We start from the raw sequence: 57470 nt of genomic DNA on the forward strand, positions 1-57470 counted from the left end.
TAGCGATGCGGGGCCAGAGTCTCGGAGAAAGTCGCCAGGGACCGCAGGCTCAAGGCTTGGGTTAAATGGCCGCTGACCAACGTCACCAACAATTGCCAGGAAGTGCAGCGTTTGACGTAGCGATCAGCTTGATGTGCTTCGACGGATCGCTCGAATGAAGAGCGTGGGATGGCACTGAGCAACTGAGTTAAAAAAGTGCTGGAAAACATGAGTCAAAATCGAGTCTGAAAAATCCGATTATGACTGAAGGCGGCCAACAGCAAGGGGGAGCAAGCTCCCCCTTCGGTTTTTACCGGACACTAGTGACGCGGAGCGTGGGAACGATCAAATAACTTGCCCATAAAAAATCCCGATCTCAATAGACCGGGATTCTTCGAAAAAACGCTAGCAAAAAACCGCCACCCGTTACCTGCTGGCAATCAACCGATCCACCGACAGCCGCCCGGCGCCCTCGATCAACACGGCAACTGCAGCACCCAGCAAAGCCAGACCGAACTCATAACCGTTATTGGCCATGAACAAACCGTTGTGAATGTGCACCGAAAGAATCGCCACCACCAGCATCACCATCAACACCGCCGCGGCAGGGCGTACGAGCAGACCGAGGAACAGCGCCAGACCGCCAAAAAACTCCGCGCTGCCCGACAACAGCGCCATCAGGTAACCCGGATTCAGCCCCAGACTGGCCATGTACTGACCGGTTCCCTCAAGACCATAGCCACCGAACAGGCCGAACAGTTTCTGGCTGCCGTGAGCCATGAAAATGAGGCCGACGATCATGCGCAGGACAGTGATGCCGTAACCGGCGCGAGTGGAGAACAGCGATTTCAGGGAAGCGTTCATGGCCTTTAATTCCATTGGGTAAGAAGGATTGGCGCCATGATAATCGGATTAATAAATATGAAAATCGCAAATATCGCATTGCTAACATCAACTTATTCGATCATTCCCTGATTGCGACCTTCCGCGAGGAGGGGCTTTCCAGTGAACTGCGCTCCTTGTCATAGGCCAGATAGTATTTGTTCACGCTGTTCACGTAGCTCACAACGCTCATTCCCACTTGGTCCATTGCCACGCGCTCGACCTGAAAGAACCACTGGTTGGGGTTCAAGCCCTGACGCTTTGCCTCGGTGCGCATCGCCTGAACCCGCTCGGGCCCCAGGTTGTAGGCGGCCAGCGTGAACGCCATGCGCTCGCGCTCGTTGATTTTGGGACTGGAGAAAAACTTGCGGCGGATCATCGCCAGGTATTTGCTCGCAGCCTGCACGTTGCCATCGACATCATGGATGTTGTCGACACCCACCCGCTGCGCCGCTGACGGGGTGATCTGCAACAACCCCGTGGCGCCGCTGCCGCCCTTCGCCACCGGATTGAGCGCTGACTCCTTGAAGGCCAGTGCGGCAAGGTCGAGCCAGTCCATCTTTTGTGCATCGGCGTGACGCTGCAGGGTTGGACGCAGTTTCTCCAGACGCTGGCGGTCTTCGCGGGCCAGCGGGTAATGGACGCGATAAAGGTCTTTATAGGCTTTCTGGAACGCGACGTCCTGATTCGCCGGGGGCTCGTAGGTCTCCAGGAACCGGTCGACCGTGGCATGCAGCATCACGGCGTCCTTGCGCACATACCAGTTCATGTCACCTGGGTCGCTCAAGGCCGCCGAACGGTCGACCCGCAACTTGGGCATGACGCGCGCCCATCGTACTGCGATCGGCTGCTCGACCACGGTCAGATGGTAGATCCCTGCCTGAACCATCTCCAGCACGTCTTCCACTGCGAGGCTGGGGTCCACCCATTCGATTTTCACCGGCGGCAACTTGCGCAGGGCCAGTTTCTGATTGAGTTGCACGATGGCTTCGTCCGCCGCGCTGCCGTTGGCGAGCATCACGGTCCGGCCCGAGAGTTGCTCCGGGTGCCTGAAACTGCGTTCGCCGCGCACGCCGACCACCACCAGCGGCACATGGCTGACCACCGGCTCCGTGGCATCTACATAGTGCGCGGCGCTGGCATCGAGCAGTTCGCCGGGCGCGACCAGATCGCCTTCCCCGCGCTGCAGCGCGGCAAGCAGTTGATCCTTGGCTTTGGGAATCAGTTTGATCGAGACTTTCTGGCCGTCTCTGGCGTGGCCGTTGAGGTATTTTTCGAAGGCTTGCAGACGGCGATACTCAACCCCGATGGGTTCACCCTGCACTTCGCCGGAACTGTTGCGGCTCTGGTTGACCAACACGCGAAGCACTTTGCTGCTGCGAATCGCAGCAAGGTCACGGACCTGGGTTTTCTTGACCACCACGGGTGGTCCGGCAGGACGTGCACTCGCATGGGTGGGAACCAGCAACAGGCACAACAACGAGAACAGCGAGGCTCGGATCATTGACGCTCCGGGAAAATGCCGAAAAAAACGGGCTTGAAGTCTGTGTCGGGCAGTCGCGGCACCGCAGACAGGTTCTGCAGCCCACACCCTCACAGGGATCTAATAATTCTAAGCAGCTGAGACTGCTTGTTTTTTTATCGCTTCAATCGCTCTGGTATTCTTCTCGGCCTCCGGCCTGAGGTGAACCATGCAACTAATCGACATCGGCGTCAACCTGACCAACCCAAGCTTCGCCGCGAAAGAGCGGGAGGTGCTCGAACGCGCCTACACCGCTGGCGTGGCTCAATTGATCCTCACCGGTACCGGCGTCGAAAGCAGCGAACAGGCGTTACAGATGTGCCGCCAACTGGACGAAAGCGGCCAGCGCCTGTTCAGTACCGCAGGGGTACACCCCCATTCGGCGAGCGATTGGACCGTCGACACCGAGAAACAGTTGCGAGCCCTGTTAACAGAAAATCCGGTACGTGCCGTCGGCGAATGCGGGCTGGATTTCAACCGCGATTTCTCGCCGCGCCCACAACAGGAAAAGGTCCTCGAAGCGCACCTGGCCCTTGCGGTCGCCTTGCAGTTGCCTGTGTTCCTGCACGAGCGCGACGCCGATGAACGGCTGCTGGCCATCTTGCGGGACTATCGGGATCATTTGCCGGCTGCCGTGGTGCATTGCTTCACCGGGGAAAAGCGCGCGCTGTTCAGTTATCTGGACATGGACCTGCACATCGGTATCACGGGCTGGATCTGCGACGAGCGACGAGGCACTCACCTGCACCCGCTGGTCCGCGAAATCCCGCGTGGCCGCTTGATGCTGGAAAGCGATGCGCCCTATCTGCTGCCTCGCAGCCTGCGACCGAAACCGAAAAACGGCCGCAATGAGCCTGCGTACCTCCCCGAAGTACTGCGCGAAGTCGCGTTGCACCGCGGGGAAAGCGAAGCCGACGTGGCCGCTCATACCACGGCATGCGCGCGCGCGTTCTTTTCGCTGCCTGTGGTCGAGCGACTGGCGACCGAGCGGGATTCGGACATTGACCCAGATCAACGCGGCTGACCGGTTGACCTGAAACAATACTGGCACCTTGCCTTGCCACGTGTCATCACCGACACGTACCACTCACAGAAGAGCTTTCTCATGGGCCGCTGGTTGAGCAACATCTCGCTGAAATACAAGTTCTGGGCGGTCAACGCCGTTGCGTTCTTCACCACCCTGCTGCTGGTGCTTTACGCCCTACAGATCGAACAACACGCCCGCGCCGACGACGCCCAGGTGTTCCAACAGGCTCAGCACCGACTGCTGGCGGCCTGGCCAGCCGGGCAACCGGTTCCGAGCCTCCCGCCCCTCGCCGCGCCACCCTCCTTCGAGCAGGTACTGACCGAGCATGTCGGCCATTACGCCATCGCCGTGTTCGTGTTGATGCTCATCATGCTCGGCGCCTCACAATTGTTGATCCGGTTCTTGCTGAGCCACCTCAACACCCTCAAGGACGTGATGCTGCACGTCGAGCAAAGCGGCGACCTGTCCGCCCGGGTGCCGCTGGCCGGCGAAGACGAGGTCGGGCAGATGGCCAAGGCCTTCAACGCCATGCAGGCGGGTTATCAACGCATTGTCGGCACCGTGGCTCAGTCGGCGGCGCGGCTGGATCAAGGCGCGGTGCATCTGGCCTCCGGCATGAACGATGTACGCCAGGGAATGTTGGGTCAGCAGAGCGAAACCGATCAGGTCGCCACGGCCATCAACGAGATGACCGCCACGGTCCATCACATTGCCCAGCACGCCAGCGCTACCCGAGACCAGTCGCAAAACGCCGATACGCTCGCGGGCAGCGGAAAAGAGGTGGTGGACCGAGTACAGGCGTCGATCTCCGGGCTGTCCAATGGCGTACAGCAAACCGCCGGCATGATCCAGCGGCTTGCCCAGGACAGTCAGAAGATCAACAGCGTGGTCAGCGTGATTCACAGCATCGCCGAACAAACCAACCTGCTGGCGCTCAACGCCGCCATCGAAGCGGCGCGGGCCGGCGATATGGGCCGTGGATTCGCGGTGGTCGCCGATGAGGTGCGCAACCTGGCCAGACGCGTGCAAACCTCGACCGACGAAATCACGACCATGATTTCGGACCTGCAGGCCGGCACACGTGATGCCGTGGATTTCATGCAGGAGAGCTCGTTCAAGGCCGACGACTGTGTGCTGCAGGCGCGGGAAGCCGGAGAAGCGCTGTCGGCGATTACCGAAGCCGTCGCACAAATGCGGGAGAGCAACACCCAGATTGCCGTGGCCGCGCAGCAGCAAAGTCAGGTGGCGGAGGAAATGAATCGCGCGGTCGTCAGCATCCGTGACGTCACGGAGCGCACGGTGCGCCAGACCGTCGATTCGGCGAGCACCAGCGATGAACTGGCGACGCTGGCAGGCGAATTGAATACGGCGATCCGGCAGCTAAAGGTCACGGGGTAAGGCCTATTACCTTTCCCCATGCTGCCTATCACACCGATAGCAAACCTCGATTCGCCGTCCGACGGCAGCGGGCCTATTCTGAACCCATCGAAAACGGTTCTTATTCAGGCTTTGCGAGGTCACCATCATGCCCAAGTTCATTACCAACCTGCACCTTGACCACGTCTTCACGGCCGCCAACACCTCCGGCATGCCGTCCAGTCTGGTGCTGTCGTCTCTGGCGTTCCCGCTGTCGATCGTCTCAGGGCTGCTCCTGCTCGATGGCGCCCTGAGTGCCAGCGTGACCTCCGCCGCCATTGGCGTCCTGGGTCTGGTCGCGGCACAGGCCATCAAAAGCCGAGGCCAGTAAGGCCTTGGCGGCTGAGTACCTTAGTCCAGGGTCCAGGCGCTGCCGGTACACCCTCGCTGCGTTTATCCAAACACCGTCACGGTCTGACGGCTGATTGCAATCAGTTCCCCTTTCGGGGTCCACACGCCCGCTGCCGCGTGGCCATAACCATCTCGCGCGTGCTCGATCACCGCCTTGTACTGGGTCCAGTCGTGAGTGGTGAGCTGAGGCAAGGGCTGCACGAATTCGATGGTCCACGTCAGCGAACTGCCCGGTGCCGGTTTATTCAAGTGCGGTAATACGGCAGGCGGCCAACTGTCGACGAGCGCGAGCAGATGCGCCTCGGTCAGCTTCTCCTCTTCCACGTCCTTCAAGCGCACATAGCCACCGATGGCTCGCGACTGCGTGTGGGTGAACGGCAGCCCGCCCAGCGCCCAGCGCATGTCGATGAAACGCAGGTACTCAGGCATCGCCCCGGAAACGAACGGCAATGCCGGTGTATCATTCACGGGCTTGAGCGCAGGCGCAGGCTCGGCTTCAACGACAATCATAGATTCGCGAGGTGCGCCGAAACTGCCCTGAACCAATGTGACGGTTTCGCCGTTCTGCACGGCGCGTCCCAGCACCTGACTGACCGCCTTGCCCTCGCGCAGGATTTCCACCTCAAATGAAATCGGCGTGTCGACCGCCGGCGGACCGACGAAACAGATCGCCAGCGAACGAACCGGCCGATCGACCTTCGCGCGCATGGCCTCGAACTGCAGCGCCGCGATCAAGCCACCGAAACACGAGCGGCCCTGAGACCACGATGCAGGAATGGTCACCGACTGCGGGTTATCGCGAACGGCTTCTAGTAATTGGGAGAATGTCATGCGCACTCCATGTGGCAACCAGTGAAACGGTGGGTAACGTGCAGAATCTTATCGAGGGCAATGGCCACAGGACAGCGCTCATATGCGCCAATCCTGCGGCCTGATCGGGATCAGTGCGTGGGTGCGTCACCGAAGCAGGCGTGAAACAGCCGCTCCAGCGCTTTGTCGGACTTCGCTTCGGCGCGCAGAATTCCCAGCTCCCAACCGGCGATGCAGGGCGTAAGGTCGGCATGCTGTTCGGCCTGCGCCAGCCATTGCAGATGGTCGTGCCAGTCACCCAGCGCGCCTTGCGCCGACTTGAGCCGTTTCTGCAGGCCTTGCGGCTGATGGCTCAGCTCGGGATACGCTTCTGCCGCATACCGGACGCGCTTGATCAACAACCGCAGGCGGTGCCGATCATGGGCCGGATCAGCCATGGCTTCGCGCAGGGTCTTCCACTGTTTGTCCATGCGTTTTTCGATGCGTTGGCGCAGCTTCTTCAGCAGGCCATGGCGTTGTTGCGCACGCAGAAACGACGGAAGCTGGTCCAGCACCCCGAACAAGCGATTGAGCTCAGCCGAGCTGGCGACCCGTGGGCAAGCGGACGCAAGGTGCTTCTCCCGTTTGACGGCCGGCTGATCCATCCCCTGCATGCGCAGGTACGCAGCCAGCACTTGCATGTCACGCAGGGGCGTCGTCAGGTCGCCCACCCCTTTGGCGGCTTCCTCGACCTGATCCATGCCTGGCAACCCGCGCAAAGGCCGAAGCACGCTGCGCAGACGCCGGACTGTGGTGCGCAGGTCGTGCAGCGCCTCGCTGTCCGTGGAGGCCACCAGGCGTGCGTGACAAGCCAGCAACTTGACGTTGAAGCTGAGAATCTCGGCGATCAAATGATCGACCATAGTGGACATGAAGTACTCCTAGGATGTCTGTTAGGGCTGCCTGTCCTTCACTGCCGACAGGCGCCAGGGCAAGCGACGACGCAGGTATTTCAACCGTCGCCGCAATGGAGCGACCGAACCGGAAACGCCGGCATAACGTTGCGCTTCAAATTCACGGGCAAAACCTTCGATGGCGTCCGCGTGTGCCGGAAAGCGCTGGGCCGCGCGCGCGGCGAACGCTTGCGCGCCCTCACCTGGTTGACGTCTGAGACCGTGGCGCGCAAGCAGTCGTTCGAAGGCGTTGAACAACCGAAGCTGCGAATCGGTTTCCCGTCGCCACGGTTTGAACAGCCACAGCGCGATCAGCCCGAGGATAACCACGGCGCCACCGGCGAAGACCGGCGCCTGGAAGCCGGAGAACCAGCGCCCCAGCACCTGCAATTGCTGCTGTCCCTGATAACCGAGGACCCAACGCTGCCAGCCGTAATTGAGGTTATCCCAACTCAGACGAATCGAATTGAACCACGCCAGATGCCGATAACGCAGCGCCGACATCGGCGAGTCCGACAGAAAGTCTTCATCGGCCGCCAGCGCCTGCTCAAGCCCCTGCTCGATCCGCGCAGGCGCCACGGCGGCCGTCGGATCGACACTGCGCCAGCCGATGCCCGGCTGCCAGTATTCCACCCAGGCGTGAGCGTCAAACTGGCGCACGCTGATGTAGTTGCCGTCCGGGTTCAACTCGCCGCCCTGATAGCCGGCCACCACGCGTGCGGGAATGCCTGCGGCCCGCAGTACGTAGGTCATCGCCCCGGCGTAATGGGCGCAGAAGCCGGCGCGACTGCCGAACAGAAACTCATCGATGCTGTTGGGACCCAGCGCGGGCGGTTTGAGGGTGTAATGGAACGGCTGCTCGGTAAAGTACGACAACAACGCGTCGACCAGCGCGTCGGGTTTGCCGTAGCGTCGGTGCAGATCGGCGGCGAACTCGCGTGCTTCGGGGTTGCCCTTGGCCGGCAGTTGTAGATTCTGCATCCGCCCGCCTTCGCTGAGCACGGTTTCACGCACGGCATCCGGCCAGGCATTGACGCTGTAGAGCATCGACTGCTCGATGGGGCGTCGGCGCTGCCAGCGAAAGTCACTCATCTGGCGAACGCCGGCCAGTTCGACTTCACCGACATCCAGGGTCATCAGCCACGGCTTTCCGGTCGGCTCCATAACCACGCTGTAGCTGAGTTGTTCACCTTGCCTGTGCCAGTCAGGTGCATCCGGCACTTGCGCACGGGAGGATTGCGACCAGCGTCGCCCGTCGAACTGCTCCAGCGTCAGGCCACGCCAGTACTGCAGATTGCGCGGCGGCGTGGGCCCCTCGAAACTGGCCCTGAACACAAGCGCCGCGGACTTGCTCAGTTCTGCGATGTCACCCGGCGCCATGCTGTCGGACAGCCCCGTCAGCGCCTTGTTGCCGGGTTGTGGCAGCGACCACAACGGATCCAGGCGCGGAAAGAACAGAAACAACAACAGCATCAGCGGCACCGCCTGCAACAGCAGCTTGACCGACAGCATCAAGGTGCTCGCGGGTTTGCTGGACACCGTCGATTGCTGCAGGCCAATCAATGCGGCCAGCAGGGTCGCAATCGGCAGCAGCGTGAACAGCCCCCAGAGCATCGCGTCTTCGAACAGATAGCCCACGGCAACGCAAAAGAACCCCAGGAAAATCAGCACCAGCGCGTCACGCCGGGTCTGCATCTCCAGCATCTTCAGGATGAATGCGGCGATCAGCAACGCGGCTCCAGCGTCCAGCCCGACCAGACTGCCGCGCGCAAGAAAGATGCCGCCCGCCGTCCCCACCAGCAACCCCGCTTTGATCCAGGTGCCGGGCATACGCACCCGCATCTGGAAAATCTGGATGCGCCAGAACGTGCAAGCCAACCACAAGACGATCAGGGAAACGGGAATGTGCAGCGCGAACGGTACGATGACCAAGGCCTGGGCGATCAACAGCCAGTTGAGGCTGACACGCGGAATCGGTTGGGCAAGATGGGCCGAGGTCATGACCGCACCGTCCTCATGCCCGTACGCCGTACAGCGCCAGTTGCCGCAAACAGGCTTCCCGGTGCGCGTCACCGCTGTCCACCGCGGACAGAAAACCCGGCAGGCGCAAGGCAAACGGCTGCTGACGTTGAGACAACTCCAGCACCCAGTAGCACAGCCGCGACAGACGCTCTTCGATATCGCCCCCCAACGCCATGAAATCCAGACACAAGTCATTGCCACTGAGGTCGGTGAACACCTTGACCATCAACCCTTGCCCGCGCGACCAGGCTTTCCAGTGCATGCGGCGCATCGAATCGCCGGGTTGCCACAGGCGCAGCCCCTGATAATCATCGACACCCTGCCCCCGCGTGGCCTGGCCGTCATCTTCGGCATGAGGCTGCACGCCTTGCAGCAACGGCATGCTGCCAGGCACCGGGCGCGGATAGATCAACACCGTCTGCTCCAGGTCCAGCCAGCTCCAGGCGCGGAATATGCCCAAGGGAAACACGCTTTCAACCCGCAGGCGCGGCGCCCGCAACCAACCCCGACTCACGGCGGGCAACGTCAGCGCGATATCGACCTGACGCTCTGGATCGACGTCGGTCTGTTCCAGTTGCTCGCGGTCCCAACCTAATGCGATGGCCTGATGACCGTTCGAGCGGCTTTCCAGGCGCAGGCGCAACTGCACCGGCTCACCGACAAACACTGAACGGGCATTGCCGGCGCTGAGGATCAAGCCACTGAAATTACGATACGTGTGCAGAATCGCGAGGATTCCCACCGACACCATGAGAAAGGTCAGGCCATAGGCCAGGCTGTTCTGGTAATTGATCGCCACCAGTAACAGCAAAAACAGCACCAACGCGTACGTACCGCCGACCCGGGTCGGCAGTATGAAGATTCGACGGTGATCCAGCTCGATCCGCGACGCCGGCGGAATACGACGTCCCACCCAGCGCTGCCAGACCGGTTTGAACTGTGAAATCAAAGCACCGGCACCTCACGCAGCAGCCATTGGACCAATGCCCCGCCGCCGTGCCCGGTCGGATCGGAACGCTCGCGCAGGCGATGACCGATCACGGCCGGCAAAATCGCCTGAACGTCTTCAGGTATCACGTAATCACGCCCGATCAATAGCGCCCAGGCCCGCGCCGCCGACAAAATCGCCAGACTCGCCCTGGGCGACAACCCATACGCGAATTGCGGCTGGCTGCGGGTGGCATCCACCAAGCGCAGCACATAATCCACCAGCGCATCGCTCGCCCGGATCCGACGCACGTCTTCCTGCAGGGCCGCGAGTTCAGTGTGGTCGAGAATCGGCTCGATGCGCGGTAACAAATCGCGGCGCGATTCGCCCAACAGCAAGGCCTTTTCCGCCGAGCGTGCCGGGTAGCCCAGCGATAACCGCATCAGGAACCGGTCCAGCTGGGATTCGGGCAAGGCAAAGGTGCCGCCCTGGCTGAACGGGTTTTGCGTGGCGATGACGAAAAAAGGATCCGGCAACAGACGGGTTGCACCTTCAATCGTCACCTGGCCTTCTTCCATCGCTTCGAGCAGCGCGCTCTGGCTTTTCGGTGTCGCCCGGTTGATCTCATCGGCCAGCACGAGCTCGGCGAAGATCGGTCCGGGATGAAAGGTGAACTGTCCGGTTTCCCGGTCGAAAATCGAGGTGCCGAGAATGTCGCCCGGCAGCAGGTCAGAGGTGAACTGTATGCGCTGGAAACTCAAGCCCAACACCCGCGCCAGCGTGTGACTGAGCGTGGTTTTGCCCATGCCGGGCAGATCTTCTATCAACAGATGGCCACCACCCAACAGGCACGTCATGGCCAGACGAACCTGGGGTTCCTTGCCCAGTACCACCTCGTTGATCGCGTTTAGACAAGCATCCAGTTTTCTGCCCAATTGGAAAGCCTCCCCAGGCGACTGCTCATGGCTAGTAGGACTGCAGAAGATGCCAGACGTGCAGCCACTTTAAAGTCAGCGTAGGCCTTTTCGCCAGAGCGGATGGAGCGATTGGGGAGTATTTGTTACGGGACGTGAAGGCTTGCGGTGAGAACGAAGGTTTCTGTTGCGTCGAGACAACTGTGGGAGTGAGCTTGCTCGCGAAGAGGCTGGTACACCCGCTGCATCTCGAGCGGCCAGTATTCAGCATTCGCGAGCGTTCTCACCCCCACAGGGGAGAACCCCGGACTACCGACCGATCAACGACCGGCGCGGGACTCACGAATATAGAATCGGGCTTTTTCGGCTTTCTCGGAACAGCCCTCGAACGCCTCGAACTGCTGTTGGGTCTTGGCGCCTGTCAGCAACGACAGGGCTTTGGAGTAGCTGACTGTCCCGGCAAAACCTTCCGCCTTGGCCAGGTCCAGCTCATGCCAGGCGGCATCCAGATTCGTGGCACAGCTGTCGCGGTACGCGGTTTTACCGGCACAGCCTGTAAGAACGAGGGCAAGCAAAGGCAGGCAGATCCAGGCTTTCATGCGGTGTTACCTCAACAATGGAAATCGATGGTGCGGCTTTGACGGTGCGGCGATGCAAAAGTGCCACAGTCGGCCGTCCGAGCCTATCGATTTCGATTGTCGAGGTTGATCCTGGTCGCTTGTCAGCAGCCATCAGCGTTTTCGGCTGTGCCCGGCTGTCCCTTCATTGCGATGACCGTTGCCCTTCTGCAGCCGGGGCAACTTTGAAGGCAACGCCGACCTTCGCGCGCTCGTGCGCGACGGCTCGGGCAATTCTTGATAAAGACCAGATGAATCACGGCTGCCTTGGGCGTAGGGTAGAACCCTTGCAACGGGGAGCCTGCACATGAAAAAAAGAATTGCGCTGGTCTTGGGTTCCGGCGGTGCCCGGGGGTATGCGCACATTGGGGTGATCGAGGAGCTGGAGCACCGGGGTTATGACATTGCCTGCATCGCCGGGTGTTCGATGGGCGCGGTGGTGGGCGGGATCTACGCCGCAGGGAAATTGCCCGAATACAAAGCCTGGATCGAGAGTCTGGATTATCTGGATGTCTTGCGCCTGGTGGATGTCAGCTTCCGGCTCGGGGCGATTCGGGGTGAGAAGGTCTTTGGGCAGATTCGCGAGATCGTCGGTGAGATCAATATCGAAGACCTGCGCATCCCCTACACCGCCGTGGCCACCGACCTGACCAATCAGCAGGAAATCTGGTTCCAGGAAGGCAACCTGCACTCGGCCATGCGCGCTTCGGCGGCCATCCCCAGCCTGTTTACGCCGGTGGTTCAGGGCAACCGGACCCTGGTGGACGGTGGTCTGCTCAACCCGTTACCCATCGTGCCGGTGGTGTCCAGCCACTGCGATCTGATCGTCGCGGTCAACCTCAACTCGACCAACCACAAGCATTATCAGTTGCCCGTGATCGAGCGCCCACCCGCCGTAAAAAAGCGCTTCGACAGCCTGATCAGTTCCATCGGTTCGCACTTGCCGTTTCGTCGCAAAATGGACGTCGCGGGGGATGACGTCTTGCGGCTCGAACAGGACAGCCTCAAGGCGACTGCCGCCACCTTGCCGACCAATCCCTGGCTGAGCGGCAACGACAGCGAATCCGCCGACCCGCAAGGCCAGCAACCCGCCGCAGCCCCTCAGGAAGCTGGCGCGCCGAAGTCCGCCAGTGGATCGATCATTGTCGACAACGTGGGGCCGGCGTCTTTGCTGGACCTGATCAACCAGAGTTTCGAGGTGATGCAGACGTCATTGGCGCAGTACAAGATCGCCGGTTACCCGCCGGACATCCTGATCAACGTCCCCAAGCGCGTATGCCGGTTCTTCGAATTCTACAAAGCCCCGGAGCTCATCGCCCTGGGCCGCGAGATCGCCCGAGACACGCTGGACCGCTATGAACGGGAGCACTGAAAGACCGCATTCGCGGCCCTCGTAACCTCGGACTGCTCCTACAGGGTTCGGGTTGAGGCACAAGCCTGTGTTCCAGACCTAGGAACTGTGGGAGCCGGCTTGCTGGCGAATGCGGTGGGTCAGCACCATCAAAAGTAACTGACACACCCCATTCGCGGCCCACGTAACCTCGGACTGCTCCTACAGGGTTCGGGTTGAGGCACAAGCCTGTGTTCCAGACCTGGGAACTGTGCCGGCTTGCTGGCGAATGCGGTGGGTCAGCACCATCAAAAGTAACTGACACACCCCATTCGCGGCCCTCGTAACCTCGGACTGCTCCTACAGGGTTCGGGTTGAGGCACGAGCCTGCCTCAGCTCTCCACCAGCCGATACCCCACCCCCGCCTCGGTCACGATAAATCGGGGGGCGGCGGGGTCATCCGCGAGTTTCTGACGCAGGTGGCCGACCACGATGCGCAAGTAGTGGGTGTCGTCGACATGGGTCGGCCCCCAGATGTCCTTGAGCAATTGCTGCTGGGTGATGACACGCCCCGGATGCCGCGCCAGTTGCGCCAGCACCGCGTATTCCTTGCGTGTCAGGCCGATCTCGACGCCATCGAGCAGTACGCGTCGGTAGGCCAGGTCGATCGTTAGCGGGCCAATCACCAACGCCGAATCGACCTGCCCCGTTTCCGGTGCCTGACGCAGCAAGGCCCGAATCCGCGCGAGAAACTCCTGAATACCGAACGGTTTGGTCACGTAGTCGTTCGCGCCAGAGTCCAGTGCACGCACCTTCTCCCCTTCGCTGGCACGGACCGACAGCACCAGCACGGGAACCGCCGACCACTCGCGAAACTGCGCGAGGACGTCCTGACCGTCCATGTCGGGCAAGCCCAGATCGAGGACCAGCAAATCGGGCTTATTCAGCGCCGCCTGGCTCAGCCCTTCGGTCCCGGTGCCGGCCTCCAGCACCTTGTAGCCCTGTGACGACAGGCTGATGCGCAGAAACTTGCGAATCTGCGGCTCGTCGTCGATCACCAGAATGGTTGCCGCCTGGTTCATGCTTTTCCCGCCACCCATGATTTTCCATTGCCGGACACCCGCATAACCCGGTGCGCGTTCAAATCGCCTGCTCCATTTCAGCCTCGGGCTGTGCCTGCAACGGCAGATGCAGACTGATGCACGTACCCTTTCCGTCGATGCCGTCGCCCACGCTGATCCGGCCGCCGTGCGCCCCGACCATCCCCTGACAGATCGCCAGCCCGAGCCCGGTGCCCTGTCCTCCCCGGTCGCCTCGTGCAGCGGTGTAAAACATGTCGAAGATCTTCGCTCGCTCGGCCTCCGGAATGCCCGGGCCTTCGTCGCTGACCGCAAAGACCAGCTCATCGTTCGTCGCGCTCACCTGCATCTGCAAACGACCGTGAGCCGGTGAAAAGCGCGCGGCGTTTTCCACCACGTTGATCAATGCCTGCTCGATCAGCGCGGCATGAACATACAGCAACGGCAGGTCCGCCGGCAGATCGGTGCTGACCTGCAGCGGCGCCAGCACCGCGCGCAGCCGGTTCAAGGTGCTGCCGACGATGTCGCCCGGCGACACCCAGTCGCGCGCCAGCTTCAGCGCGCCGTGGCCCAGCCGGGTCATGTCCAGCAGATTCTGGATGTACCGGTCCAGGCGCTCGGCCTCGTCGCGCGTACCTTCCAGCAGTTCCCGCCGATCGTCCAGCGGGATGGCCTCGCCCAAGGCCAACAGACTGTCGATGCTGCCGCGCATGGCCGTCAGCGGTGTACGCAGGTCGTGAGACACCGAGGCCAATAATGCACTGCGCAGTTGCTCGGTTTCCCCATGCAGGCGCGCCGCTTCGAGGTCCTCGGCGAGTCGCGCGCGGGCCAGCGCCTGTCCCAACGGTTGACTCAAAGCGGTCAACAACCGCCGACGCTGGGGACTGAACGCCTCGCCCTCTTTCGGTTTGACGCCCAACAGCGCCAGCGGCGCGTCGTCGACCCACAGCGGCAGCCACCACCAATCGCCCGACGGCAATGTCCCGGTGCCCTTCCCCGCCGGTTGCCCATGCTGCCAGGCCCAGTCGGCCGCCGCGCGCTCAGACTCGGAGAACTCGAGCGAGCCGCCCGCTTCAAGCTTCCAGCCGTGCTGACCGTCGTTGTCCAGAACGCACACTTGAAGTTCTCGCCAGCCCGCCAGATGCTGTTCGGCGGCACTGAGCACCGCCTGACGATCCGTCGCGGCCGTCAGACGCCGGGAGAGGTCGAGCAGTTCGCTGGTTTCTTGCTGAGTATCGCGCAACGCCTGCAATTGCCGACGCTGGCGCGCCGCGAGATTACCCGTCAGCGCGGCCATCAGCAGGAAAAACAGCAAGGTCAGCACGTCTTCCTCGCGCTGGATGGTCAGGGAAAAATTCGGCGGAATGAACAGAAAGTCGTACGCCAGGAACGACAGCACCGAACAGACCATCGCCGGCCCGACGCTGCTGCGCACGGCCACCAGCAGGACGGCAGCCAGAAACACCAGCGAGATGTTGGGCAATTCCAGCACGCTGGAAACCGCCCAGGCCAGCGCACTGGCACACACTGTCGCCACCACCGCCAGCCCGTAATCGAACCAGCGCAGCGTGCGGGGCGTGGACGAACGTGGCTGATCGGCACGTGCCTCACTGTCCAGTACGTTGATCTCCAGCCCCTGCGCGTTTCGCAGTAAACGTGCCGCCAGCCCGCCACCGAACAGCCGGCGACGCAGCAGCGGCCGTGACTGGCCGACCAATACCAGGCTGGCGCGACGTTCGGCGGCGTGCTGAATCAGGGTTTTCGCGACCTCCGGGGCGCGCAGCACCACCACTTCCCCGCCCAGCCGTTCCGCCAATTGCTGCGCGTTCTGCAAACGCGTGCGCGCCAGCTCATCGAAAAACCGGCCATTGTCGACGTGCACCAGGCTCCACGGCAGGTGCCTGCGCTGTGCCACGCGACTGGCATGGCGCACCAGCCGTTCAGCCTGCGCGTCGCCGTCCACGCCCACCAGCAGCCGACCGCGTACGGCAGGCGCGGCCTGACCCAATTGCCGGTACCCCAATGCCAGATCGTTATCCACCTGCGCGGCGGCCGTCTGCATGGCCAGTTCACGCAGCGCCGTCAGATTGGTCTGGGTAAAAAACGCATCGATGGCCGCCCTCGCCTGCTCCGGGACGTACACCTTGCCGTCACGCAGCCGCTCCAGCAGCTCGCGGGGCGGCAGGTCGATCAGCACCAGCTCGTAGGCTTCCTGCAACACCCAATCCGGCAAGGTTTCGCGCACCTGCACACCGGTGATGCCGCGCACCTGATCGTTAAGACTCTCCAGGTGCTGAACATTGACCGTGGTGTAAACGTCGATACCCGCCGACAGCAATTCCTGAATGTCCTGCCAGCGCTTGGCGTGACGGCTGCCCGGTGCGTTGCTGTGGGCGAGTTCGTCGACCAATACCAGCTTCGGTTTGGCGCGCAGCAAACCGTCGAGGTCCATTTCTTCGAGCATCACGCCCCGGTACTCGGAACGCAGCATCGGCAATTGCGGCAGTCCACCGAGCAAGGCTTCGGTTTCGGCACGTCCGTGGGTTTCGACCACCCCGACCAGCAACGAAATGCCCTGACGCATTTGCGTATGCGCCGCCTGAAGCATGGCGAAGGTCTTGCCCACGCCGGGCGCGGCACCGAGAAACACCTTCAGCCGCCCGCGGTCATCCCTGGGCAGATTGGCCAGCAAGGCGTCGGCACGGCTGTTTGTGTTCACGATGGTTGTCCTGATGTGTTGATGATTGATTCTTCACTTTGTTGTCTGACGCTGCGCGAACCCCAGGCCTGCGCAGAACCCGTGGGAGTGAGCTTGCTCGCGAAGAAGGCAGCACAGACGCTGCATCTTCATCGCCCGGAAAACCCATCGCGGGCAAGCGCGCTCCTACAGGTTGAGTGCAGGCCAGTGATATCAATTCACACCTTTGCCAGACGGTAACGCTTCCAGACTCTGGTTCAACGCCAACACGTTCACCACCGGCGGGCCGATCAGCGGACTGTAGGTGTTGGCCGCGATCAGCTTTTGCACCGAGTCGCGTGGCAGATTACGCGCCGTCGCAATCCGCGCCACCTGATATTCCGCCGCCGCCGGAGAAAGATGCGGATCAAGACCGCTGCCCGAGGTGGTCAGCAGGTTCAACGGCACCGGTCCTTGATTATCGACTTTCTCCTTGGCGGCATCATCGCTGATTCGCGTCGCCAATGCAGGGTTGCTCGGCGACAGGTTGCTCGCCACGCTGGCGACCGTCGCATAGGCACCGGCCGACGGACGTGGGTGGAACCACCCTTCGCCGGTGAAATTCTGGGCGATCAGCTCCGATCCCCTGACCTTTTCCTGATCGTCATACACCAGGCTACCGTTGGCCTGTTCGGGGAACGCGACCTGCGCCACACCCGTCACCACCAGCGGATAAGCCACGCCGGTGATCAGGGTCATCAGAACGATCAGGCTTACGGCCGGACGCAATACACTGGACATCATTCATTCCTCAATCAAGTTAAGCCTGGCGGGCGACCGTTCGCCCGCCAGGCAAGCAAACCGAGACGCTTAAACCAGGTGCAGCCCGGTGAGCAGCAAGTCGATCAGCTTGATGCCCACGAACGGCACCGCAATGCCGCCCAGACCGTAGATCAGCAAGTTGCGACGCAACAGGTGCGCGGCGCTGGCCGCTTGAACCCGCACGCCGCGCAGCGCCAACGGAATCAGCACGACGATGATCAATGCGTTGAACACGATGGCGGACAGAATCGCGCTCTGCGGGCTGGCCAGGTGCATGATGTTCAGCACGCCCAACTGCGGATAGATGGCCGCGAACAGCGCAGGCAGGATCGCGAAATACTTGGCCACGTCGTTGGCAATCGAGAAGGTGGTCAACGCGCCTCGGGTGACCAGCAACTCCTTGCCGATCTGCACCACGTCCAACAGCTTGGTCGGGTCGCTGTCGAGATCGACCATGTTGGCCGCCTCCCGCGCCGCCTGAGTGCCGTCGTTCATCGCCATGCCGACGTCTGCCTGGGCCAGTGCAGGGGCGTCGTTGGCGCCGTCGCCGCACATCGCCACCAGACGACCGTCGTTCTGTTCCTGACGGATGCGCTCCAGCTTCTTCTCCGGGGTCGCTTCAGCCAGTACGTCATCGACACCGGCCTCGGCGGCGATGGCAGCGGCGGTCAGCGGGTTGTCGCCGGTCACCATCACCGTGCGAATCCCCAACTTGCGCAATTCCTCGAAACGCTCACGGATACCCGGTTTGACCACATCCTTGAGGTGAATGGCGCCCAGCAGTTTTTTGTCGCCGCACACCAGCAGCGGCGTCCCCCCGGTCTTGGCGATCTTGTCGATTTCCCGCGACAGGATCAGCGGCAGATCACTGCGATCACGCCCCAGGAATTTGAGCAGCGAATCCACGGCGCCTTTGCGGTAAACATGGCCGTCGAAGTCGACGCCGGACAAACGCGTTTCAGCGCTGAATGGCACGGCAGTCAACTGGCTCGGCATCGGTTCGTTCATCGGGTGCAGCGCACGCAGGTATTCGACGATGGATTTGCCTTCGGCCGTGTCATCGGCCAGCGATGCCAGCAGTGTGCCTTCGGTCAACTCCTTGGCGCTGACGCCCGGCGCGGCATACACCGCCGAGCAGCGGCGGTTGCCGAAGGTGATGGTGCCGGTCTTGTCGAGCAACAACACATGCACATCGCCCGCGGCTTCCACGGCGCGGCCGGATTTGGCGATCACGTTCAATCGCACCAGGCGGTCCATCCCGGCAATCCCGATGGCCGACAGCAGGCCGCCGATGGTGGTCGGAATCAATGTCACCAACAGCGCTACCAGAAACACCAGCGGCAGGTTGCCGCCTGCGAAATGGGCAAACGGCTGCAGGGTCACCACCACCAGCAGGAAGATCAGGGTCAGTCCGATCAGCAGAATGTCCAGGGCCACTTCGTTCGGGGTCTTCTGCCGCTTGGCGCCTTCCACCAAGGCGATCATGCGGTCCAGGGTCGACTCACCGGGGTTGGCGCTGATGCGCACCAACAACCAGTCGGACACCAGTCGGGTATTGCCGGTGACCGCCGAGCGATCACCACCGGACTCACGAATGACCGGCGCGGATTCGCCGGTGATGGCTGCCTCGTTGACCGCCGCGATGCCTTCGATGACCTCGCCGTCGCCCGGGATCAATTCCCCCGCTTCGACGCGCACCACGTCACCCTTGCGTAACGCACTGGCGTTGACGGTCACGTAGCCGCCGGTTGAGCCTTTCAACCGCGCCTTCAGCCCTTCGGTACCCGCCTTGAGGCTGTCGGCGCGTGCCTTGCCGCGACCTTCGGCCAAGGCTTCGGCGAAGTTGGCGAACAAGACGGTGAACCACAACCAGACCGCGATCTGAACGGCAACGAATGTCGGCACGGCCGGGGTCGGGATCAGGCACAGGATCGTGGTGAGGATGGCCGTCAGTTCGACGACCAGCATCACCGGCGCGCGTTGCAACTGACGTGGGTCAAGCTTGACGAACGCCTGAATCAACGCCGGGCGCCACAGGTCAGCGAAACCGGTTTTGGCCGGGGTGGCGTGGGCGACGTTTTCGGTCGCAGGGTGCTTGGACACAGGTGCTTGCATATTCATGATTCAGTCCTCAGAAGCCCAGGCTCAAGTGTTCGGCAATCGGGCCCAACGCCAGGGTCGGCAGGAACGTCAGGCCGCCCACCAACAAAATGGTCACGGTCAGGAGTGTGACGAACAGCGGGCCGTGGGTCGGGAAGCTGTTCAGGCCAAGCGGCGAGGTTTTCTTGGCCGCCAGACTGCCCGCCAATGCCAGGACCGGCAGGATGTACCCGAAGCGTCCGATGAACATCGACAAGCCGAGCATCAGGTTATGGAACACGGTGTTGGCGCTGAAACCGCCGAACGCCGAGCCGTTGTTCGCAGTGGCCGAGGTGTAGGCGTACAGCAGTTGGCTGAAACCGTGAGGCCCAGGGTTGCTGACTGCGCCAGCCGGGCCAGGCAGGGATGCGGCCAGCGCGCCGAACACCAGCACGCCGACGGGCATCACGATCAGCGTCGCGACCAACAATTTCACTTCTCGCGCCTGCAACTTTTTGCCGAGGTATTCCGGGGTGCGCCCGATCATCAATCCGGCGAGGAACACGGCGATCAGCACGTTCAACAACATGCCGTAGAGACCCGCGCCGACACCGCCGAAGATCACTTCACCGACCATCATGTTGGCCAGTGCGACCATGCCGCTCAGCGGGTTCAGGCTGTCGTGCATGCCATTGACCGATCCGTTGGAAGCGGCCGTCGTGGCCGTCGCCCAGAGCACCGTCGCGGTCGTGCCGAAGCGGGTTTCCTTGCCTTCCATCGGCGCGGTCTGTTCCACCGAGGCCATGTTCAGTGCCGGGTTGGGTTGGTATTCAGCCCACAACGCTGTCGCGCCGCCAATCAGGAACAACACAAACATGCAGGCAACGATCGCCCGACTCTGGCGCATGTCCTTGACGTAATGGCCAAAGGTGAAGACCAGCGCCACCGGAATGAGGATGATCGAGACCAGTTCGAAGAGGTTGCTCCAGGCGGTCGGGTTTTCGAATGGATGCGCCGAGTTGACGCCGAAAAAGCCACCTCCGTTGGTGCCCAGTTGCTTGATCGCGATCTGACTGGCCGCCGGCCCCAGCGGGATCGTCTGGTCGGCGCCTTGCAGCGTGACCGCATCAACGTAGTGAGCGAACGTCTGCGGCACGCCCTGCCAGACCAGAAACAGCGCCAGGACGATGCACAAAGGCAGCAGTCCATACAGGGTCGCGCGGGTCATGTCTGCCCAGAAGTTGCCGAGGTGCTGGGTGGAGCGACGGCCTATCCCCCGACAGAAAGCGACCAGCACCGCGATGCCGGTGGCTGCGCTGACGAAGTTCTGCACCGTCAGACCGGCCATCTGGCTCAGGTAACTGAGCGACGCTTCGCCGCTGTAGCTCTGCCAGTTGGTGTTGGTCACGAAGCTCATCGCGGTGTTGAACGCCAGCGACCACTCCATGCCCGGCAAGCCTTGCGGGTTGAGCGGCAAGGCGCCCTGAAACAGCAGGATCGCAAACAGCACGACAAAACCCGCGAGGTTGAACGCCAGCAGGGCCAGGGTGTAGGTTTTCCAGTTCTGCTCAACCTTGGGGTCAACACCCGACAGGCGATAACACACACGCTCCACCGGGCCCATGACCGGCGTCAGAAACGTACGCTTGCCTTCCATGACGTTGTAATAAAAACGGCCCAGCAGCGGCGCGGGCAGCAGGACCAGCGCGAAGAAGGCCAGAATCAGCAGGTAGTCATAACCGTGCATGGCCGTCACTCCTCGACCCGGCCAGCGCGCAGCAGCGCGACCAGCAAGTACACGAACAACCCTGCCGCCAACAGCAGTGACACCCCATCCAGAACGCTCATGAAAAACTCTCCGTCATACGGCGATTGCCGTGTGCGGGAATTGTGGTCACGCCGGGTGTAAAGGAACGAGATCGAGAGAGGGTTCAGGACATAAAGAAAACGTAAAGACTGCTGAATCTGTTGGGCGGGAGGGTGTAAAGAAAGGGTTTACCTGGTCAGCCGGATTGGGGTGTATGGCCCCGCCTGTAGGCGAGCCCCGCTCGGCGCCGACGCCCAGGAGCGCAGCAGCGTGGTCAGCGCCGTCCTTGCGACGACGCGGCCCCGGTGGCAGTCCACGTCGTCTTCAAGTCCGGCCCGGCTGATCCCGGATCATCTCTACCGGGCGCTAAGCCTCATAGCAAATCTCGTAGCGCGTGCCTTTGCGCTTGATGTGCCCGAATCCGAGCTCGCCCAGGTGCATGCCCGCGATAAGCATCTTGTCTGAGCTGACCACATCCAACAGTTTTATCCGTGTTTCGGCGGAGAGGACCGGATCTTGGTCGAATGCAATGGACACGTCGGGACGAGCAATCTGGATCTGCGGGAAATGAACGATGTCCCCCCAAACCAGCAGACTACGATCATCGGATTCGATGCGATAACCGGAATGCCCTGCGGTATGTCCTGGAAGGGAGATGGCACTGATGCCAGGGAGAACGTCGCGATCAGTAAACGTACGCACCTTCTCCCGATACCGATCGAACACCTTCCGAGCAAACAGAAAGTTGCCACGGGCACGCTCACTCGCTCGACTGAGGTTGCCATCATCCTTCCAGAAAGAAACCTCACGCTGCTGGACGACTAACTCTGCATCGGGAAAGGCTGCGCCCCCTGACGAGTCAAGCAGCCCTCCAACATGGTCGGGATGTGCATGGGTCAGAAGGATGGTGTCAATGTCAGAGGGCTGCAGACCCGCCAGTGCGAGATTCGCTATCAACTTTCCACCCCATTGTTTGAACCCGCCGGCTCCCGCGTCGATGAGGATCGTGCGCCCTCTTCCACGCACCAGGTAACAGTTGATGTGGATCGAGGATGGGTCGCTGATGCCTGCGTCCTGCTGCAACCTGGACGCCTCCACAGGATCGATATTGGAGAGAAGATCCAGAGGTGCGCAAAGGTATCCGTCACTGATGGCCATGATCGAAAACTCGCCGATCTGCTGGCCTGGAAAGTTCATCTTGTTCATTGCAGCGCTCCTGGCGCGTCATCAGTTTCGCGCAGAGATGGCGGGGGCTGGATAGCCGAAGCAGCGGATGCGCGCCGTTAGCCGCGTATGGCGCTTTATGACCTCATCCAGTCGCGCCATGAAGGCGTCGATGAAGATCGTCAGGTCAGGCATGTCGGTTCTGCCCCTGCGTCTGGGGCACTGCGCCATTGCCACTCGTCAACTGCGCGGTCATCGGGGCGTAGAGGTGCACGTCCTTAGGAAGGGTTTGCACACTGAGACGGATGGAGCTATCCAGCTTCGCCAGCCACCTGTATTCAGGACATTTCTCCAATGCGACGGCTCGCATCCGATCAGGTTTGAGCCCCATTTCGATGAGCGGCTCGGGACCGACTGCGCTCACGATCAGATAGTCTTCTTTACCGATGGCCGGCGCGCGCTCAAGGCCGCCATAAAGATTGCGGTGCCAATCAGTGATGTGCTGCTGCCAACGAGCGAAATTGCCGCCACCCTTTTGCCGGTACTCCTCGCCCTCAAGCACCGCCAGACCGTCGATCGAGTGCATGGCCAGGTAGACGGGGCAACCCGCGCTCAACGCCTTGAATCGCTGCGAGGTATGAAATCCGCTCACTGAAATGAGCGCGGGTAGCTTTGCCAGACTATAGAAATCATTCCACTGCGCTTCGCTGGCCGGGTCGGCAAAGCTGCACTCAACGGTATAGATCATGGAATCACTCGCTACCGAACCGCTTGTGCGTTCGGCCCTCTTTATTGATATTTCATCATGGTATTTCCTGAGAACCGACCTTAAAAACGATCTTTCGGTATGCTTCAGTGACAAAAAATCAAGCTAAAACCGATCATCCGCTTTAAACCAGGAACGCTCATGCGAAGGAAGATCCCCAGCAGCACCGCATTGATGGCCTTCGAAGTGGCTGCGCGCCACGGCAGCTTCGCGCGTGCGGCAGAGGAACTGTCTCTGACTGAAGGCGCCATCAGTCGCCAGATCGGCAGACTGGAAGCCTTCCTCGGGGTCACGCTGTTCGAGCGGGTCGGCAATCGTGTGCGCCTCCTGCCCAACGGAGAGCGTTACGCGGTGCAGGTTCGCGAATCGCTTGACCGTCTGGATCGGGACAGTCAGTACTTGATGGGGCAGCCGAACGATGGCGCGAGCCTGGACATTGCCACCATCCCGACGTTCGCGATGAGATGGCTCATTCCGCGCTTGGGACGATTCCAGCGCAAGCATCCAAACATTACTGTGCATCTGGCCGAGCGCATGGAGCCCTTTGTCCTGGCCGGGAGCGGATTCGATGCCGCCATCCATTTCGAGCACCCCGCATGGACGGGCATGCGGACTCACCCCCTTTTGCACGAAGTGCTGGTTCCGGTTTGCCATCCTGGACTTCTGACCGGGCGCAAACGAAAAACCGAACTGGACGAATTGCCACGCCTGCACCGACGACAGAACCCCGAAGCCTGGCTTCAGTACTCCCAGGAGACGGGAACCCCGCTGACCCATCCTGCGATGGGTGCGCGCTATGACCTTCATGGGATGTTGATAGAAGCCGCACTGGCCGGTCTCGGTGTTGCGCTAGTACCGCGCCTCTACGTTGAAACCGAACTTGCGTCAGGAAGGCTGGTAGCCCCGTGGCCACAGGGGAAAGCCATCTCCAAAACCTTCTGCCTCATCCTCCCCCAGCCCATCGGATTGAGCAGAGCGCCCATACAAGCATTTGCTCAATGGCTGCTCGACGAAGCGAAGCAGGAAACAACGGTTGACTCGTAGGAAATATCCGTCGCCCATGTGATTGATAAACATGCCGTGGCGGGCTTAGCGTGGTCCAGTGAGGCGCCGCACTGGAGTCATCGTCAAACGAAAAAACCGCCGTTGGACGCGGCCGGACGGCGGTTTTTGAGGTTTCGTCTATCGCCTATTTCGGCAATTGCCGCGCCCGACTGTCCCCCACCCAATCAAGCAACAAGCTGTACGCCACGGCCAGCAATGTAGGACCGATGAACAGACCGATGAAGCCGAACGCCAGCAAGCCGCCAAACACGCCTAACAGCACGATCACCAACGGCAGGTTGCCGCCGCGGCTGATCAAGTAAGGCTTGAGCACGTTGTCGACACCACTGACGATGAAGGTCCCCCAAAGCCCCAGGAAGATCGCCATGCCGTACTCGCCCTTCCAGGCCAGCCAGGCCGTGGCCGGAATCCAGATCAGCGGCGGGCCCATCGGCACCAGACTCAACATGAACGTCACGATGCCCAGTACCAGCGCACCCGGCACGCCGGCAATCAGGAAACCGATCAGCGCCAGCACCGCCTGAGCGGCCGCCGTGCCGATGACCCCGTTGACCACGCGCTGTACGGTCCCGGCCACCAGATCGACGTAGTACTGCGCGCGATCACCGATCAGCCGTTCCAGCAGGCTGAGCACAAACGCCGCCAGGCGCGGCCCGTCACGATAGAAGAAGAACACAAACACCAGACTCAGGGTCAGCTCGAGAATGCCGCCGCCAATCTGCGCGCTGCGCGCCAGCAGCCAGTTACCGACCTGTCCCAGATACGGTTTGATACTGGCCAGCATCGCGGCGCCCTGCTGATCGATCGTGGTCCAGTAACCCACCAGCCGCTCACCGAAGAAGGGAACGCTACCCAGCCAGAGCGGTGGATCCGGCAGCCCGTCGACCTGCACGTCTTTCACGAACGCGGTGGCGTCGCGCACGTGATCCGCCAGGTTGAAGCCCAGCCACACCAAGGGTGCGGCCACCAACAGCATCCATCCCAGCGTCAGGATGCCTGCCGCCAGCGATTCGCGTCCTTTGAGTGCGCGCGTCAGCAGGCGCATCAGTGGCCAACTGGCAAAGGCCAGTACCGCGCCCCAGAACAGCGCGGACCAGAAAGGCGCCATTACCCACAAACACGCACCGAGCAACGCCAGCAGCAGAATCTGCACCAACAGGCGATCGTTATTGAGCATGGATTATTCCGCAGATGAAGGAGTCGAGGTCATGAGCATAACGGCGAACCTTGCGGCTCGCCCGTTGCGCTGAAAGCTTCCGATAGAGCGCGTCTCAGCGAATCAGTTCAAGGGTCAATCCCGGCGTTTGTGCGCTGCCGGCTTCCAGACGCGCCGCGCGAACGCCCTTGCCGACCAGCGCATTGCGCCAGGCATCGCTTTGCGCCCCGGACAGTGTCACGCGAATCGTGCTGTCCAGGTTCAGTCCACGAGATAACAGGGTGACCCAAGGCTCGGCGGGTGCGCCAGTGAGCATGGGCAGGTTCAGATCGCCTGAGCTTTTCAGCTCTCGTAGCAGGGTCGCCGAGGTGGGCAACAACTCCCCGAGCGGCGCACCGGCCTGAAATTGCTCGACATGCAGATAGGCCCGGCGATTGCCCCGCGTGATGCTGTACAACGCGACCAGCATGTCGTTATCCGGCGCGGCAAGGCGCAGCAGTAAATAGGCCTGTCCGCTGTCGGCACCGTAGAGCCTCGAGTTACCGAACACCTCATTGGCCCACAGGCTGCTTTCGCCACAATCGCGCGCCTGACACCAGAACAACAGCTGTGCATTTTGCTTCTGCAACGCTTCACGGGCAGCGGTAAATGCCTCGCTGGCGGAGCGCTCAGGCGGTAACTCATAGGTCACGGAGGTGGCATTGCCCCGCGACGAGACCTGGCCGTCGAAGCGCAACTGGCCGCTGATCTTGCGAATGGCGCCCATGGGATAGATGCGTTCAAGTTCGGCGGCTGGCCGGTAATCGACGATCTCGGCATCCGTCGGTCGTGGCAGATTGGCAAAGTCCTGGCTGCCCGCGACATCCGCCGCCTGACTGACACTGGCATAACCAGACAGGCACAGCAGCAACCCCAGAGCACGTGGTAGATGCATGGAAGCGCTCATGGGGTGGACATCGGAGGGCAAATGAATGCCACACAACTGTGCGGCGTGCGGAAAGGCGAAATCGGCGGGCGTGAGCAGTGGTCCATCATGCAGTCTCCTGTTTCAACCCGCCCAGCCTCGACAGTTGCGCTTCGCAAGTCAAGGAACGGCGAAGAACCGATTGAAACAGTCTGCGACAGCGGACGCACCCGCTTCGTCATTGAGGTGCAGATGATGCCCGCCCGGCAGTACAGTCACCTCGAACGGCACACTCGCCAGCAGCGCTTTGTTCTGCGCCAGCATGCCGTCCTCCGCCACCACCAACTGCGCGGGACAGCGAATCGCATTGACGAAGGACATTGCCTGAGCACGGGTCAGGCGCAGCGCCGACGCCAGGGTCAGTCGGCTGTCGCTGCGCCAGGTATAACCGCCAGGCACCGGCATCAAGCCGCGCTGAGCCAACAACTCGGCGGCCTCCCGGCTGACAGCAACGACGCCTTTCATCCGCGCCTCGACCGCCCGGTCCATGTCCGCATAGACCGGTTTGCGCTTGCTCGATTGTGTCAGTTGCGCCTCCAGGGCCGCGCCCATGCGCTCGGCAGCGCCTTCGGGCTCGCCCTGCGGCGGAATCAGTCCATCGATCAAGGCCAGACGATGGATTCGATCAGGCAATGCTCCCGCGACGATCACTGAAACGATGGCACCCAATGAGTGCCCGAGCAGCGAAAACGTCTCCCAGCCCATTTGCCGAGCCACCTGCAACACGTCGTGAGCGTAGTCCGGCAGACTGTAGCCGGCGCCTGCGGGGCGATGGTCGGAGTGACCGTGGCCTGCCATGTCAAGCGCCAGAATCCGCAAGCCCGTCAGCTTGGGTGCCAGGCGCGCAAAGCTGTTGGCGTTATCAAGCCAGCCGTGCAAGGCAATGACCGGAAGGCCGTCCTGCGGCCCGAACAAATGCGCTGCCAGCTCGATGTGCGGCAGCGTCAAACGCACTTCTTCGACAGAACAGCTCATGCGCTGGCTCGCGGGCGTGCCAGCAGATCGTTGGCGGCGTATTGGCGAGCGGACCAGCGGGAGAACAGGTCCTTGAGCATCTGCGCGGTGTCCTCCGGGTGTTCGAGCGGGAACATGTGCCCGCCCGGCACCGAAAGATACTCGCCTTCACGCATGCTTTTCACCGACATCGCGTGATGCCGTCGCACCACGTCGCTGTGCTCGCCACGCACCATCGCCAGTGGCACGCGCAAATGACGCGCCATCCCCGGACTGGTGTGCGGCACACTGCGATAGATGCTGATCTCGGTGGCCGGATCGAAACGCAGCCGCAACTGCTCGCCATCGGGTTGCAAACCGTGCAGCAGATAGGCTTCAAAACATTCAGGGTCGAAACGACGGAAGAGATTTTTCCCGGAGAAGTAACGGCGCGCGGCGTCCAGATCACTGAACACTTCACGGCGTCCAAGGGTACGTCCGGCCGGCGTGATGCGGTCAATGAAGCCGAAGCGCTTGGCGGCACGGATCATCCATTGGTCGAAACGGGTCAGAACGGGAGAGTCGAGCATGACCACGCCCCGGTACAACTCGGGATGACGCAAAGCGGCATGGTAATGCAGCACACCGCCAAGCGAATGCCCGACGCCCCACACCGGCTGCGGCTGTTCGCGCAAGTGGTGCACCAGTTCATCGACCAGATTGGGCCAGTTATCCGTTACCGGAAAACGCGGGTCATGGGCGTGCTGCTCCAGGTGCGTTACCTGAAATTCATCACCCAGCGCAGCGAACAGCTTGCCGTAGGTCGCGGAAGGGAAACCATTGGCGTGAGCGAAAAACACAGGTTGGGTCATGCCGGCGCATCCAGAGAACCTTGAGCAGGCTGCCATTGTGCGCACCCGGCGAATGACGCGGCAATGACCGTAACTGCCATCGGTGATGACACTCCGGTCATAAGCTCGCCCGGTCAGCGTGCGGGCGGCTGCTCGCCATGAGGAACGACTGCGACGGTCAGACGTGAAATGCAGCTGGCCTTGCCTTCGTCACTGGTCAGGCGGATGTCCCAGACATGGGTGGTGCGACCGATGTGTACCGGGTGCGCCACCGCCGTCACCCGACCGCTGCGCAGCCCGCGCAGGTGGTTGGCGTTGATTTCCAGCCCGACGCAGAAATATTTGCGGGTGTCGATGACCAGGTAGCTGGCCGACGAGCCGACGGTTTCCGCCAACACCACCGATGCGCCGCCGTGCAGCAATCCGTAAGGCTGATGCGTGCGATGATCGACCACCATGCTGGCGGTCAGGGATTGGTCGTCGAACGACTCGAAACGGATATCCAGCACCTCACCGATGGTGTTTTTCTGCATCGCGTTGAGGGCGTCGAGGTCGGGTGTTTCGCGCCATAGGGCCATGGTTTTTCCTTATTGTTGGAGGCACCTGTGCCGGTGCCATGGATTCAAAAGCTGGCGGGGAAATGAGGCGAGCGCTTCTACCCCGGATGCCGAACCCTTATCAGCTCCATCGCTCCCGCCAGCGGAAAATCTGCGTCAAGCTCGGCCAAGCTGGCGGTGTGCATGGGCTCTGGGGTTTGCAGGCTGCCATGCACGGCCAGCCCGATCAATGACCCCACCAGCGGCTGATGACTGACGAGCAAGACATCGTCCGAGGCATACAGGTCGAGGTTGGACAGCGCCTTGCGCGGGTCGCTGTCCGGGGTCAGCCAGGGCACGGTCACCACCGCATCGGCAAACCCCAGCGCCTGGCGCACCAGTTCAGCGGTCTGCTGCGCGCGCACATAAGGGCTCGCGATGATCCAGCGCAGCGGCTGGCCCAGCAGATGCGCCGCACTGCTCAGGACTTCTTCACGACCATTGTCCGTCAGTTCACGTTCAGCGTCCGTGCGAGCCCGGTTCTGAGCCTCGCCGTGACGCAGAATCCACACCTTCATAGCTTCGGTTCCTCATCGCGAACCGGGTGCGCGGCGGCAGGAACGGTATGCGGTGCTTCACCTTCCGGCGGGCGCGGCGCAGGCCAGTCGGCAAACGGCCAGGGCTTTTGATCGGTGTGGAAGGTGCCGAAACGACCGATCTGCGCCAGAAACTGGCTCAGGCTGTCACCGAAAGACATCAGGCTCAGGCTGGGGGCGCCATAGAACAGCCGGTAGGCCAGTTGCACCAGCACCACGACCGCCAGCACAATCTCGGCCACCTGCCAGACCACCAGAAACACTACCATCCAGAGGATGCGCAGCAGAATCGATTCGTGTTGCTTGAGTTTTGACGCGTTCAAGGGCTTCTCCATGAAAGGGAAAACGAAGGTGCAACCAGATCAGTTGAACCCACTGGTCGAGATAAAATCGACGTCGGTTTTAGGTTCCGCCCGCATCAACAGCTCGATGACCTGCTCCAGCGTGCGGCCTTCGAACAGAATGGCATGCAGCCCCGCGACCAGCGGCATGTAGACCTGCAATTCCTGCGCCTTGGCTTTGAGCACTTTAAGCGTATTGACCCCTTCTGCTACTTCACCCAGGCGCGTCACCGCCTCCTCCAGGCTCAAGCCCTGCCCCAACGCAAACCCCACCTGATAATTCCGGCTTTTCGGCGACGAGCAGGTCACGATCAGATCGCCCACACCGGCAAGGCCCAGGAAAGTCATCGGATTGGCGCCCTGGCTGACCGCGAAACGGGTCATCTCCGCCAGCGCGCGGGTGATCAACATGCTTTTGGTGTTCTCGCCCATTCCGAGCGCCACGGCCATTCCAGAAATAATGGCATAGACGTTCTTCAGCGCTCCGCCCAGCTCCACGCCAAACCGGTCGGCGCTGGCATACACGCGGAAAGTGCGGCCATGCAGCGCCGCCTGTACCTGCCGGCAAAGGTCCTCGTCTTCGCTGGCAACCACCGTGGCGGTCAGCGCGTGCTCGGCGATTTCCCGCGCCAGGTTGGGTCCGGACAGCACACCGATGCGCGCTTGCGGCGCGATGTCTTCGAGAATCTCGCTCATCAGCTTGAAGGTCTGGGCTTCGATGCCTTTGGTCAGGCTGACCAGCATCTTGCCCGTCAGCCGATCGACATGCGGTGTCAACACGCTGCGCAACGCGCTGGAGGGCAATGCAACGAATATCAGTTCGCTGTCGCTCAGCGCACGCTGCAGGTCGGTGACCGGCTCAACCCCTTCCAGCACTTTGATGCCCTTGAGGTAGCGCGGATTCTCGCGGTTGACACGGATCGCTTCCGCCTGATCGGGATCACGCATCCACTGCAGGACCCGGTGGCCATTCTCGGCCAGCAGGTTGGCCACGGCCGTCCCGAAGCTGCCACCACCCAGAACTGTGATCGGTTGCTGTTGGGTCATAAAACAATCCATCTGGAGCCATCAGAACTGGCGATGGCTGCATTATACGGAGCGCCCGGCTCGCCACCAGCGGCAAAACACGACGGCAGCACGCCTTTCGCCGAAGGCCTACTCTTCACAATGAAATTACCTACAGCTCGGTTAAGATGCGCGCCTCGGATGAAAATTCCGCTGCCCATCCGATGAGCTATTGTTAGGTCGCTTCCCGATGAGATTCGATTCCATGGCACAGCCATGCACCTGCATCCCTTCTTTCGCGTGAGCAGTGACACATGAAGCAGCTCATGACAGACGGACTCAAGCCATGACGGCCCAACGTGGCTGGAACATCAGCACGCGCACCCAAATTCTCAGTCTGGGCCCCGCCCTGCTCCTGACATTGTTGTTGATCAGCTTCTTTACCGTAGTCCGTATTCAGGACCTGCGTCAGGAGCTCAATCATACCGGGCAGTTAATCGCGAATCAGTTGGCCCCCGCGTCCGAATATGGCGTGATCATGGCCAACAATGACGTCCTCGAAAGCCTGATGAAGGCCACCATGAGCACGCCCCATGTGCGCTTCCTCGAGGTTCAGGACAACACCGGAAACGTGCTGGTACACGTCGAGCAAGCCCCCGACGGGACGCACACTCGGCAGATGGAAATCTTTCAGGCGCCCATCCGCCTGCAACACGTCAAGCAGAACAGCGATCGCCTGTACGACAGCGACGACATGGCCAGCGTCCCCATCGAAGACTACCTGGGGCGGGTTCTGGTGGGCATGTCCAGCGAGGCGTTCAACCTGCGCGAACAGGAAATCCTGTTGAAGGCCGGAGTTCTTGCGCTGTTCGCCCTCCTCTTCACCTACATCCTGGCAAGACGCTTGTCCCTCAGCCTGTCCCAGCCCATCAGTGCCATGAGCGATGCGGTCAAGGCCATCCAGCACGGCGACTACACCACCCCCCTGCCGGTCGCCGACGACGCAGAACTGGGCGATCTTGCCCGCCACATCAACAATTTGGCACTGGGCCTGGAGAAAGCCAGCCGAGAACAGAAACAAGCGATGGACGAGTTGATCAGAACCCGCGAAGAAGCGGAGCGGGCCAACAGCGCCAAGTCCGAGTTTCTGGCAATGATGAGCCATGAACTGCGCACGCCCATGAATGGAGTGCTGGGCATGCTGCAGTTGATGGAAACGACAAAGATGACGGAGGAGCAGGCCGAATACGCGGCATTGGCCACTGAATCCACCGAGCACCTGCTGCGGGTCATCAACGACATCCTCGACTTCTCCCGCTTCGAGCGCGACGCACTGGAGCTGGAAAACATTTCGTTCAACCTGGCCGACCTGATTGCGACCTCGGTTCAGGCGTTCTCCCACAACGCACAACAGCGTGGTCTGGCGCTTGAGCTGGATTTGCAGCCGGGGCTGGACCTGCTGCGGGTCAAGGGTGACCCGACCCGTATCCGCCAGATTCTGGTCAACCTGATCGGCAACGCGCTGAAATTCACCGAGTTCGGCAGCGTGCGGGTCGAAACCGCCTGGCGTCAGAGTGACGCGCAACACATCCTCTTTACCTGCGCGGTGCGCGACAGCGGCATCGGTATTTCTCCAGAACTGCTGGAATCCATGTTCGACGCGTTCCAGCAGGCCGACAACTCCATTTCAAGGCGCTACGGCGGAACCGGGTTGGGCCTGCCGATCGCGCGCAATCTCGCGGAACGGATGGGCGGATCGCTCTACGCACAAAGCAGCGAGGGACTGGGCTCGGTGTTTTACCTGGAGATTCCGCTGCAACAGGTTCAGCAGGAAGACCCTCTGCCACCACCGGGTGCGGTGGGCGAACTGCCGCAGGAGCGCGATGGTTGCGTGCTGCTGGTCGAAGACAACCCGGTCAACCGCACGGTGGTCGAAGCCATGTTGCGCAGCCTCGGTCTGCAGGTGAGCGTGGCGGGAGATGGCGCACAGGCCGTGAGCATGGCCAGCAAGGAAAAATACGCGTTGATCCTGATGGATTGTCGCCTGCCAGTCATGGACGGCTACGAGGCGACCCGCAGAATTCGCCAGCTTCCAGGGCTTGAAACGTTACCGATCATCGCCCTGACCGCCAACGCCCGGCACGGAGATCGCGACATCTGCCTGCAGGCAGGCATGAACGATTACCTCGCCAAACCGTTCAAACGTACTGATTTACAGCAGGTTTTACAGCGTTGGCTGACCTTTAAGGCATCTGCGACTGGCGATAAATGATAAATTGCGGCAGTCTTGTGTGCCGTGATCGAACTGCGCCGACGCGCGGACGGAAAATTTCAGTGCACAGGTGTACATTCATTTCACCCGTGCTGTGACTTTCATTACAACGCAATAGTCTATGAGTAGGCTGCCAGCTGAGGAATGACCCGCTGGTCAGATTGGGTAAGCATTGCCACACCCTGCCGCACAGGATTATCGAGGAGCTCGCATGACCAAACAAAACGCCTTTACCCGGGAAGACCTGCTGCGCTGCAGTCGCGGTGAGCTGTTCGGCCCAGGTAACGCGCAACTGCCCGCCCCCAATATGCTGATGGTTGATCGCATCACCCACATCAGTCAGGAAGGCGGCAAGTTCGGCAAAGGTGAATTGGTCGCCGAACTGGATATCACGCCGGACCTGTGGTTCTTCGCCTGTCACTTCGAAGGTGATCCGGTCATGCCCGGTTGCCTGGGTCTGGACGCCATGTGGCAGCTGGTCGGTTTCTTCCTGGGCTGGCAAGGCCTGCCGGGCCGCGGCCGTGCGCTGGGATCGGGCGAAGTGAAATTCTTCGGCCAGGTGCTGCCGACCGCTCGCAAAGTGACTTACAACATTCACATCAAGCGCGTCCTCAAAGGCAAGCTGAACATGGCCATCGCCGATGGTTCGGTCAGCGTGGACGGCCGCGAAATCTACACCGCCGAAGGCCTCCGGGTCGGCGTATTCACCTCCACTGACAATTTCTAAGGGTATTCGCATGCGCCGCGTCGTTATCACTGGTCTGGGCATTGTTTCCTGCTTGGGCAATGACAAAGACACCGTTTCCGCCAATCTGCGTGCAAGCCGCCCTGGCATCCGTTTCAACCCGGAATACGCCGAAATGGGTTTGCGCAGCCAGGTGTCGGGCTCCATCGACCTTAATCTCGAAGAGCTGATCGACCGCAAGATCTACCGCTTCGTCGGTCACGCTGCGGCCTATGCCTATCTGGCCATGAAAGATGCGGTCGCCGACTCCGGTCTGACCGAAGAGCAGGTTTCCAACCCCCGTACCGGCCTGATCGCAGGCTCCGGCGGCGCGTCGACCCTGAACCAGATGGAAGCGCTGGACATTCTGCGTGAGAAAGGCGTCAAGCGCGTCGGTCCGTACCGCGTGACCCGCACCATGAGCAGCACTGTTTCGGCCTGCCTTGCGACGCCATTCAAGATCAAGGGCCTGAACTATTCCATCGCCTCTGCCTGCGCCACCAGTGCTCACTGCATCGGTACCGCCATGGAACAGATCCAGATGGGTAAACAGGACATCGTGTTCGCCGGTGGCGGCGAAGAAGAGCACTGGAGCCAGTCTTTCCTGTTCGACGCCATGGGCGCACTGTCGAGCAAGCGTAACGAAACCCCTGAACAGGCTTCGCGTGCTTACGACGCAGACCGTGACGGCTTCGTCATCGCGGGCGGTGGCGGGATGGTCGTGGTCGAAGAGCTGGAACACGCTCTGGCCCGTGGCGCGAAGATCTACGCCGAACTGGTTGGCTACGGCGCGACCTCCGACGGCTACGACATGGTCGCCCCAAGTGGCGAAGGCGCCATCCGCTGCATGCAGCAAGCGCTGTCCACTGTCGACGGCAAGATTGACTACCTGAACACCCACGGCACCTCGACCCCGGTCGGCGATGTCGCGGAAATGAAAGGTGTGCGTGAAGTCTTCGGCGACAACGCCCCGGCCATCAGTTCCACCAAGAGCCTGTCCGGTCACTCACTGGGCGCTGCGGGTGTACACGAAGCGATCTACTGCATGCTGATGATGGAAGGTAACTTCATGGCGGGCTCCGCCAACATCGACGTGCTGGACCCGGAAGTCGCTGACCTGCCGATCCTGACCAAGACTCGCGAAAACGCCGAGATCAACCTGGTCATGAGCAACAGCTTCGGTTTCGGTGGCACCAATGCCACGCTGGTGATGAAGCGCTGGACCGGCAAGTAATACGAAAACGGTCCACTGCAACATGAAAAAAGGCGCCTTGCGAGGCGCCTTTTTTATTGGCCGGATCCTGACGCGTACTTACACCGAAAACGCCGCGACCATCGTGTTCAGGTCCGTCGCCAGTCGCGACAGGTCATGACTCGCGGCACTGGTCTGATTCGCGCCGGCCGAACTTTGCAAGGCCAGATCACGGATGTTGGTGAGGTTCCGGTCGACTTCTCGTGCCACTTGCGCCTGCTCTTCGGACGCACTGGCAATCACGGTATTGCGCTCGGTAATCAGGGTAATGGCCGCAGCGATCTCGTCGAGCGCCACCCCGGCGGACTGGGCCAGTTCAAGTGTCGAGCTGGCACGGCTGTTGCTCCCTTGCATGGCCTCCACGGCCTGATCCGTGCCTTGGCGAATATCACTGACCAGCAGCTCGATTTCCTGAGTCGAGGATTGTGTACGATGCGCAAGCGCCCGAACCTCGTCTGCGACCACGGCAAAGCCACGGCCCGCCTCGCCCGCACGCGCGGCCTCGATGGCGGCATTGAGCGCCAGCAGGTTGGTTTGCTCGGCCACCGACCGGATCACGTCCAGCACCTTGGTAATGCCGTAGACCTTCTGCGCCAACACACCGACCTGGTCGCTGGTCTGCGTGACGTCCTGCGCCAGATGATGGATCGACGCGACCGTTTCCTGAACCTGCTGACGCCCGCGCCTGGCGATACGCTCTGACTCGTCCGAGGCCTGCGACGTGGCAACCGCATTGCGCGCCACCTCTTCAACCGCAGCGGTCATCTGATTCACCGCGGTGGCGGCCTGATCGATCTCCAGGCTTTGCTGATGCAACCCGCGGGTGGAATCTTCAGTCACCGTGCTCAGCTCTTCCGACGCAGAGGCCAACTGACTGGACGAGTCGGAAATACGCAGAATCGTTCGCCGCAGACTCAACTGCATGGCCTTCAGCGCTTCGAGCAGTCGCGCAGGCTCATCACGCCCCTGGACGCTGATGTCGGCGGTCAGGTCGCCGGCAGCGATCACCTGAGCGATACCCAACGCCTGCGCCAGTGGCCGAACGATACTGCGTGTAAGCCCCCATGCGAGCACCAGCGTGATCACCGCCGTGAGCAGAATCATGACCATGACCCAGATCCGGGCGTTGCCAAACACCACCTGCGCGAGGTCGGCCGCTTCAGCAGCGCCTTTCTTGTTGAGGGTGGTCAGTTCGTTAAGCGCCTGGGTCATCTGGTCGGCGTATTGATTCATCTCGCCGTTGACGACTTGCGAAGCATCCTCCAGCTGCCCCTGCCGGGAAAGCTCCATCACGCGGGTCTGGCGCTGAAAGTAGGCCTGCTTCGCGGTGGCGAAGTCTTGATGGAGTTCACGTTCCCGAGGCGACTCAATCAAGGCGATATAGCGTTGCTCCGTTGCTTGTAAGCCAGTCTTGAGATGATCGATCTTGCCGTAATTCTCCCGCAGCGCGTCCTCGCTGCGGTTGAGCATAAGGCGCAGGGTCAAGGTTCTGATCCGCATGAGGTCCTGCCCCATCGTGCCCAACTCCATCACGCTCGGCAGCCACTTGTTTTCCACCCGATCCGACTGCTTGCGCATGCTGGACATCTGCAGCAAGGCGAACGCCCCCAGCCCGAAAACCAGCAGCGCCAGCACACCGAAGCCAAGCGCAGCCCGGGGAGCGATATTCATGTTTCTGACGGTCATAGCGAATCCCTTCCCAAAACCCTGCGCTGAAAAAGAGCAGTCGGTTGTCGTTCCAGCTATCGGCAGGAGTCACCAAAATCTGTAGGACAATTCCTTCACAAGAGCATCAAATTTCCAGGACCCTGGGTATACCCAGCACAGACGATCCAGACACAGGAGGTTATGCTCCCTATCCTGTGACCACGATCCCCGAGAACCCAGTCATGCTAACCATCAAACCCCGCGCGGAAGACGTCGAAGGCCAGCCGATTCTGCGCCCGCTGCCGTCCGCCCAATGCCGCAGCGTCGGACCGTTCGTGTTCTTCGACCACATGCTGGAAGCGACCTACGAACCGCACCACGGCATGGACATCCGACAACATCCCCACATCGGCTTGTCGACCCTGACGTACCTGTTTGAGGGTCAGATCCAGCACAAGGACAGCCTGGGCAGTGATCAACATGTCATGCCCGGCGACGTCAGTTGGATGACCGCCGGGAGCGCGATTGCGCATATCGAACGTACGCCGCAGGCACTGTTTGATAGCGGTTCCCGGCTGCACGGACTTCAAGTCTGGCTGGCCTCGCCGAAAACCCACGAGCAAGGCACTGGGCACTACAGTCATCATCCGGCTGCGACCTTGCCCGTCAGCGACCACATGGGCATCAGCATTCGCATGATCGCAGGCAACGGTTTTTGTCTTGAGTCGCCGGTGCCGGTGTTATCGCCAACGCTGTATGCCGAACTGAAGCTGCAAACTGCGACTACGCTGTTGATCCCGGCTGAACACGAACAACGCGCGCTGTATGTGATCGACGGCGAGGTGCAGCTCAACGGCGAACCGGTGGTGCCGCGCAGCCTGATCGTGCTGGACCCGGACACCGAGCCAACACTGTGTGCGCAAAGCGAATGCCACGCTGTGTTGATCGGGGGCGCTGCCCTGGACGGTCCGCGGAAGATGAACTGGAACTTCGTCGCCAGCGATCCGGCCTTGATCGACCAGGCAAGGGCGAAATGGGCGGCCGGGGACTGGCCGACGGTGCCGGGGGAAGTGGAACGGATTGAGTTGCCGACAGGTAAAAAATAAACCTGATCCATTCAGGATTTAGCTTGCTCGCGATGGCGTCCGTTTACTCATCACATCGGAGAATGACGAACCGCAATCACGAGCAAGCTCGCTCCTACAAAGGTGTATTAGCCCTCAAACACCTCATCCAGCAGGTTATGCATCGCAGTAAACGCACGCTTTGAAACCGTCGGGTTGTACATCTGCACGCCCGGGTTGTTCGCATGGCGGTCGGTAAACGAGTGGAACGCGCCACCATAGCTCAGCAGTTGCCAGTCGACATTGGCCGCGTTCATTTCTGCTTCGAACGCCGGCAACTGCTCTTTCGGCACCAGCGGATCAGAGGCGCCGTGCAGCACCAGAACCTTGCCTGTGATGTTGTTGGCGTCGGCCGGGTTGGTGGTGTCCAGCGTGCCATGGAACGACACGGCAGCTTTCAGCGGCGCGCCGGTGCGGGCCAGCTCCAGCGCACAGCACCCGCCAAAGCAGAAGCCGAACGCCGCAAGTTTCGCCTTGTCCACCGCCGCGAAGGTCTGTGCGGTCAACTGATCGAGCGCCGCCGTCATGCGTTTCTTCAGCAAGGCACGGTCGTTCTTCATGGGCATCATGGCCGCCGCTGCTTCATCACTGTTTGTCGGCCGAACGTTCTGGCCATAAAGGTCCGCCAGCAGCACCACATACCCCTTACCCGCCACCTCTTTGGCGATCTGCTCGGCGTCCTCGCTGATGCCCATCCAGTTAGGTGCCATCACGAGCCCTGGCGCCGCCTTGGCACCTTCACTGAAGACCAGACGACTTTCGTAGCTCTGCCCGTCAATCTGATACACCACGGACTGCACAGTAACGTTGCTCATTGCTGACTCCTGCTGCTGAGAATGAAGGAATACCAAATGACAAAACCCGCCGAAGCGGGTTTTGTCTGCACTCGAATCTTAAACCGACAGTTCTACCAACAACTTGTTCAAACGGCGCACGTAAGCGGCCGGGTCTTTCAAGCTGTCACCGGCGGCCAGCGCTGCCTGATCGAACAGGATGTGCGACAGCTCGCCGAAGCGCTCTTCGCTCTGCTCATTGTCGAGCTTGCCGATCAGCGGATGAGTCGGGTTGAATTCGAAGATCGGCTTGGAATCCGGGACCTTCTGGCCGCTGGCTTCCAGAATCTGACGCATCTGCAGACCCAGGTCCTGTTCGCCGATTGCCAGAATCGCAGGCGAGTCGGTCAGACGGTGCGAAACGCGCACTTCACTGACAGCGTCACCCAACGCGGTTTTCAGACGCTCGATCAAGCCTTCTTTATCCTTGGCCACTTCTTCCTGAGCTTTCTTGTCCTCTTCGGAGTCCAGCTTGCCCAGGTCCAGGTCACCGCGCGCCACGTCAACGAAGCCTTTGCCGTCGAAATCGCTCAAATAGCTCATCAGCCACTCGTCGATGCGATCGGTCAGCAGCAGCACTTCGATGCCCTTCTTGCGGAAGACTTCCAGGTGCGGACTGTTCTTGACCTGCGCGTAGCTTTCGCCCGTGAGGTAATAGATCTTGTCCTGACCTTCCTTGGCACGGGACAGGTACTCGGCCAGCGAAACGCTTTGCTCGCCGCTCTCGTCGGAAGTCGATGCGAAACGCAGCAGACCGGCAATCTTTTCCTTGTTGGCGAAGTCTTCGGCCGGGCCTTCTTTCATGACCTGACCAAAGTTTTTCCAGAAGCCTTTGTATTCTTCCGGTTGGTTCTTCGCCAGTTTTTCCAGCATGTCCAGTACGCGCTTGGTCAGCGCGGACTTCATCGAGTCGATGATCGGGTCTTTCTGCAGGATTTCACGCGAAACGTTCAACGACAGGTCATTGGAGTCAACCACACCCTTGATGAAACGCAGGTACAGCGGCAGGAACGACTCGGCCTGGTCCATGACGAACACGCGCTGCACGTAGAGTTTCAGGCCACGCGGCGCTTCACGCTGATACAGATCGAACGGGGCACGGGCCGGCACATACAGCAACGAGTTGTATTCCAGCTTGCCTTCGACCTTGTTGTGGCTCCAGGCCAGCGGATTCTCGAAATCGTGAGCGATGTGCTTGTAGAACTCCTGGTATTCCTCATCCTTCACTTCCGCGCGAGGACGGGTCCACAGGGCGCTGGCACGGTTGACGGTTTCCCATTCCTGCTCAGGCGCAGGCTCACCTTCGACAGCGACCTGCTCTTTCGGCAGCTCGATTGGCAAGGCAATGTGGTCGGAGTACTTCTTGATGATGTTGCGCAGCCGGTAACCGTCGGCAAATTCGTCTTCACCTTTCTTCAGGTGCAGCACGATACGCGTACCGCGATCAGCCTTTTCCAGGGTCGCGACTTCAAATTCGCCCTCCCCCCTGGAGGACCAGTGGACACCGTCGCTGGCCGGCAGCCCGGCACGACGACTGAACACTTCAACCTGATCGGCGACGATGAAAGCGGAGTAGAAACCCACGCCGAACTGACCGATCAGATGCGAATCCTTCTTCTGATCACCGGTCAGGTTCTTCATGAAATCAGCGGTGCCGGACTTGGCGATGGTCCCCAGGTGGGTGATCACATCTTCGCGGCTCATGCCAATGCCGTTGTCTTCGAGGGTGACAGTCTGAGCGTCCTTGTCGAAGCTCACGCGGATCTTGAGCTCAGCCCCGCCCTCCAGCAATTCGGGCTTGGACAGCGCTTCGAAACGCAGCTTGTCCACGGCGTCCGACGCGTTGGAAATCAGCTCGCGGAGAAAGATCTCCTTGTTCGAATACAGCGAATGGATCATGAGGTGCAGCAGTTGCTTCACCTCGGTCTGGAAGCCCAGGGTTTCCTTTTGAGTTTCCACACTCATGGTCATCAAACTCCAATCAGTCCACACAAATAGGGATAGCCGTCCGATGCTCGGCTGAGGCTGGACGGCGGGTTGTCATCAAGGTGGGGGCTGGGTCGGAGATTTCAAGAGGGTTGGGAGCGTGATCGCTCATTCTTCATTCGCTCTTTAACCGCGCCATCGGGTTGCGCGCGAGAGCGCTTGCAAAATCGTTTAATCCAAAGGATTTGCGTTTCCCGTGCAACGTCAATGAAACAGTTATTTATTTATCACTGTGCAGGACGGAACTAACGGAATAAGCGCACGCTCGAAGGCTCGTAGATATTCAATAAGGAGAAACACCCCATGCGTAAGACTTTAGCCATTGCCCTGATGCTTTCTGCCACCTTGGGCCTCGCTGCGTGCGACAAAAAATCCGAGGATAAACAGCAAGATGCCAATAAGGCCGCCGAACAGTCTCAGGAGTCGATGCAAAAGGCTCAAGACAAAGTGAACGACGCCGCCAAAGAAAGTCAGGAAGCTGCCCAGAAGAACGCCGAAGCCGCTCAAGAGCGCGCTAAAGAAGCCAACGAACAAGCGCCTGCACCAACTAAGCAGTGAGTTCCAAAGTTTTCAGAAGATAAAGCCCGCTTCCTCAGACTGTGTGAAAACGCAGTCTGCCGTGGTTCAAAGCAAATGCCCCGACTTGTCGGGGCATTTGCTTTTCTGAAAACAGAAAAATAAAAAGGCTTCTCAATCCATCCACGCCATCACTTTCCGCAGCCCCAGTATCGGGTTAGCCCTGTCAGGTTCCGCATGCGCCACTTCCGCGCGGCCGCCCTGTCACTGGCCTGGCAGGAACCGGCCATTGCCTCAGATTAAGGTGCGAACAACGAACTACGCCGAACCTGACGCGTGAGAAATTCGGATCGACTGTTTTGCCCACGTCTTTCAACAGATCCTGCGCCCGGGTTGAGGGATGATGATCGTGACCTTTATCGAACAGGAAATGCCCATGGCCCTGCTTTACAAATCTGACCCGGTGCGCGGCCAACATTGGCAGGCGTTGTTCGCCGAGCATGCGCCGGACATCGCCTGGCGCGCCTGGCCTGACATCGGCAATCCCGAGGACGTCGAATACCTCGCCGCCTGGCAGGTGCCAGATAATCTCATGCAACTGCTGCCGAATTTGAAAGTGCTGTTTGCCCTGTCGGCCGGGGTCGATCAACTGGACCTTTCGAGTTTGCCGTCAGGCCTGCCCGTGGTCCGCCTGCTCGACCCTGGCATCACTCAGGGCATGTGCGAATACGCCAGTTGGGCCGTACTCAGCCTGCACCGCGATATGCTGCGCTACCGTCAGCAGCAACTCTCCCGTGACTGGCAGGCCCACATGTTGCAACCGGCGGCGAATCGACGCGTCGGTGTGATGGGTCTGGGTACCCAGGCGCAACGGATTCTGGCCACCCTGGGATCAATGGGGTTTGCGTTGTCCGGTTGGGCGCGCAGTGCGCATCAGATCACTGGCGTGGACTGCTATGCCGGCGATGCGCAGTTGCCGGCGTTTCTCAGCCAGTGCGACATTCTACTGTGTGTGCTGCCGTTGACCGAGCAGACCCAAGGGATACTAAACCGACATGTGTTTGCACAACTGCCTCGTGGCGCGGCGTTGATCAACATGGGACGTGGCAGGCATCTGGTGGAAGACGATTTGCTGGACGCCCTCGGCAGCGGACAACTGAGCGGCGCCATTCTGGATGTGCTGCAAGAGGAGCCGGCGCCAGCGGATCATCCGTTCTGGGATCACCCGCAAATCGTACTGACGCCGCATATCGCCGCGATGACCCAGCCGGCGAGTGCGTTTGGGGTATTGCTGGAAAATATCCGCCGGCATCAGCGCGGCGAGCCTATGGTCGGCGAAGTGGATCGAAACAGAGGGTATTAAGGGCGAACCGCCTTCGACGGTTTCAAAAGCGCGGCGTGTATCGACCCCAGCCATCGCCGGTACTTGATCGAGCAAGTGGCCGGCGGCGGGGTCGCGGATGTCCAGGGAGGCGCCGTAAACGAACATGCCGAAAGCGGGATTAAAGCCGCGTGCCGCGCTGAATTTCACCCCAGGACGGCAGGCTCTGCTATGCCCTGAGCGAACCCAGCAGTCCTTGCAAGAAGCGCTCGCCGGCGCTCATCTGGCTGACCTCGATAAACTCGTCGGGCTTGTGCGCCTGCTCGATGGAGCCTGGGCCGCAGACCACCACCGGTACGTCCAGACGCTGCTTGAAGAGGCCGCCCTCGGTGCCGAACGAGACCTTGGAGGTGCCAGTGCCTGGCGCCGCGAACTGCTTGAGAAAACGCACGGCTTCGACGCTTGGGTGGGTGTCGAGTCCGGGATACACGTTGAGGGTGTCGATCTCGATGGCCGCCACGCTGGACAACTTCTGTGCCTCGCGCACGATCACTTCAGCGCGCTCGCGCATCTGCTCCAGGAACTGGTCCAGATCGTCGGCCGGCAGGTTGCGGACTTCAAAATCCAGGGTGCACAGGTTCGGCACGATATTCAGCGCCTTGCCGCCAACGATCTGCCCCACATGGACGGTGCTGTAGGGCACGTCATAGTCGTTGTCCTGCGCGCCTTGGCGTTGCAGGTGCTGCTGGCTTTCGCGCAGGGCGGCGATAAAGTCGCACGCCACATGGATCGCGTTGACCGAGCGTGGCGCCAGCGACGAATGAGCCTCCTGGCCCCGGCAGTACGTGCGGTAAGAGCCCTTGCCCTTGTGGCCCAGCACGAACTGCATGTTGGTCGGTTCTCCGATCACGCACAGAAACGGCCGCACCGGTGCCAGGTGCAACACGTCAAGCAAGCGTCGCACACCGACGCAACCGATCTCTTCGTCATGGGACAAGGCCAGTTGCAGCGGGCGGCTCAGGCGGTGGTCGGCGGCATCCAGCATGGCGTCGATGGCCAGGGCGATAAAGCCCTTCATGTCGCAACTGCCGCGCCCATAGATACGCCCGTCCTGCACGGTGGCGGCGAAGGCGGGAAAAGTCCAGGCCTGCCCCGCTGCCGGCACGACGTCGGTGTGCCCGGACAACAAGACACCGGGCTGCTCCTTTGGCCCGGTGCTGGCGAACAGGTTGGCCTTCTTGCCGCTCTGGTCTTTGACGATCAGCGACTCGATGCCTTTGGTCAGCAGCAGGTCACGCACGTAGTCGATCAGGGCCAGGTTCGATTCCGATGACACCGTGTCGAAGGCCATCAGTTGTTTGAGAATCTCGAGAACGCGGGGTTTCATAAGACGTGGCTCCGTTGCTCGGCAGAGGGGACGAACCGGGTCATGGACAACGGTTCGCTCGGGGTATTCGTGCTCCGGGACACGCGATGTCATGCATAGGCGTGGTTCACACTGGCCAGGCCACGTTGGGTTTGCAGCAAGTGCTCGCCTTCGTGATGGCACAGAATTTCACTGCCGTTGGCCAGCGTGCGCCGGGGCGGCGCGGTGCGGTTGCACAACCCGTCGACCCGTACCGGGCAACGATTGAGAAAGGTGCACAGTTCCGGCACGTTGGCCCGTTCGCCAACGGGCGGCAGCGCCTCACTCGTGGTGCCGCAGCTCTCCAGCCAGCCTTGGCGCAACTCGGGCACCGAGTGGATCAACAGGTCAGTGTAGGGATGGAACGGCGGCTCGGCGTACGCATCCCGGCTGCCGGCCTGCACCTGGTGGCCGCTGTACATCACCACAATGTCGTCGCACAGCGCGCGCACGGTGGAAATGTCGTGGCTGATGAACAGGTAGGACACCCCCAACTGCTGGCGCAGGTCGCGCAGCAGCTCAAGGATCGCCGCTCCCACCACGGTGTCGAGCGCCGAGGTGACTTCATCACAAAGGATCAGGTCCGGTTTTGCAGCCAGCGCCCGGGCCAGGTTGACCCGCTGTTTTTGCCCGCCGGACAACGCGCCGGGGCGCCGTTCGGCGATATCCCGTGGCAGGTGCACCAGGTCCAGCAGTTCGCCGATCCGTGACTGTAGAGCCGCCCCCTTGAGGCCAAAGTACATTTTCAGGGGGCGGCCGAGGATGGTCGCCACGCTGTGCATCGGATTAAGTGCGGTGTCGGCGTTCTGGAACACCATCTGGATACGGCGAAACTGCTCCGCGGTGCGCTCCGACAGGCTGCCGCCCAAGGGTTGCCCGTCGAATGTCAGGCTGCCCGAGGACGGAGACAGCAAACCGGCGACCACCCGCGCCAAGGTGGATTTGCCCGAACCGGACTCGCCGATAACGCCAATGGCCTGGCCCCGGCGCACGGTCAGTTCGATATCTTCCAGCACACGGATCAACGGCATGCCCTGAGCGTCTTTATTACCGTAACCGGCGGTGAGCCCGCGGAGGGTCAGCAGCGGGACGTCTGCGGCAATGCCGCAGGGTGGCCGGATCGTGCTGTCGGGACGCGCAGCCGCCAACAGACTGCGGGTATAAGCGTGGGCCGGGGCCTTGAGCAGCGGCGTGGTCGCGCTCTGTTCGAGAATCTGCCCCCCGTTAAGCACCACGATCTGGTCGGCCATCTGCGCCACCACCGCCAGGTCGTGGGACACATACACCGCCGTCGCGCCGCGTTCGCGCACCACGCGCTTGAAGGCACGCAACACGTCGATTTGGGTCGTCACGTCCAACGCCGTGGTCGGCTCGTCCAGCACCACCAGCAGCGGGTCGCTAATCAGCGCCATCGCCGCCATCACCCGCTGCAGTTGCCCACCGGAGACCTGGTGCGGATAGCGTTGACCGATACGCTCGGGGTCTGGCAGCGCCAGATCACGGAACAGTTCGACCGCCTTGGCTTGAAGATCGGCGCGACTCCCCAGGCCATGGATCAAGGCGCCCTCGACCACTTGATCGATGAGTTTTTTTGCCGGGTTGAACGCGGCGGCCGCACTCTGTGCGATATACGAAACACGATTGCCGCGCAGGCCCAGCAACTGTTTTTCGCTGAGGGCGAGCATGTCATGTTCGCCAACCTGCACCACGCCGCCGGAAAGACGACAGCCACTGCGGGCGTATCCCAGCAACGCCAGTGCGATGGTGGTCTTGCCCGAGCCGGACTCGCCGATCAGCGCCAGTACCTGGCCTTTTTCCAGGGCAAAACTCACGCCCTTGACGATCTCTACCTCGCCACGCTCACCACAGGCGACCACGCGCAGGTCTTCAACGCGAATCAATTCACTCATATTAATGACCTCCCGTGCTTCGGCTACGTCGCGAAGACAAATAGTCGATCAACAGATTCACGCCGATGGTCAGTGTGCCGATAGCCGCTGCTGGAATGACGATAGCCAGCGCTCCCTGACTAAGGCCACCGATGTTTTCTCGCACCAGAGAGCCCAGGTCGGCGTCGGGAGGCTGTACGCCAAGCCCGAGGAAGCTCATGCCGGCCAACAACAGTACGATATAGCCGAAACGCAAGCCCAGGTCGGTAAGGACCGGGTTGAGCATGTTCGGCAGGATTTCCCTGCATGCCACATATAAGCGGCGCTCCCCCCGGGTGCGCGCGACTTGCACGTACTCCAGGGTTTCGATGTTCACGGCCATGCTGCGCGCGACCCGGAAAGAGCCGGGGACATAGCTGATCACGGCGGTGCAGATGAGCAACGTCACGGATGAACCGAAGGCCGAAACCATGATCAACGCGAACATTTTGCTCGGAATGGAGATGAACGCATCCATGAAGCGACTGATCGTTTCGTCCAGCCATTTGGGCGAAACCACTGACAACAGCGCACAGCCGGTACCGATGATGCTGGCCAGCACTGCGGCCACCAGCGCCAGCCCGACGGTGAAGCGTGCCCCCACCAGCACCCGACTGAGCATGTCACGGCCCAGGTAGTCGGTGCCGAACGGGTGAGCGAGGCTGAAACCCTCGAAGACGTTATCGGACACCACCTCTCCCACCGGGTGTGGCGCAAGCCAGGGGCCAAACAGCGCGATCAGCAACCAGGCTACGCACACGACCGCACCCAGCAGCCCGAGCCAGGACGGCCCGCTGGACACTTTGGCGAGCGCCAGGGCGGAGGAAGCAGGCCTGGATTTCGCAATGAGCGTATTCATTGGTTTCTCAGCCTCGGATTGGAGAGTATTGCGCACAGGTCTGCGAGCAGCACCAGACCCAGGTAAGCCGCACAGAACAGCATGGTGCAGGCCTGCACCAGCGCCATGTCGCGGTTGGTCACAGCGTCAACCATCAAGCTGGCAATGCCGGGATAATTGAAAATGGTTTCGACGATCACCACCCCGCCCAGCAGATAGGACAGGCTCAGGGCGATGGCATTGGCGATCGGCCCGATGGCATTGGGCAAGGCATGGCGCAGCACAATCCGTATCGGGCCGACGCCTTTGAGGCGCGCCATTTCGACGTAAGGGCTGTCCAGCTGATCGATGACTGCGGCGCGGGTCATGCGCGACATTTGCGCAACGATCACGCAGCACAAGGTCATTACCGGCAACGCATAGGTGCGCATGAATTGCCACGGTGAGCTGATATCGCTGGCGTAGGACAGTGACGACAACCAACCCAGGTTAACCGCGAAAATCAACACAGCCAGGGTCGCCACCAGGAACTCAGGCACCGCGACCATGGCCAGGGTGACAAAGCTCAGGAAGCTGTCGACGCGCCCGCCCCTTCCCATCGCCGAGCCGATGCCCAGCACCAGCGCCACGGGCACCGAGACCAAGGCCGTAACGCCCGCCAGCATCAGCGTGTTGGGCACCCGCCCCGCCATCAGCTCACTCACCGGCGTGGCGCTGGAAACCGAAACGCCCATATCGCCGGTCAGCAGGCTCATCAACCAGTGCAGGTAACGCAGCACACCGGGCTGGTCGAGTCCCATCTTCAAGCGCAGGGCCGCCACCTGTTCAGGCGTGGCGAACTGGCCGAGCGCTTGTTGCGCCGCATCCCCCGGCAGTACCGCCGTGATCGCAAACACGACCATGGACACGATCAACAACGTCACCACACCGGCGCCCAGGCGCCGGCCGATCAACCACAGTGCAGTGCTATTCATCGTCTTGCCCTCACGGCGCTCAAGCGTCCAGCCACACTTGCTCGGAGAACATGTAGCCCATGAAACCGCCCAGCGGGTTCGCTACGTACCCTTTGACACGCTGGTCGACGCCATCGATGTTGCTGATAAACACCGGCACGCCGATGCCGCAATGGTCATGCACCAACGTCTGCATGTCGTGGTACATCTGGGTGCGCTTGGCTTCGTCGGTTTCAGCACGCGCCAGCAGCAGCAACTGGTCAAACTGATCGTTTTTCCAGGCAGACTCGTTCCACGGCGCCTTGGACTGAAAGAACTGCGAGAACATCACGTCGGCATTCGGCCGCGGGTTAATGTTGCCGAAGCTCAGCGGGTGCTTCGCCCAGTGGTTGGACCAATAACCGTCGGTGGGCAAACGGCTGACGTCCAGCTTGAGCCCCGCCTGTTTAGCCGATTGCTGCAACAACACGGCAATATCCACCGAGCCCGTCGCGGCGGGCGATGCCACCAGGGGCATGGTGATGCTTTCCATGCCGGCTTTCTTAAGCAGGAACCTGGCTTTCTCAGGGTCATATGGGGTTTGCGGCAGATCACTGTTGTAATAACGCGCACTTGGCGAGATCGGGTGATCGTTACCGACCACCGCATACCCACGGAACACCGCTGACTTGATTTGTTCACGGTCCAGCAGCAGCTTCATGGCCTGGGTGAATTCCGGGCTTTTGCCAGGCATCTGGTCCTGACGGATGATCAAGTCCGTGTAGTTGCCCGACGGCGCATCGACCACGCGATGCTTGCCACTGCCGGCGATGCGTGCGGTGGAACGCGCATTGACCTCGTTGATCATGTGCACGTCGCCCGACAGCAGCGCATTGACCCGCGACGGTTCATCGGCGATGGCAATGAACTCGATCTCGTCGAGGTACGGCAAGCCCGGTTTCCAATAGTTTTTGTTGCGCAGGGCGATCGAACGTACCCCTGGCTTGAACTCGCCGACAGAGAACGGGCCAGTGCCGATACCCTTGTTGAAGTCGGTGGTGCCGTCGGGAACGATCAGCAGGTGCGACACCGCGAGGATCGAAGGCAGCTCGGCGTTCGGTGAACCGAGACGGATCTGCACTTCGTTCGGCCCGCTGGCCTTGATCTCGGCGAACTGCTCGACCAATGCCATGACCTTCGAGCCGGTGAGCGGATCCTTGTGCCGGCTCAGCGAAAACACCACGTCGGCTGGAGTAAGGGGCTTGCCATTGTGGAACGTCACGTCTTTGCGCAGGGTAATGGTCCATAGCGTGGCGTCGGTATTCTCGATGCGCTCGGCCAACTCCAGTTGCGGGGTCATGTGGTTGTCGAAACGGGTCAGGCCGTTATAGAACATGTAATGACGCACATAGTCGGTGGACAGTGCGCCCTTGGCGGGGTCCAGCGTATCGGCGGTCGAGCTGGACACCCCCGCGACGCGGATCTTGCCACCTGGCTTGCCTTTACCCACGACCGGTGTGTCATCGGCCAGCAGCTTGCCAGCAGCGCCGAACAGGCTACCGGCACCCGCCGCCGCAACCCCGGCAACGCCGAGCATCTGCAGGGCATTGCGACGCGACATGCCACGATTGAGATGTTCGAATACCCGCAGGCTGTCTTCGCCGCTGATAAATTCGAGAGTATTTTTACGGTCTGTCATGGAAGGCTACCTGTCGATAATCGAAAAATTCGAGTGCTCGCGGATGTCCGGAGCGTCCTGAAAACACAAACGACGGTGACGCAACGACTGCAAAACTCAGTGCAGATAATCCTGGAAGCGGTACCAGGCGCCCACGACCGGCAGGAACCAGGGCTTGCCGAAATGCCCGGGAATCGCCGGCCATTGGAGCTCGCGCCACGGATTGGCGGCTGCATTGCCGGCCATCACGTCAGCCATCACCTGGCCCATGTGCACCGACATCTGCACGCCATGGCCGCTGTAACCCATGGAGTGAAAGACCCCGCCATGCTGCCCGGCGCGCGGCAGACGATCGGACGTCATGTCCACCAGACCACCCCAGCAGTAGTCGATTTTCACGTCGGCCAACTGCGGGAAGATATTGAGCATCGCCGCCCGCAGCACCTTGCCGCTTTTGGCGTCCGATACGCTGTTGGACATCGCGAATCGCGCCCGCCCGCCGAACAGCAGGCGGTTGTCCGGGGTCAGGCGAAAGTAATTGCCGATCATGCGGCTGGTGACATAAGAGCGCTGCTGCGGCCACAACTGCTCGATCAGTGTCTGCGGCAGCACCTGGGTGACGATCACAAAACTGCCCACCGGTACGATCCGACGGCGGTACCAGCCAAGGCCACCGTGCTGGCTCGCACCGCTGGCCAACAAGACCTGGCCGGCATGCAGCGAGCCCTTGGTGGTGTTGATCAGATAACCGCCTGACCGGGCCTTCCAGTCGTTAACCTGGGTATGCTCGTGAATCACCGCGCCGCGCCGTACTGCCGCCTCGGCCAGCCCGACACCGAAACGGCCGACGTGCATTTGTACGCCATTGCGTTGCAGCAAGCCGCCATGAAACTGCGTCGAGTTGACTTCGACACGCGTCTGCCGGGCATCGAGCAGCTCGACGTCGGCATCGACCTCCCGGCGAATCAGCTCGCAGGTACGCGCCAACCCCTCGTAGTGCATGGGCTTGGCGGCCAGCTTCAACTTGCCGTTGCGCACCAGGTCGCAAGCGATTCGCTCCTGCTCCACCACCGACACCACGGTCTGCACCGCGCTTTCATAGGCCTGGTAATAAGCACGCGCCTTGTCCGGCCCGAGACTGGCGTGCAGTCCGGCGTAATCCTGGGCGACACCGGTGTTGCATTGCCCACCATTACGCCCCGAGGCTTCACCCACCACCCGCCCTGCATCCAGCACAACCACGCTGGCGCCACGCATGGCCAAAGCCCTCGCCGCCGAGAGGCCAGTGAGCCCGCCCCCTACTACCGCCACGTCGACCTGCCTGGGCAGATCACCCAGCTGCGCGCCAGCAAACGCCGGTGCGGTGTCGAGCCAATACGATTCACTGCCCATGTCGAGCCCGCCCCTGTGCCAACAAGAATGCCGATCGCATCGTTTATAGGCCGACCAATGCTGGCAACCCACCAATATCGTTGATCTGCTGGTAACCGAAGGCGGCATTGGCCGGTACGTCATGGCCACGGGCGACGAAGGCCTTGTGCTTGATCTTCATGTCATGGGCCGACATCAGGTCATAACGAAAACTTGAAGACACGTGCAAGACATCTTCCGGGCCGCAACCCAGGTTATCGAGCATGTACTCGAACGCTGCCAGACGCGGTTTGTAGGCCTGAGCCTGTTGGGCAGTGAATACCTTGTAAAACGGCGCGCCCAGCTTGTCGACGTTGGACATGATCTGACTGTCCATCGCATTGGAGAAAATCACCAGGGGGATCTTGTCGGCTATTTTCGACAAGCCTGCCGGGACGTCTGCATGGGGGCCCCACGTTGGCACCGCGTCATAATAAAGCTGGCCTTCTTCGCGATAATCGATCCCCCAACGCTTGCAGGTGCGAGCCAGAGCCGTCTTGAGAATCTCATCGTACGGCCGCCAGTCGCCCATGACCTGGTCGAGGCGATAGGCGCTGAAGTCTTTGACGAACTGGTCCATCTGAGCAGGCTGGATACGATCGGCAAACAGTTCACGAGTCATCGTGCCCATCTGAAAGTTGGTCAGCGTGCCGTAGCAGTCGAACGTAATGAATTTGGGACGAAGAAAGCTCATTGAGTGCGGTCCTGAAGTTCGTTGAGTGTGACAAGCGTTCGCTACTCTTGCAGAGCAAACGCTTCGTTGCTGCACGTCTTCATTACAACACTGTGAAATCAGCAGAAGGCGTCAAAATCGACGCTTGCTCAATACAAACCACCGTTTTTGCCTGCGTGCCCAGCAGAGTTTGCCGCTTGCTCCAGGCTTGAGCAGGCCCTGTATTTATGCGCGCTTATGACGCTTTTTGCCCTGGAAGGCTCAAGCACAAGGCTAAACGACGGCAGAAAGTGTCGTGGATGGCGTCGGTGGCGCAGAGCATTGCTGTGCGCGACTTTTCGCCAAAAAAACCATCAGGTATTTGCTGCTGATCAGGCCCCGAAATTAAGTAGTAACTATGGTCTCGTTACCCCTGCGCTTCACGAATCTGCCGAATGTTGCGCGTCCTCTTGCCAGCCCTTTAATCAGGTGGGATACAGGCACTCCAGTGACACACACAACGTTCAATGGAGGCTTGTCATGTCTGCCCTGCCACACCCTGCTTATGTCTACCGCGCCATGACTGTAGGCGACCTTCCGGCCGCCCACGCCTTGTCGCTGGAATTGAAATGGCCGCATCGCCTCGAGGACTGGGCGATGCTGCAACGAGTGAGCGACGGCGTCGTGGCACTCGATGGCGAGCGCCTGATCGGCACTGCTTTCGCCTGCCCTCAAGGAGATTACGCAACCATCGGCCTGGTCATCGTCAGTGCTGACTACCAGGGCCAGGGCATTGGCCGGCGCTTGATGGAAAAAGCCCTGGCTGCTTGCCAATGGCGCACACCGATCCTCAACGCCACCCTGGCCGGCGCACCTCTTTATGCCAGCCAGGGGTTTGTCGAATTCGGACAGGTGGACCAGCATCAAGGCCTGGCGCAGGTACCGGCCCAAACAGATTTGCCGAGCGGCGAAACCTGCCGAGTGCTATCGGCCGACGATCATGTCGCGCTGGTAGCCCTGGCCAATGCCGCAAGCGGGCTGGACCGCCGCGAGGTGATGCGCAACTTGCAGATGGATTGCGTCGTGGGAATCGAGCGCGACGGCCAGTTACGCGGATTTGCCGTACTACGCCCGTTTGGCCGCGGACGCAGCATCGGTCCGGCGGTGGCAGAGAATGTCGACCAGGCCAAGCACATGCTCACCGAACTGCTCGCACAGGTGCCGGATGCCTTTGTACGCATCGATATTCCCGCCGACTGCGGCATTGCCGACTGGCTCGAACAGGCGGGGTTGAAGCATGTCGACTCCGTCACGCAAATGGCCAAGGGCACGCCGCCTCAGGCCAGCGCCGACACACTTCCCTTTGCCCTTATCACACAAGCATTGGGCTGACTTTCACTCAGGAGCACCACTATGTTATCTCCTCGTATTTTGCTGCTGGCGCGCGCTGACGGCGGCCGCATTACCACACCTTTGCGCAACGCCGCCCTGAGTGCCCTCGACCCGTTCGGTGATACACGCAAAGTCGCCTGGCAAGGTGACGACGGTGTCAGTGCGGGCTTGGTGTCGTTCAGTGGTGAAACCTCTATCGACCATTTCCCCTACAGTGAAACGCTGGTGGTTCACGCCGGCCTGGTCACACTGCAGACGAGCGAGCAGCGCCTGGAACTGGGCGCAGGTGACAGCGCCGTGATCGGCTATGGCACGCCTGTGCGTGTGCAGGCCAGCGCCGGCAGCCAATGGGCGTTCTGCACCGTTGACCTGCCCGACGCGCCCCTGCACCCCGGCCTGACATGGATCGACCCGCGCACGCCACTCAACCCCTCCGCCGCACCTGACGCGCAAATCCTGATCGGCCCTGCTCCGCAATGCCGCGCCAACAACCTGTTCGATGATGCCGACACTGAATTGCGCGTCGGCGTCTGGGACTCGACGCCCTATGCGCGCCACGGTCGCCCACACAAGCTGCATGAACTGATGTACCTGATCGAAGGCAGCATGACCCTGCAGGACGACGATGGCGTGGACGTGACGGTCAACACCGGTGACACCGTATTCGTCGCCAAAGGCGCGCCCTGCGCCTGGAACAGCACGGTCTATGTGCGCAAGGTCTATGCGGTGAAGTAAGTCCGGAGCACGGTTCGCCGTCCCCATCAATGTTCCGAGGAGCCAGTTGGATGCCCACACAATCGTCGCACAGCGACCCTATCGATGCGCACATCGCTCAGCAGTTCTACATTGACGGCCGCTGGTCACCCCCTGCCCGGGCGGCGACTCTGCCGGTGGTCAATCCGGCCACCGAAGAGGTCGTGGCTCAGGTCGCACGCGGCTCCGCTGAAGACGTTGATCGCGCCGTGGCGGCGGCGCGGGCTGCGTTGCCCGGCTGGGCCGCGTGCCCGCCGGTGGCTCGCGCACAAGTGCTGGACAAGATCCATGCGCTGATCCTGGAGCGCAAGGAACAGTTCGCCCAGGCCCTCACCCTGGAAATGGGCGCCGCGATCAACTTTGCACGGAACATGCAAGTGCCCCTGGCGGCCGAACACGTGCGGGTCGCCCGGGACGTGCTGACCAGCTATCGCTTTCAGACGGTTGAGCGTGGCACCGCGATCGAGCGCGAACCTGTCGGCGTGTGCGGGCTGATCACGCCCTGGAACTGGCCGCTTTATCAAATCACCGCAAAAGTCGCCCCGGCCATCGCCGCCGGATGCACCGTGGTGCTCAAACCCAGTGAACTGTCGCCCCTGAGCGCGTTGTTGTTTGCCCAACTGATCCACGACTCCGGCGTGCCCCCAGGGGTGTTTAACCTGGTGAACGGCAGTGGTGCCGATGTCGGCGCGGCCATGGCGGCGCACCCTGATATCGACATGATCTCCATCACGGGCTCCAACCGCGCCGGTGCGCTGGTCGCCCAGGCGGCCGCGCCTACGGTCAAGCGCGTGACCCAGGAGCTGGGGGGCAAATCGCCGAACGTGCTGCTGCCTGACGCCGACTTCGCCAAGGCCGTGCCGCCGGGGGTGATGTCGGCGTTTCGCAATGTCGGGCAGTCCTGCAGCGCGCCGACCCGGATGATCGTGCCAAGAGACCGGCTGTCCGAGGTTGAAGCACTGGCCGCGGCCACCGCCAATTCAATTATCGTGGGTGACCCGCGCGCGGAAGAAACCGTGCTGGGACCGATTGCCAATCTGGCGCAGTTCGAACGTGTCCAGGCAATGATTGAGGCGGGCCTGAACGAGGGTGCAAAACTGGTGTGCGGCGGACCTGGGCGAGTACCGGGCTTTGAAAAAGGCTTCTATACCCGGCCGACGGTCTTCTCCGAGGTGGCGTCGGGCATGCGCATCGCGCAGGAGGAAATCTTTGGTCCGGTGTTATGCATCATTGCCTATGACACGCTGGATGAAGCCATCGCGATTGCCAACGATACCGTGTATGGGCTCGGTGCCCATGTGCAAGCCCAGGACCTTCAGCTTGCCCGTGCCGTCGCTTCGCGTATTCGCGCTGGCCAAGTACATCTGAACTATCCCGCGTGGGACCCGATGGCGCCTTTCGGTGGCTACAAGCGCTCGGGCAACGGTCGCGAATACGGCGTGCAGGGTTTTGAAGAGTATCTGGAAACCAAGGCAATCATTGGCTTTGGCCAACGCTAGAGCACAAAGGCCGTTGCGGGCGGCAAGGGACGCCACGCAACGGCCTGGGGGTCAGCTCAAAAATCCGCCACTTTGCCCCAGGATGACTTTTGAAAACGGCTCGGGTGATAGGGGCGCGGATCGACGATGGGGGTCATCCCGCTGACGATGTCGGCAATCAGATGACCCGCACCCGGGCCAATCCCAAAGCCATGCCCGCTGAACCCCGCCGCGATTACCAGCCCTGGCAGGCTGGCCATCTCGCCGATACCGGGAACGCCATCCGGCGTACTGTCCACGTAACCGGCCCAGGAGGCATTGATCGACGTTCCCTGCAACGCTGGCACCAACTCCACCGCGCGCTGGTAGGTCAGCGCAACGGCCGAAGCGTCAGCGCTTGGATCGAGAATTCGCATTCTCTCCATGGGCGTGGGCTGGTCCAGGCGCCAGCGCTTCAAGCTTTCGTGGCCGGCGTGCCAGCCTTCCAGCCCCCCAGGCGCCAGGTTGCGCCAGCGACGCTGGAACATCGGCAAGAATTGAGTAGAGAATCCCAGCAACTGTGGAGTGATGTCGACTCGCCCCCGGCCGCTGATCGCCAGCGTGTAGCTGCCATCGAAGCGGCGGGTGATGGACGCACCGGCGGTATGCAGCGCACTGGGAATTTCCTGGTTCGGCGCGGTGACCGACAGCACGGTCTGACGAATCGTCGCTTGCGGGAAACGAATACCATATTGGCGGCAGAATGAGGACGCCCAGGCACCGGCGGCAAGCACCGCGAGCCGGGTGCGTATGACGCCTTTTTCGGTGACCACCGCCGACAATTGACCGCCTTCGGTCTCGAGACCCCGCACGGCACAATCCTGATGCACGCTACTGCCCAGGGCCATGATCGCGCGCGCGACAGCGGGGGCTGCGCGGGAAGGGTCGGCAATGCCATCGGTGGGCGCGAACACCCCGCCCTTCCACGACTTACCGGTGGCCCTGCCACGCTCGGCGGCCTGTTCGGCGGTGAGCATCTGGGTCTGCACGTTGACCGTACGCGCAAACTCCCCCCAGCGCGCCCACCCTTCCAGCTCCTGGTCGTTGTTGCTCAGGTAAAGTAAACCACACCGCGTAAAACCGGTTTGTTCACCGGATTGCGCGGCGAACTGCTCCCACAGTTCCAGGCTTTTGGTGGCCATCGGCAACTCACGCGCATCGCGATTCTGCTGACGGCACCATCCCCAGTTGCGGCTTGATTGCTCGGCGCCTATGCGGCCCTTTTCGACCAGCGCGACTTTCATGCCCCGTCTGGCAAGATAGTAGGCGGTAAACGCGCCGATGATGCCGCCGCCGATCACGACCACATCAGCCTCACCCGGCAGATCGGGAGAGGTTTGCACGGGAATTAAAGGTGCTGGCATGTTCTAGTTATCCCAATGAAGTCAGAAGAGTGACCTGTTACTAACGCCCGACCGGTGCGGCCAACCCGCCGATATCCGGAATCCGGTGGTAGCCGAAGGCAGCATTGACCGGCTGTTCATGCCCTCCGGGAAAGCCGCCGTGATGTTCCACGCAGCAGGCCATCATGGATTTATTACACCACCATAAAGCCGTGCATAAGCGGTTAAACGCAGGGTTACGTGGTACAAACCACCGTTTAAAAGGCCGGCCTCGGCAGAATTTGCCGAGGCAGTGGCGGCGGGCTGTACAACGCGGCTTGTTGCTGCAAGCGGTCCAGCCTCAACCACGCGGACCAGATGGTCTTCGGGAATGAGTACATCGAGCGATGACTGGAAAGAGAGTGCCTTGAGTACGATTTTTACCCTGGATATAGCGCATAAAAAAATGCCCGTATCTTGCGATACGGGCATTTCTTACCGTGAGGCAGACTGCCAGGTTCCCCCCAGTCTGATTCTGCGGGTTTTATTTTTTACACCTTCACGTCAGGCAGCATTGCCACGCATTCAGCTAGCCGCCCTCCCCTCAGGCCAGCGCCTCGCTGCGTCGACCGAGCATGCGATCCACCACGAACGCTACGAACAGCGTCATGAGCGAAGGGATCAACCAGGCCAGCCCTTGTTCGCTCAATGGCAAATGGGCCAGCGTGTCAGGCAGGTGATCCGCATAGCCCGTCCCCTTGACCGCGTCTATCGTGCCGAACACGAACGAGACCAGCATGACCGGGGCAACGACCCGTCCTTGTGACTGCCAGAAGTCTTTGCAGAAACTCAACGCGACCAGTGCGATGCACGGCGGATAGATAGCGGTCAGCACCGGAATGGAGAACTGGATCAGCTTGGTCAGCCCCAGGTTGGACACCAGCAGAGAGAACGCTGCAAGCAGGATCACCAGCGTCCTGTACGAAAGCGGCAGCAGTCGACTGAAATACTCGGCGCAAGCGCAGGTCAGACCCACTGCGGTGACCAGGCACGCCAAGGAAATCAACACGGCAAGGAAACCGCTGCCCAGTGTGCCGAACGTGTGTTGTACATAAGCGTGCAGCACCGCCGCGCCGTTGGTAGCGCCCGCAGCGACGGCATGACTTCCAGAACCCAGGCGGAACAGGCTGATGTAGACCAGCGCCAGGCCCACCCCGGCGATCAAGCCGGCAATGATCGCGTATCGGGTGATCAGTGCTGGAGACTCTACGCCGCGAGACCGGATGGCATTGACGATGACGATGCCGAACACCAGGGCCCCCAGTGTGTCCATCGTCAGGTAACCGTTGATGAAGCCCTGAGAGAACGGAGCGGCGACATACGCAGGCTGTGCAACG

At 61.1% G+C, this 57470-nt stretch carries 52 protein-coding genes and 1 pseudogene (1 of these 53 running past the window's edge); 14 read left to right on the top strand and 39 right to left on the bottom strand.

The window, feature by feature from the left end:
- The 3 genes from BMY73_RS02150 to BMY73_RS02160 form a co-directional block, all read right to left on the bottom strand.
- Positions 1-209: DUF4372 domain-containing protein (locus BMY73_RS02150; protein WP_139214073.1), on the bottom strand; the 209-nt coding region annotated here is incomplete at its 3' end.
- 196 nt (positions 210-405) lie between these two features.
- On the bottom strand, positions 406-843 hold the full coding sequence (locus BMY73_RS02155; RefSeq protein WP_092404747.1) for a DoxX family protein: 438 nt from the start codon (positions 841-843) through the stop codon (positions 406-408).
- A gap of 100 nt (positions 844-943) precedes the next feature.
- Complete coding sequence (locus BMY73_RS02160) at positions 944-2365, bottom strand: MltF family protein (protein ID WP_062381177.1); 1422 nt, start codon at positions 2363-2365, stop codon at positions 944-946.
- A gap of 187 nt (positions 2366-2552) precedes the next feature.
- Between BMY73_RS02160 and BMY73_RS02165 the strand changes: the two genes are divergently transcribed.
- From BMY73_RS02165 to BMY73_RS02175, 3 genes are all read left to right on the top strand, one after another.
- Positions 2553-3407 (top strand): TatD family hydrolase, encoded by an 855-nt coding sequence (locus tag BMY73_RS02165; RefSeq protein ID WP_092404749.1) that lies wholly within the window; start codon positions 2553-2555, stop codon positions 3405-3407.
- Between the two features lie 81 nt (positions 3408-3488).
- Positions 3489-4808 carry a methyl-accepting chemotaxis protein gene (locus BMY73_RS02170; RefSeq protein ID WP_092404751.1) on the top strand — a complete coding sequence of 440 codons (1320 nt, stop codon included), beginning with the start codon at positions 3489-3491 and terminating at the stop codon, positions 4806-4808.
- 127 nt (positions 4809-4935) lie between these two features.
- Positions 4936-5157 carry a hypothetical protein gene (locus tag BMY73_RS02175; RefSeq protein WP_092404753.1) on the top strand — a complete coding sequence of 74 codons (222 nt, stop codon included), beginning with the start codon at positions 4936-4938 and terminating at the stop codon, positions 5155-5157.
- 62 nt (positions 5158-5219) lie between these two features.
- Here the strand turns inward: BMY73_RS02175 and BMY73_RS02180 are convergent, their stop codons facing one another.
- The 6 genes from BMY73_RS02180 to BMY73_RS02205 all read right to left on the bottom strand — a co-directional run bounded on the left by BMY73_RS02180 (position 5220) and on the right by BMY73_RS02205 (position 11382).
- A complete protein-coding gene (locus tag BMY73_RS02180) occupies positions 5220-6008 on the bottom strand; it encodes an acyl-CoA thioesterase (RefSeq protein WP_092404755.1) in 789 nt (262 codons plus the stop codon).
- A gap of 110 nt (positions 6009-6118) precedes the next feature.
- Complete coding sequence (locus tag BMY73_RS02185; RefSeq protein ID WP_092404757.1) at positions 6119-6898, bottom strand: CHAD domain-containing protein; 780 nt, start codon at positions 6896-6898, stop codon at positions 6119-6121.
- Between the two features lie 21 nt (positions 6899-6919).
- Positions 6920-8920: a transglutaminase TgpA family protein gene (locus BMY73_RS02190; protein ID WP_092404759.1), complete on the bottom strand. Its 2001-nt coding sequence runs from the start codon at positions 8918-8920 to the stop codon at positions 6920-6922.
- A 13-nt stretch (positions 8921-8933) separates the two neighbouring features.
- Positions 8934-9890 carry a DUF58 domain-containing protein gene (locus BMY73_RS02195; protein ID WP_092404761.1) on the bottom strand — a complete coding sequence of 319 codons (957 nt, stop codon included), beginning with the start codon at positions 9888-9890 and terminating at the stop codon, positions 8934-8936.
- Positions 9887-10804, bottom strand: a complete 918-nt coding sequence (locus BMY73_RS02200; protein WP_062381162.1) for an AAA family ATPase — start codon at positions 10802-10804, stop codon at positions 9887-9889. Before BMY73_RS02200 ends, BMY73_RS02195 begins: the two co-directional genes overlap by 4 nt.
- 299 nt (positions 10805-11103) lie before the next feature.
- Positions 11104-11382, bottom strand: coding sequence for a hypothetical protein (locus BMY73_RS02205; protein WP_062381160.1), 279 nt, complete (start codon positions 11380-11382; stop codon positions 11104-11106).
- 325 nt (positions 11383-11707) lie between these two features.
- Between BMY73_RS02205 and BMY73_RS02210 the strand changes: the two genes are divergently transcribed.
- Positions 11708-12772, top strand: a complete 1065-nt coding sequence (locus BMY73_RS02210) for a patatin-like phospholipase family protein (protein ID WP_092404763.1) — start codon at positions 11708-11710, stop codon at positions 12770-12772.
- Positions 12773-13122: 350 nt separating this feature from the next.
- On the opposite strand, the gene BMY73_RS02215 is transcribed toward BMY73_RS02210, so the two are convergent.
- The 9 genes from BMY73_RS02215 to BMY73_RS02255 all read right to left on the bottom strand — a co-directional run bounded on the left by BMY73_RS02215 (position 13123) and on the right by BMY73_RS02255 (position 23106).
- Positions 13123-13812: a response regulator gene (locus BMY73_RS02215; protein ID WP_062381229.1), complete on the bottom strand. Its 690-nt coding sequence runs from the start codon at positions 13810-13812 to the stop codon at positions 13123-13125.
- A gap of 58 nt (positions 13813-13870) precedes the next feature.
- Positions 13871-16528: a sensor histidine kinase gene (locus BMY73_RS02220; protein ID WP_092404765.1), complete on the bottom strand. Its 2658-nt coding sequence runs from the start codon at positions 16526-16528 to the stop codon at positions 13871-13873.
- Between the two features lie 192 nt (positions 16529-16720).
- Positions 16721-17287, bottom strand: coding sequence for a potassium-transporting ATPase subunit KdpC (gene kdpC / locus BMY73_RS02225; RefSeq protein ID WP_092405117.1), 567 nt, complete (start codon positions 17285-17287; stop codon positions 16721-16723).
- Positions 17288-17356: 69 nt separating this feature from the next.
- Positions 17357-19429 (bottom strand): potassium-transporting ATPase subunit KdpB, encoded by a 2073-nt coding sequence (gene kdpB / locus BMY73_RS02230; RefSeq protein ID WP_092404767.1) that lies wholly within the window; start codon positions 19427-19429, stop codon positions 17357-17359.
- A 10-nt stretch (positions 19430-19439) separates the two neighbouring features.
- Positions 19440-21134, bottom strand: coding sequence for a potassium-transporting ATPase subunit KdpA (gene kdpA, locus BMY73_RS02235; protein WP_092404769.1), 1695 nt, complete (start codon positions 21132-21134; stop codon positions 19440-19442).
- 5 nt (positions 21135-21139) lie between these two features.
- Positions 21140-21235: a K(+)-transporting ATPase subunit F gene (kdpF, locus tag BMY73_RS02240; RefSeq protein ID WP_037009437.1), complete on the bottom strand. Its 96-nt coding sequence runs from the start codon at positions 21233-21235 to the stop codon at positions 21140-21142.
- A gap of 325 nt (positions 21236-21560) precedes the next feature.
- A complete protein-coding gene (locus BMY73_RS02245; protein ID WP_062381148.1) occupies positions 21561-22400 on the bottom strand; it encodes an MBL fold metallo-hydrolase in 840 nt (279 codons plus the stop codon).
- A gap of 21 nt (positions 22401-22421) precedes the next feature.
- Positions 22422-22553: a hypothetical protein gene (locus BMY73_RS28480; RefSeq protein ID WP_256570788.1), complete on the bottom strand. Its 132-nt coding sequence runs from the start codon at positions 22551-22553 to the stop codon at positions 22422-22424.
- The gene (locus BMY73_RS02255) at positions 22546-23106 is read right to left on the bottom strand and encodes a hypothetical protein (protein ID WP_062381145.1); all 561 of its coding nucleotides are present in this window, start codon (positions 23104-23106) and stop codon (positions 22546-22548) included. The genes BMY73_RS28480 and BMY73_RS02255 overlap by 8 nt, the downstream gene beginning before the upstream one ends.
- Positions 23107-23265: 159 nt before the next feature.
- Between BMY73_RS02255 and BMY73_RS02260 the strand changes: the two genes are divergently transcribed.
- Entirely contained in the window at positions 23266-24168 is a 903-nt protein-coding gene (locus tag BMY73_RS02260; RefSeq protein WP_092404771.1) for a LysR substrate-binding domain-containing protein, read from the top strand.
- A 145-nt stretch (positions 24169-24313) separates the two neighbouring features.
- Here the strand turns inward: BMY73_RS02260 and BMY73_RS02265 are convergent, their stop codons facing one another.
- The 8 genes from BMY73_RS02265 to BMY73_RS02300 form a co-directional block, all read right to left on the bottom strand.
- Positions 24314-25366 (bottom strand): AI-2E family transporter, encoded by a 1053-nt coding sequence (locus tag BMY73_RS02265; RefSeq protein WP_092404773.1) that lies wholly within the window; start codon positions 25364-25366, stop codon positions 24314-24316.
- Between the two features lie 94 nt (positions 25367-25460).
- Positions 25461-26291, bottom strand: a complete 831-nt coding sequence (locus BMY73_RS02270) for a DUF4892 domain-containing protein (protein ID WP_092404775.1) — start codon at positions 26289-26291, stop codon at positions 25461-25463.
- Positions 26292-26429: 138 nt separating this feature from the next.
- Positions 26430-27284: an alpha/beta hydrolase gene (locus tag BMY73_RS02275; RefSeq protein ID WP_092404777.1), complete on the bottom strand. Its 855-nt coding sequence runs from the start codon at positions 27282-27284 to the stop codon at positions 26430-26432.
- Complete coding sequence (locus BMY73_RS02280) at positions 27281-28114, bottom strand: alpha/beta fold hydrolase (RefSeq protein ID WP_062381131.1); 834 nt, start codon at positions 28112-28114, stop codon at positions 27281-27283. The genes BMY73_RS02275 and BMY73_RS02280 overlap by 4 nt, the downstream gene beginning before the upstream one ends.
- 113 nt (positions 28115-28227) lie before the next feature.
- Entirely contained in the window at positions 28228-28671 is a 444-nt protein-coding gene (locus BMY73_RS02285; RefSeq protein ID WP_062381129.1) for a hotdog fold thioesterase, read from the bottom strand.
- A 77-nt stretch (positions 28672-28748) separates the two neighbouring features.
- Positions 28749-29207 carry a phosphohistidine phosphatase SixA gene (gene sixA, locus BMY73_RS02290; protein WP_092404779.1) on the bottom strand — a complete coding sequence of 153 codons (459 nt, stop codon included), beginning with the start codon at positions 29205-29207 and terminating at the stop codon, positions 28749-28751.
- Positions 29204-29548, bottom strand: coding sequence for a DUF4389 domain-containing protein (locus BMY73_RS02295; RefSeq protein WP_092404781.1), 345 nt, complete (start codon positions 29546-29548; stop codon positions 29204-29206). The genes sixA and BMY73_RS02295 overlap by 4 nt, the downstream gene beginning before the upstream one ends.
- Before the next feature lie 39 nt (positions 29549-29587).
- A complete protein-coding gene (locus BMY73_RS02300; RefSeq protein ID WP_062381122.1) occupies positions 29588-30613 on the bottom strand; it encodes an NAD(P)H-dependent glycerol-3-phosphate dehydrogenase in 1026 nt (341 codons plus the stop codon).
- Between the two features lie 304 nt (positions 30614-30917).
- On the opposite strand from BMY73_RS02300, the gene BMY73_RS02305 reads away from it, so the two are divergent.
- The 3 genes from BMY73_RS02305 to fabB all read left to right on the top strand — a co-directional run bounded on the left by BMY73_RS02305 (position 30918) and on the right by fabB (position 34801).
- Entirely contained in the window at positions 30918-32843 is a 1926-nt protein-coding gene (locus tag BMY73_RS02305; protein WP_062381120.1) for a response regulator, read from the top strand.
- Positions 32844-33054: 211 nt separating this feature from the next.
- Positions 33055-33570 carry a 3-hydroxyacyl-[acyl-carrier-protein] dehydratase FabA gene (gene fabA, locus BMY73_RS02310; protein WP_062381118.1) on the top strand — a complete coding sequence of 172 codons (516 nt, stop codon included), beginning with the start codon at positions 33055-33057 and terminating at the stop codon, positions 33568-33570.
- A gap of 10 nt (positions 33571-33580) precedes the next feature.
- Positions 33581-34801 (top strand): beta-ketoacyl-ACP synthase I, encoded by a 1221-nt coding sequence (gene fabB / locus BMY73_RS02315; RefSeq protein WP_062381116.1) that lies wholly within the window; start codon positions 33581-33583, stop codon positions 34799-34801.
- Positions 34802-34879: 78 nt separating this feature from the next.
- On the opposite strand, the gene BMY73_RS28700 is transcribed toward fabB, so the two are convergent.
- Together BMY73_RS28700 and BMY73_RS28705 are read right to left on the bottom strand one after the other, a co-directional pair.
- Positions 34880-35743, bottom strand: a complete 864-nt coding sequence (locus BMY73_RS28700) for a methyl-accepting chemotaxis protein (protein WP_371914943.1) — start codon at positions 35741-35743, stop codon at positions 34880-34882.
- Positions 35738-36505 (bottom strand): annotated as a pseudogene (locus BMY73_RS28705) (MCP four helix bundle domain-containing protein); the annotation flags it as partial. The gene BMY73_RS28700 and the pseudogene BMY73_RS28705, both read right to left, overlap by 6 nt.
- Positions 36506-36708: 203 nt before the next feature.
- Here BMY73_RS28705 and BMY73_RS02325 point away from each other — a divergent pair.
- Entirely contained in the window at positions 36709-37572 is an 864-nt protein-coding gene (locus BMY73_RS02325; protein WP_062381227.1) for a pirin family protein, read from the top strand.
- A 107-nt stretch (positions 37573-37679) separates the two neighbouring features.
- On the opposite strand, the gene BMY73_RS02330 is transcribed toward BMY73_RS02325, so the two are convergent.
- Positions 37680-38405 carry a dienelactone hydrolase family protein gene (locus BMY73_RS02330; RefSeq protein ID WP_092404785.1) on the bottom strand — a complete coding sequence of 242 codons (726 nt, stop codon included), beginning with the start codon at positions 38403-38405 and terminating at the stop codon, positions 37680-37682.
- Positions 38406-38483: 78 nt separating this feature from the next.
- Positions 38484-40388, bottom strand: coding sequence for a molecular chaperone HtpG (htpG, locus tag BMY73_RS02335; protein ID WP_092405119.1), 1905 nt, complete (start codon positions 40386-40388; stop codon positions 38484-38486).
- A gap of 324 nt (positions 40389-40712) precedes the next feature.
- Between htpG and BMY73_RS02340 the strand changes: the two genes are divergently transcribed.
- The gene (locus BMY73_RS02340; RefSeq protein ID WP_062381111.1) at positions 40713-40967 is read left to right on the top strand and encodes a hypothetical protein; all 255 of its coding nucleotides are present in this window, start codon (positions 40713-40715) and stop codon (positions 40965-40967) included.
- 394 nt (positions 40968-41361) lie between these two features.
- A complete protein-coding gene (locus BMY73_RS02345) occupies positions 41362-42288 on the top strand; it encodes a 2-hydroxyacid dehydrogenase (RefSeq protein ID WP_092405121.1) in 927 nt (308 codons plus the stop codon).
- A gap of 187 nt (positions 42289-42475) precedes the next feature.
- Here the strand turns inward: BMY73_RS02345 and argE are convergent, their stop codons facing one another.
- The 7 genes from argE to BMY73_RS02380 all read right to left on the bottom strand — a co-directional run bounded on the left by argE (position 42476) and on the right by BMY73_RS02380 (position 51131).
- Positions 42476-43633: an acetylornithine deacetylase gene (gene argE, locus BMY73_RS02350; protein ID WP_092404787.1), complete on the bottom strand. Its 1158-nt coding sequence runs from the start codon at positions 43631-43633 to the stop codon at positions 42476-42478.
- Between the two features lie 89 nt (positions 43634-43722).
- Entirely contained in the window at positions 43723-45561 is a 1839-nt protein-coding gene (locus BMY73_RS02355) for an ABC transporter ATP-binding protein (protein ID WP_092404789.1), read from the bottom strand.
- Position 45562: 1 nt separating this feature from the next.
- On the bottom strand, positions 45563-46438 hold the full coding sequence (locus BMY73_RS02360) for an ABC transporter permease (protein ID WP_092404791.1): 876 nt from the start codon (positions 46436-46438) through the stop codon (positions 45563-45565).
- Complete coding sequence (locus tag BMY73_RS02365) at positions 46435-47391, bottom strand: ABC transporter permease (protein ID WP_062381103.1); 957 nt, start codon at positions 47389-47391, stop codon at positions 46435-46437. Before BMY73_RS02365 ends, BMY73_RS02360 begins: the two co-directional genes overlap by 4 nt.
- A gap of 19 nt (positions 47392-47410) precedes the next feature.
- Entirely contained in the window at positions 47411-49048 is a 1638-nt protein-coding gene (locus BMY73_RS02370; protein ID WP_092404793.1) for an ABC transporter substrate-binding protein, read from the bottom strand.
- Positions 49049-49144: 96 nt separating this feature from the next.
- Positions 49145-50419, bottom strand: coding sequence for an NAD(P)/FAD-dependent oxidoreductase (locus BMY73_RS02375; protein WP_092404795.1), 1275 nt, complete (start codon positions 50417-50419; stop codon positions 49145-49147).
- A gap of 43 nt (positions 50420-50462) precedes the next feature.
- Positions 50463-51131 carry a haloacid dehalogenase type II gene (locus BMY73_RS02380; RefSeq protein ID WP_062381098.1) on the bottom strand — a complete coding sequence of 223 codons (669 nt, stop codon included), beginning with the start codon at positions 51129-51131 and terminating at the stop codon, positions 50463-50465.
- Positions 51132-51629: 498 nt separating this feature from the next.
- Between BMY73_RS02380 and BMY73_RS02385 the strand changes: the two genes are divergently transcribed.
- From BMY73_RS02385 to BMY73_RS02395, 3 genes are read left to right on the top strand one after another with little or no spacing between them, the layout of a single operon-like run.
- Positions 51630-52481: a GNAT family N-acetyltransferase gene (locus BMY73_RS02385; RefSeq protein WP_092404797.1), complete on the top strand. Its 852-nt coding sequence runs from the start codon at positions 51630-51632 to the stop codon at positions 52479-52481.
- Positions 52482-52502: 21 nt separating this feature from the next.
- Positions 52503-53216 carry a cupin domain-containing protein gene (locus BMY73_RS02390; protein ID WP_092404799.1) on the top strand — a complete coding sequence of 238 codons (714 nt, stop codon included), beginning with the start codon at positions 52503-52505 and terminating at the stop codon, positions 53214-53216.
- Positions 53217-53266: 50 nt separating this feature from the next.
- On the top strand, positions 53267-54733 hold the full coding sequence (locus BMY73_RS02395; RefSeq protein WP_092404801.1) for an aldehyde dehydrogenase family protein: 1467 nt from the start codon (positions 53267-53269) through the stop codon (positions 54731-54733).
- A 56-nt stretch (positions 54734-54789) separates the two neighbouring features.
- Here BMY73_RS02395 and BMY73_RS02400 read toward each other — a convergent pair whose 3' ends face one another.
- Positions 54790-56115, bottom strand: a complete 1326-nt coding sequence (locus tag BMY73_RS02400; RefSeq protein ID WP_092404803.1) for an NAD(P)/FAD-dependent oxidoreductase — start codon at positions 56113-56115, stop codon at positions 54790-54792.
- A gap of 562 nt (positions 56116-56677) precedes the next feature.
- A protein-coding gene (gene brnQ / locus BMY73_RS02405) for a branched-chain amino acid transport system II carrier protein (protein WP_092404805.1) crosses the window boundary here: on the bottom strand, positions 56678-57470 show its 3' portion. It continues 521 nt past the right edge of the window; the window shows 793 of its 1314 coding nt (coding positions 522-1314); its start codon lies beyond the right edge, outside the window; it ends in the stop codon at positions 56678-56680.

It is taken from the genome of Pseudomonas sp. NFACC02 (assembly GCF_900110765.1).
In the GTDB taxonomy this organism is placed as follows: Bacteria; Pseudomonadota; Gammaproteobacteria; order Pseudomonadales; family Pseudomonadaceae; genus Aquipseudomonas.

Excerpts from the sequence above, each read along its gene's own strand:
- BMY73_RS02155 (WP_092404747.1), bottom strand. The coding sequence starts at position 843 with ATGAACGCTTCCCTGAAATCGCTGTTCTCCACTCGCGCCGGTTACGGC.
- BMY73_RS02160 (WP_062381177.1), bottom strand. The coding sequence starts at position 2,365 with ATGATCCGAGCCTCGCTGTTCTCGTTGTTGTGCCTGTTGCTGGTTCCC.
- BMY73_RS02165 (WP_092404749.1), top strand. The coding sequence starts at position 2,553 with ATGCAACTAATCGACATCGGCGTCAACCTGACCAACCCAAGCTTCGCC.
- BMY73_RS02170 (WP_092404751.1), top strand. The coding sequence starts at position 3,489 with ATGGGCCGCTGGTTGAGCAACATCTCGCTGAAATACAAGTTCTGGGCG.
- BMY73_RS02175 (WP_092404753.1), top strand. The coding sequence starts at position 4,936 with ATGCCCAAGTTCATTACCAACCTGCACCTTGACCACGTCTTCACGGCC.
- BMY73_RS02180 (WP_092404755.1), bottom strand. The coding sequence starts at position 6,008 with ATGACATTCTCCCAATTACTAGAAGCCGTTCGCGATAACCCGCAGTCG.
- BMY73_RS02185 (WP_092404757.1), bottom strand. The coding sequence starts at position 6,898 with ATGTCCACTATGGTCGATCATTTGATCGCCGAGATTCTCAGCTTCAAC.
- BMY73_RS02190 (WP_092404759.1), bottom strand. The coding sequence starts at position 8,920 with ATGACCTCGGCCCATCTTGCCCAACCGATTCCGCGTGTCAGCCTCAAC.
- BMY73_RS02205 (WP_062381160.1), bottom strand. The coding sequence starts at position 11,382 with ATGAAAGCCTGGATCTGCCTGCCTTTGCTTGCCCTCGTTCTTACAGGC.
- BMY73_RS02210 (WP_092404763.1), top strand. The coding sequence starts at position 11,708 with ATGAAAAAAAGAATTGCGCTGGTCTTGGGTTCCGGCGGTGCCCGGGGG.
- BMY73_RS02215 (WP_062381229.1), bottom strand. The coding sequence starts at position 13,812 with ATGAACCAGGCGGCAACCATTCTGGTGATCGACGACGAGCCGCAGATT.
- kdpC (WP_092405117.1), bottom strand. The coding sequence starts at position 17,287 with ATGTCCAGTGTATTGCGTCCGGCCGTAAGCCTGATCGTTCTGATGACC.
- kdpB (WP_092404767.1), bottom strand. The coding sequence starts at position 19,429 with ATGAATATGCAAGCACCTGTGTCCAAGCACCCTGCGACCGAAAACGTC.
- kdpA (WP_092404769.1), bottom strand. The coding sequence starts at position 21,134 with ATGCACGGTTATGACTACCTGCTGATTCTGGCCTTCTTCGCGCTGGTC.
- kdpF (WP_037009437.1), bottom strand. The coding sequence starts at position 21,235 with ATGAGCGTTCTGGATGGGGTGTCACTGCTGTTGGCGGCAGGGTTGTTC.
- BMY73_RS02245 (WP_062381148.1), bottom strand. The coding sequence starts at position 22,400 with ATGAACAAGATGAACTTTCCAGGCCAGCAGATCGGCGAGTTTTCGATC.
- BMY73_RS28480 (WP_256570788.1), bottom strand. The coding sequence starts at position 22,553 with ATGCCTGACCTGACGATCTTCATCGACGCCTTCATGGCGCGACTGGAT.
- BMY73_RS02255 (WP_062381145.1), bottom strand. The coding sequence starts at position 23,106 with ATGATCTATACCGTTGAGTGCAGCTTTGCCGACCCGGCCAGCGAAGCG.
- BMY73_RS02260 (WP_092404771.1), top strand. The coding sequence starts at position 23,266 with ATGCGAAGGAAGATCCCCAGCAGCACCGCATTGATGGCCTTCGAAGTG.
- BMY73_RS02265 (WP_092404773.1), bottom strand. The coding sequence starts at position 25,366 with ATGCTCAATAACGATCGCCTGTTGGTGCAGATTCTGCTGCTGGCGTTG.
- BMY73_RS02270 (WP_092404775.1), bottom strand. The coding sequence starts at position 26,291 with ATGAGCGCTTCCATGCATCTACCACGTGCTCTGGGGTTGCTGCTGTGC.
- BMY73_RS02275 (WP_092404777.1), bottom strand. The coding sequence starts at position 27,284 with ATGAGCTGTTCTGTCGAAGAAGTGCGTTTGACGCTGCCGCACATCGAG.
- BMY73_RS02280 (WP_062381131.1), bottom strand. The coding sequence starts at position 28,114 with ATGACCCAACCTGTGTTTTTCGCTCACGCCAATGGTTTCCCTTCCGCG.
- BMY73_RS02285 (WP_062381129.1), bottom strand. The coding sequence starts at position 28,671 with ATGGCCCTATGGCGCGAAACACCCGACCTCGACGCCCTCAACGCGATG.
- sixA (WP_092404779.1), bottom strand. The coding sequence starts at position 29,207 with ATGAAGGTGTGGATTCTGCGTCACGGCGAGGCTCAGAACCGGGCTCGC.
- BMY73_RS02300 (WP_062381122.1), bottom strand. The coding sequence starts at position 30,613 with ATGACCCAACAGCAACCGATCACAGTTCTGGGTGGTGGCAGCTTCGGG.
- BMY73_RS02305 (WP_062381120.1), top strand. The coding sequence starts at position 30,918 with ATGACGGCCCAACGTGGCTGGAACATCAGCACGCGCACCCAAATTCTC.
- fabA (WP_062381118.1), top strand. The coding sequence starts at position 33,055 with ATGACCAAACAAAACGCCTTTACCCGGGAAGACCTGCTGCGCTGCAGT.
- fabB (WP_062381116.1), top strand. The coding sequence starts at position 33,581 with ATGCGCCGCGTCGTTATCACTGGTCTGGGCATTGTTTCCTGCTTGGGC.
- BMY73_RS28700 (WP_371914943.1), bottom strand. The coding sequence starts at position 35,743 with ATGCAGTTGAGTCTGCGGCGAACGATTCTGCGTATTTCCGACTCGTCC.
- BMY73_RS02325 (WP_062381227.1), top strand. The coding sequence starts at position 36,709 with ATGCTAACCATCAAACCCCGCGCGGAAGACGTCGAAGGCCAGCCGATT.
- BMY73_RS02330 (WP_092404785.1), bottom strand. The coding sequence starts at position 38,405 with ATGAGCAACGTTACTGTGCAGTCCGTGGTGTATCAGATTGACGGGCAG.
- htpG (WP_092405119.1), bottom strand. The coding sequence starts at position 40,388 with ATGAGTGTGGAAACTCAAAAGGAAACCCTGGGCTTCCAGACCGAGGTG.
- BMY73_RS02340 (WP_062381111.1), top strand. The coding sequence starts at position 40,713 with ATGCGTAAGACTTTAGCCATTGCCCTGATGCTTTCTGCCACCTTGGGC.
- BMY73_RS02345 (WP_092405121.1), top strand. The coding sequence starts at position 41,362 with ATGGCCCTGCTTTACAAATCTGACCCGGTGCGCGGCCAACATTGGCAG.
- argE (WP_092404787.1), bottom strand. The coding sequence starts at position 43,633 with ATGAAACCCCGCGTTCTCGAGATTCTCAAACAACTGATGGCCTTCGAC.
- BMY73_RS02355 (WP_092404789.1), bottom strand. The coding sequence starts at position 45,561 with ATGAGTGAATTGATTCGCGTTGAAGACCTGCGCGTGGTCGCCTGTGGT.
- BMY73_RS02360 (WP_092404791.1), bottom strand. The coding sequence starts at position 46,438 with ATGAATACGCTCATTGCGAAATCCAGGCCTGCTTCCTCCGCCCTGGCG.
- BMY73_RS02365 (WP_062381103.1), bottom strand. The coding sequence starts at position 47,391 with ATGAATAGCACTGCACTGTGGTTGATCGGCCGGCGCCTGGGCGCCGGT.
- BMY73_RS02370 (WP_092404793.1), bottom strand. The coding sequence starts at position 49,048 with ATGACAGACCGTAAAAATACTCTCGAATTTATCAGCGGCGAAGACAGC.
- BMY73_RS02375 (WP_092404795.1), bottom strand. The coding sequence starts at position 50,419 with ATGGGCAGTGAATCGTATTGGCTCGACACCGCACCGGCGTTTGCTGGC.
- BMY73_RS02380 (WP_062381098.1), bottom strand. The coding sequence starts at position 51,131 with ATGAGCTTTCTTCGTCCCAAATTCATTACGTTCGACTGCTACGGCACG.
- BMY73_RS02385 (WP_092404797.1), top strand. The coding sequence starts at position 51,630 with ATGTCTGCCCTGCCACACCCTGCTTATGTCTACCGCGCCATGACTGTA.
- BMY73_RS02390 (WP_092404799.1), top strand. The coding sequence starts at position 52,503 with ATGTTATCTCCTCGTATTTTGCTGCTGGCGCGCGCTGACGGCGGCCGC.
- BMY73_RS02395 (WP_092404801.1), top strand. The coding sequence starts at position 53,267 with ATGCCCACACAATCGTCGCACAGCGACCCTATCGATGCGCACATCGCT.
- BMY73_RS02400 (WP_092404803.1), bottom strand. The coding sequence starts at position 56,115 with ATGCCAGCACCTTTAATTCCCGTGCAAACCTCTCCCGATCTGCCGGGT.